Here is a 56,749-nt window from a genome sequence, read left to right on the forward strand (position 1 = left end):
GCTGCTCATTGGACACCTCGCTAAAGATTCGGAGATCCCGTGCGATCGAGACGGTTCTCTCGCATTCGCAAGAGGGACTTTCGCACGCGGATTTTGGTGCTGGATCGACGGCGTTCTACGTGTGCCGGATCGCCCCCGCACTTTGGCTGTACTTTGGCTGTTCTATCGAGCGGAAAGGGTTTGAAGGGGCCTAATGAGGGTGAGCGAGATGTAGGATAACGCTTGAATATGCTCGATTGTGATCGATTGCGACCGATCGTGTCGAGCTTGGTGACGGACTTAAAATCCCCTATCCGAAAGGATGTGCGGGTTCGACTCCCGCCCCCGGCAGCCCAGAAAACGCTTATTTGATGGGCACTTATCGCGCGCCGCGCTGCGCGGCACGACCGACCGCCCGGTCTGAACTGTGTTTGCACTGATCTTTCGCGGGTCGGATGAGTGATCGAAACCCGTTGGGCCGCATAAGCAAGGCCGAACTTAAAACGACGCGCGCCCAAACATGGCGCGCAAGGCGCTTGGGGCATCTATGGACCTATCGGATGGGCCGGACGATATCGCGAAGGCCATCCCTGTCTTTCGATCCTTACCGCCTTTGTTGCAGCTCGCGGTCGTGCTCGTCCTCGTGACGGGTGCGGTTGTAGTGGTGGTTTGGAAGACTCTCAATTATTTGCACAATGAACGCTTTAGCGACCTTGAGACTAAAATTGGGATGAAGGACGCGACCATTGAACAGCGGAACGCTCTAATCGAAGACCTTAAGATGCGGCAGGAAAATCAGAAAGTCGCAGTGCAGCGATCAATAGCTAGACTTGAGGGCGAGGACAGCAATGGGAGGCTCGTGGCAGAAATCGCCGCTTTGCGCGGGCAACTAAATGATGCGCAAAATCCCATTCTCGGAATAACCCCATTTATGTTCGTCGCAAACCCGAAGAATTCCGCTACGTCATTGGTTCAGGTCGGATTCGAGGTTCGGAATCTAGGTGGCGCCACAGCCCTCGGTGGATGGCAGGCGTCCGTAAGGATGCTCACTCGTTCAATAGGTATCACCGAGGGATTTTTTTACAGAGGACAACGCCCGAGCTCTAACAGCGCGTTACGAGGAAGGAACTTAGCGATAGACGAGGAAACAATCGACAAAGGTGGTAAGCGCACCGGATGGATTCAATTCGATGTTGCAGGAGACCCAAAGATTGATGGATCGCCCCTAGAAATTCGTCAGGTCTATGCTTCTTTTCGGGACTACACGGGTAAGCGCTATTCGCCTTCGATGCCGCCGGATGAGCCGCTACCTTCGCGAGCGGTTTTGCTGGATGCCCCAAAGCGAAGTTGAGCTGCCACTAAGGTTCGGGGGTCACGCCGCTTCGTTTGCCTTTGGTCGGGCCGGGGCTCGTCGCGCCCTCGTTGCCACACCTCGCCGCGTTCGCGTTCCTCCGGGCTCAGGTCCGCCTCGCGTCGGAAGCCGTGACCCATCCTAGCTATCCGGCGCGAAAGCTGGTGATCGCTCTCCCGTTATAAGATCGTGGAACCGCCATCCGATGCGCTAGTGGTTTGGGTTGACAGCAACTCCTTCGGTCAACTCGTTTCCCCCTTATCGTTGCCTGAGCGCCTCCAATTCCTCGAGCGTGCGCGGCCAGTCGTCGTGCAGCAAGCGCGAGAACGCGCGGTCGGCGAGCAGACGCCCGCCGGTCTGGCATCGCGCGCAATAGTTGGTCTCGTTGCTCGCATAACGTATCCGCTGGACCTTTGCGCCACATCGCGGACAGGGCTTGCCATAGCGCCCATGGACCGCCATCCCGGGCCGGAATGCGGTTACTTTCTCGGGAAATGCGTCATTGGCTTCGCTGCGCAGGCGCTCCGTCCATTCGACGAGTGTCGCACGGGTCGCTTCGTATAGCCGTTCAAACTCCTCCGGCGTGAGCTTCTGCGTCATCGCGATCGGCGAGAGCTCTGCGCGATGTAGTATCTCGTCGGAATACGAGTTGCCGATGCCGCTCAGGATGTGCGGGTCGGTGAGCGCGCGCTTGAGCGTATGATTGGCGCTTCGCAGCGCCGCCGCGAATGCGTCGCGGCTCGCCTCCAGCGGTTCGATTCCGCCGGCGTCAAGCGCCCTGAGCCCGGTCTCGCCGCTGACCACGTTGAGCGCAGCGCGGCGCTGCGTGCCCGCTTCGGTCAGCGAGAGCCATCCGTTGTCGAACTGGAACGCGGCGAGCACGTTCCTGCCGCCCATTTTCGGCGCGTCGGCGCTCCAATGGAACCGGCCCGCGATCTTGAGATGGATCGCGAGCCACAGGTCGCCCTCGACGCCGATCGCGATTTGCTTGCCGATCCGCCGCACGTCGATGACCGTTCGGCCGTGAGCCACGCCGAGCGGAGGATCCGCCGTGCGCAATAGAAACGGCGACTTTACGATCGCGCGAATCAGTTTGTGGCCGACGACGCGCGTCCGTATCGCTTCCACGTATACGGTTACGTCGGGCAGTTCCGGCATCGGGGTTCTCGCGGGGGCGCGCCTTCAGGATCACCGGCCGTTTGCCGCCGGAATCCGCGCGCTCCAATATAGTTCCACCGATAGCTCGCTGCGAACTACCTTTGAGAACGACGGAGCTGGCCTTAAGAGGACGCGCCCATGAAATACTTTCTCGCCAAAACCGAGCCGGGGACTTACTCGATCGACGACCTCGAGCGCGAGAAACGCACCGCGTGGGACGGCGTGACCAATCCGCAGGCGGTCCGCGCGATCCGCGAGATGCGGCCCGGCGACCGGGTGTTCATCTATCACAGCGGCGGCGTCTCGAGCGTGGTGGGATTCGCTACCGTGGCGTCGGAGCCGCGCGACGATCCGAAGAACCCGAAGTCGGCCGTCGTCGATCTGGAATTCGCCGGGCGTATCGACCCTCCGGCGACGCTCGCGGAGATCAAGCAATCGGGAAAATTCAACGACTGGGCCCTGGTGCGGCAGGGACGCCTCTCGACCATGGCGGCGCCGGAGAAGTTCGTGGCCTGGATGCGCGAGCGTTGTCCCGCGGCCAAAATCTGAAACAAGGCGGGCCTGCCAAGTCTCAATAGTCGGTTGTACCGAGAAGAGTCCGCCGCTGCGTGACGCTCAGCGCCGCGACACTTTGACCCGCGAGACGCGCCGGTTCAATCGAATCACGTTGCGCCCGTTCGCCCGTCTATAGTCGGCGCCGTCCGCAAGATCGCGCACGATGTGCAGGCCCAGGCCGCCCGCCAGTTCGTCGTCGCCGGATTCCTCGGGTTCGGGCGGCGGGCCGGCCAACTGATTGAACTCCTGACCGTCGTCGCGGAACTCGATCGTCAACCGATCTTCGTCGAGTTCGAGCACTACTTCTGCCTCGCCCACCGCTTCGGAGCGATCGCGATATCCGTATCGCGACAGATTGGTGAACAACTCTTCGACCAGGATAAGTACTCGCGCCTTGTCCTCCGAGGCGATACCCTGTTCGGCCGCGAAAGTGGCCACGAAGTCTTGGATTTCGCAAATCGCCTCGGTCCCGACGCGAACGCCGAGGAGTGCGCGCGCCGGTTCCTTTTGCTGTGACCCTCTGGTGTCCACGAATATCCCCGCGCTACCCCCTTTCGCCGCTGCGGCGGCGCCCCATGACCGGAGATTCTATCTTGTCCCGGAGGCCTTGTCGCGACGGGTTTCCGACCGCGCGTTCCGCGGGAACAGGATTGTTCTGCCAGGCCGGCGGGTTCGGCTCTGGTTTCCGCGTTTCTACCCTGATTCGCGTCTGCCCGACGAGTTATTGCAGGTAGTCTTTCGCCGTTTGCTCGAGCGTGCGCTCGGCGTTCTTGCGGTCGAGCACGGGCGCCAGGATCAGCCGATGGGCGCCCGCTTCCGCGTACTCGGCCAACGCGCGTTTGGGGTCCTGCGGCTGAAGCTCTGGCTGCTGGAGGAAGGTCATCGAAATCTCGAGCCGGCTGAAGTCCCGCCCTGCCTCGGCGCACAGGCGTTTCATCACGGCAAGGTCGCTCGCCAGATCCTTGGGCGGCAGCGCGACGGGCATCCATCCGTCGCCGAGCGCGACCGTGTCCTTGATCGCACGCTCGCGTTTCCAGTTGAGTCCGCCCGCGCCGATGAAGATCGGTGGATGGGGTTTGTGTGCCGGCTTCGGGTTGGATATCACGGCAGGAAATTTGAGGAAGCGGCCGTCGAAACTCGCTTCCGGCCTGGTCCATAGCTCTTTCATCGCGAGCAGGTACTCGCGCGTGATCGGCCAACGCCGGGGAAAGTCGACGCCCATAATCTGCGATTCCTCGGCCTGCCATCCGGCGCCGACACCGAACATGAAGCGGCCGCCCGAGAAGTAATCCAGAGTTGCCACTTCTTTCGCCAGCGCGAGCGGATGACGCTCCGGCACCAGGCATATCGCCGTGCCGAGCCTGAGCGCGCGGGTCACCGACGCGATCATGCCCAGCAGCACGAAGGGGTCGGGAAAGCGCGTATAGACGTCGGGAATTTTACCGTCGAGCGCCGGGTAGGGTACTTTCGTATGCACCGGGATGATCGCGTGTTCGGGCACCCAGATCGATTCGAAACCCAGTTCCTCGCATTTGCGGGCGACGGATACGGGGTCGAGCGTCTTCTCCGAGAACATCGCAAAAATTCCGATCTTCATCCGCCATCTCCGTCTTCACTCCCGCCGCAGGCGAGAGACCTTGCAGTTCATTACTCAGTAAGACCTCGGCAGACCGAGCAGATGCTCCGCCACGTAACTCAGGACCAGGTTGTTGGAGATCGGCGCGGTCCGATAAAGGCGCGCCTCACGCCACTTGCGCTCGACGTGGTATTCCTTGGTAAAGCCGTATCCGCCGAGCGTATTCAACGCCGCTTCGCCGGCCTCCCATGCGGCTTCCGTCGCCAGGTATTTCGCCATGTTGGCCTCGCCGCCGCACGGTTTGTTGGCGTCGAAGAGTGCCGCCGCCTTAAGCCGGATCAACGAGGCCGCTTCGACCGAGACGTGAGCCTTCGCGATCGGAAACTGCACGCCCTGGTTCATGCCGATCGCGCGATCGAAAACTTTGCGTTCGTTGGCGTAGTTGACCGCATGCTCGACGAACCAACGGCCGTCGCCGATCGATTCGCTTGCGACCAGGATACGCTCGGCGTTCAGCGAACTCAGAAGATAGCTGAAGCCTTTGCCTTCCTCGCCGATTAGCGCTTCGCGCGGTACTGTCAGATTGTCGATGAAAAGCTGGTTGGTGCTGTGGTTGATCATGGTGGGGATAGGCACGGCCTTGATCGCGCTGCCGTACTGATGCAGATCGACGAGAAACAGGCTCATACCGTCGGTCTTTTTCTTGACGTCTTCGAAAGCGGTCGTTCGCGTCAGCAGCAATAGCATGTCGGAATGCTGATAGCGCGAAGTGAATATCTTGCCGCCGTTGATTATATAGTTGTCGCCCGTGCGCCGGGCGAAGGTTTTGATCTTGGGCGTTTCGGAGCCGGCGTCGGGTTCGGTCACGCCGAACGCCTGCAGGCGCAGTTCGCCGGAAGCGATGCGCGGCAGGTAGCGGCGCTTCTGTTCCTCGCTGCCATGCTTGAGCACCGACGCCATCGTGTACATCTGGGCGTGGCAGGCGGCGGCGTTGCCGCCGGAATGGTTTATCTCCTCGAGAATGATCGAACCGTCGAGCATGGTGAGGCCGGCGCCGCCGTACTCTTGCGGGATCAACGCGGCGAGCCATCCGGCCTCGCTGAGCGTGCGTACGAACTCTTCCGGATACGCATTGCGCTCGTCGCACTGACGCCAGTACTCGTCACCGAATCGGGCGCACAGACTTGAAACCGCGTCGCGGATTTCGCGCTGAGCGCTCGAAAGTTCAAAATCCATGAATGCCTCGTTACGTATTCGCAATAAGTGCGGGCCGGTCGCGACCCGGACAAGCGCGGCTTGTACGGAAGAAGTCGCGTTTGCCCGGGTCTTTACACCAGCAAAGACTATCGAAAAGCCGGAATAACGTGCTTCGCCAGGTCGCGGAACGGCCCTTCGGCGAAATCAGGTCCGGGCACGATGTTAATCTCTTTGATTCCGATCTTTTCGAGATCGCGAATCTGCGCGATTATCTCTTCCGGCGTGCCGACCAGTCCGGTTGCCCTGATCGCGTCGGGCGTGACGTAGCGGCGCTCGTCTGGCTGCACGAAAGTCGCATGGCCGTCGTGGATCTGACGGAACCTTGCATTTTCCGGCAGACTGAAGCTTTCGACGCGCTTTACGTAGTCGCTCCAGACGCCGCGGAAGTAGGGTGGGATGAGAGCATCGTTTTTGTTCTCTTTTTTCCAGATCTCGTAAAAGAAGTGCAGTTCGCAGGTTACCCAGGGTCCGGTTTCATCGATGACCCGTTCGCTGGTCAGCCGTTCGCCGGGTTTCAATACCGAAGCCGAAGTGAAGAGCACGACGTGGAAGTCAGAGCCTACTTTGCGTCCGACCGCCTGCGCTCCGGCGCGAATGTGCGATAGGCGCGATTCAAGGTCCTCGGTGGTCCTGCCGATGGTGGTCCATCCGTCCCCGTAGGCGCCGGCCGCCTCGCACGCCTTTGGACCATTGGCCGCGATATACATCGGGATACGTTTGTCGAGATTGATGAAATAGCGGTCGCGATGTAGGAATTTTATCTCGCGCGTCTTGCCGCGATAGGTGTAGTCGACGGCCTTGCCGTCGAGCAGCTCGCGCGTGACGCGCAGGTATTCGCGAAAGTCCTTGACTCCGATCGGATCCTGGCCCATCACGCGCATCGCGGTATGGCCGGTGCCAATACCGAGGAACGTGCGACCCGGCGCGATCTGATTGATCGACGCGATTGAATGTGCGGTCACCGGCGCAATTCGCGTGCCGGCGATCGCCACGCCGGTCCCGATCTTGATCCGCTTCGTGCTCGCGGCCGCCAGCGCCATCGTCGCGTAGCAGTCGGACCAGATCATCTGCGAATCCGGCACCCACGCGCGATCATATCCGAGTTCCTCTGCGAGCCGGATTTGCTCAGGCGATTTGCTGATATGAGTTATTACCGTTACTCCGAATTCCACTACTCGTCCTCCATAGCTATACGCGTATCGACTCGTCCCGTTTGGGCGCCCGCTTGAGCGCGTCAAGATCGACCAGCGAATCCCGTTGGGTGCCTGTGATATGTGGACGCGACCCGGGCTGGCGCTCGAATGGATCCACGATACCCAGTTCCTTTGCGATCTCGCGCATCGCGGGGAGCACCTCCTGTCCCAATAGCCGCGTGCTGGTCATCCGCTGTTCGAGCGTGAGCGGCCCCTGTGCCTGAAACAGCCCGAAGATGCCCGGATGCAGGACTTCCATGATCAGCCGCAGCTTGGGCAACACGGACTTCGGAGTGCCAATGATGATCTGCAGGCCGTCCTGCGCTTTCTGGTACGTGCCGTAGATTTTGCGCTTCGCCTCTTCAAGACCGACCTCACCGCGGCGCAGTCTGCCGCGGGTATCCTTGCCATGGTGATCGCCGCCATGATGATCGTCGCGGCTTTCCTGGAGCTTCTCGCTGGTGAGGCCGAGAAAGCCGTAATCACTCGCCTGGCGCGCGAGGCGGCGGGTGGCTTCCTTCGAGTTGTAGCCAGGTGGCAAAGTCCACTCGGGCCGCGAGAAGTTCGCGGCGCCGCCGCCGAACAGCGCGGCGCGCCCCAGTTCCTGCGCTTTCTCCTCGGTCTCGGCCACGAAGATCTGCTGCAGATAGCCGAAATTCTCACTTCCAGCGGTATAGCCTTCCCGCATCGCGGTGTCGCCATAGAGATTCCACAATTCGACAGTGGACTGCAGAGCGGTACCCAGTCCGATGTATGGATAGCGATGCTGCGCGCACCAGATGACAGTCTCCGGGCTGATCACGCCGGGAATCCATATCGGCGGATGCGGCTTTTGATACGGCAGCGCCCATGGATTGACGAAGCGGTACGTGAAATGCTTGCCCTCCCATCGAAACGGACCGGGACGCGTCCAGGCCGCGATCACGACGTCGTGCGCCTCGTTGAAAAGCTCGCGATTGTACGCCGGGTTGGCATTGTTGAAGATCTGCTCGCTACCGGCGCCGCGAACCCATCCGGGTACCAGGCGTCCGCTAGAAATCAAATCGATTTCAGCCAGCTCTTCCGCCATCCGCAGCGGATTTTTCAGCGTCGGCAGCGGATTACCCAGTAGCACGATACGTACTTTTTTGGTGATTCGTGCGAGGATCGCGGCCTCGACGTTCATCACCGCGCCCATGCAGAACGGAGTGCCGTGATGCTCGTTCAGCATGATGCCGTCGAAACCCATTTCTTCGGCATACACGGCTTCATCCAGATATTCGTTATACAGCCGCGCGCCGACCTCGCGATCGAAAAAGCGGTTGGGAACTCCGAAGAAGCTGCGGTTCTTTATTACTTCGTCCTCGGGAACTTCGCGGTAAGGACGTTCGGTGAAATACATTATATGCATGGCTCGTCTCCTTCAGCTCACGCTATAGCCCGTATCAGGCGAGGAAATCCTTGATCAGAGCGATGAACTCCGCCGACTTTTCGATTTCCGGACGATGGCCGCAATGATCGAAAATCTTGAGCCGGGTCTCGGTATTGCAAAGCGCCTCTTTGTAGGCTTGCGCGGCGCTCACCGGCACCAGCGCATCCTCGCGGCCCCAGACGATCTGCGTCGGCAGACCGCTTACGCCCTGCAAAAAGTGCGGCAGGCTCTGATTATGAAGAATCGGCTCCCAGGCGATGCGCGCGATTTCGGTGCGTGCATCCTCGAAAGCCTCGAACTGCTCCGGAGTCCGCTGACCCCCATACAGCCCGGCGAACTCAGGAGTGTTCTCCGGATCGTAAACGCTCAGGTTGAGCGGTGTGCGTTGGGTGACCACGAAGATGTCGAAAATTTCGCCCTCTGGAGGCTTTATCCCGAGCGGCGCTACCAGAACCATCTTGCGGAACTGCCGCGGGTTGGCCGCCGCCATCTCGGCCGCAACCCATCCGCCGAGCGAGAATCCGATCACGTCAACCTGCGCCAGATTCATGTCGCGCAGCATCCATGAGTAGAAGAGTCCCAGCTCGTGGACGTTGCGGATCGCCTCGACGCGACGCGACTTGCCGAAACCGGGCTGAATCGGAATCAGAACGGTGCGTTCCCGGGCCAGAGCCGCGTGCCAGTTCAGCCATCCCGGATGCCCCATCTCTTCGTGCAGGACGAGCAGGGGCTTTCCCTGGCCGCCCTTGATGATTGCGAGGTCAGTCCCCGCCAGGTGGGTGATTTCCTCGGAACAATCTCCTGCCATCTGTTCAAACCTCCATCGCTAGACGGTCGGCGCCCGACGGTCGCGCCCGTCCGCGTCACAATCTTTAACAATTCCCCGCTGTTTCGGCCAACGCGCGAGGCAGATAGCCGGGCGCGGCCGGTGAGAGCGCGTTGATGTGCCTCCGCGCCGGGGTCCGATTCGGCCTGCCGCGGCTCTATTTACGCCCTAGCTGCGGATGCTGGGATTTTTTATATATTCGCCGGAATTGGTATTCAATCGAACGCGCCCGGCTCGAACTCATGCCCGTACATGTCCTCAGCGTAGTATTCCGACTGATGCGTTGCTGGCCTGGCGCCCCATCCATATTCCCACATCCATCCAGAGGGATTGCCGACGTAAAACGAGAACATGTGGTCGTTCGAGTGTTTGCCGGGAGTGATCCTGATCGGCAGCTTTTGTTTGCGTACCAGATCGTAAGTGAGGCCCACGTCGTCGAGGTTGTCCACTTCTATCATCAGGTGGTTGATGCGCTTTTTGTCGCCGCCGATTCCAAACGCCACCGAATGATCGCGCTGGTTGCAGTGCATAAAGACCGGGGTGGCCACATGCTTGCCCATCTGGAACTTGTACTCGACACCGCCGCGCATTCCGAGCGCCTGGTAAAAGCGGATCGCGGCCGGGACGTCTCGCTCGCGGATGATGCAATGTCCTATCCCGCCGTCACCGGTTTTGAATTTCCCGTGCATCCCGCGCCCCGGACGAAACGGCTTGCTGAACTGAATGTGCGGGCCGTGAAAGATTTCGATCGGATTGCCGTCCGGGTCGCTTAGCTTCATCACTTCGAGGACATGGCGCTCGCCCGCTTCTTCCTCGGAGCCGACGCGGAATTTTATGCCGGCGGACGACAATTGCTGTTGCATTGCCCGGAATTCTTCGGGACCCGCGACGCGAAAGCCGAGGTACATCAGGTCGTCGCTGTCGTCGGCATGGAGCACGATGCGATGATGCCAGTAGTCCATCCGCAGATAGGAGCGGCCGCGCTCTTCGCCCTCGACAAACTCCATGCCGATCTGGCTGGCGGCGAAGGTCTTCCATTCTTCGGGATTTCTCACCCCGATTCCCATGTAGCTCAGCTCGGTTACCTGGATCATCGGTTCCCTCCCGTGAGCGACCACGATTCGAGCGCCGTCTCGCTCCACCGAGCCTAATCTATATGACAGCCGGCTACGCGGTGGCAACGGCAATTGCGGAGCGTTTGCAGCGTTTGCCAGCGGTCATCTAGACTCCGCGTTGAAGCGCCGGCCGCAGCCGCCACAGCGGTCAAGATTTCGAGGAAAGACAGACGTGCAGGAGCCCAAGCATAGCCTGGTCATCGGCGATAGTCATTTCGACGAGCAATTTCCGCTCGCTCCGATCGATGACTACATGATCCATCAGACTCCCGACCCGATTCGCATAGTATGGTCAACCGACCCGCGCATTTACGAGCGCTTCTGGGTCATCTGCCACGATAACAAGGGCGAGCTGCTGCTCGTCACAGGCCTCAGCTTCTACCCTAATCTCGATACGGCCGAGGCTTACGCAATCGTGAACTTGAGAGGCCAGCATACTTCGGTACGCGCATTTCGGCGACTTGGCGCCGACCGGATGAACATGGAGATTGGTCCGCTGAAACCGGCGATCGTCCAAGGGCTCCGCGCGTGGCGATACGTGCTGGACGAAAATGAATGGGGCATAAGCTACGACCTTCAGTGGCAGGACACCAGGCGGCAGATCTACAACGCTTCGTCCGGCTCGATGGCTGAAGGGTCGCCGCGCGGCCGGCGCGCCGATATCACGGCGGGGTTCGAAGGTTTCGGCGTCGCACAAGGCTGGGTGAAAGTCGGCAGCGAGCGGATCGAACTCACACGGGAGACCAGCGGTGGTACCCGCGACCGGCATTGGGGGGTCGGCCGGGGCGTAGGGGGTCCCAACCTCCAGCCCGGCCGCAAGCTGCACGCGGGATGGATTGGCGGCAACTGGGTATCGTTCAAGACCTTCTCGATCTGGGGCAATACGATTCTGTACAACTTCGGTGATCCCAGGCCCGCAATGGGCCGGATCGTCAAGACGATGCGGCGGCTTAGATTCGAGCCGGATACTCAGATATTCCTCGAGGGCGTTATTGACTACACACTGGATTCGGGCGAAGTAAAGCAGGTTCACTATCGGCGTCTGGAATACCAGACTGCTTATATGCGATGCGGAATGTACGGCGGCACGACCGACAAGAATATCTACCAGGGCCAGTACGTCGGGGACAATGTGGTCGAGGGCGACCATTACGATGTGACCAGGGCCGAAGTTCGCCGCCGCCTGATGGGCCTCGACGAGCATCATTGCGAAGTCACCTGCGACGGCGAGACCACGACCGGCATTCTGCAGCCGCTGGAGCCTGAGGCCTATAACGCCTGCGCGCGCGGCCGCCCGGGTTGGAGTTTCCTTGAATGAACGCTACGCCGCCTGAGGCAGCTCAGGACCTCGAGCGCAGGTTGAAGGCTTTTCTTGCTGCGCGCCTGGATGGCGCGCGCGACATCCACATAGCTAACCTTGCGCCCATTACCGCAGGCAATGCCCGTCAGACGTGGGAGTTTGAGGCGCGATGGGTCGGCGGCGAGGGAGAGCGGAAGGTCGGCTGCGTAATGCTGCGCAAGGCCGAGGCCGGACAGCTTGAAACTGACCTCGCTCCCGAATTCCGGACGGTGCGCGCGCTTTGGGACAGCGGAGTTCCGGTCGCTCGCGCGCTCTGGATCGATGAGGAGGGAATCTGGCTCGAGCGGCCATCCTTTATCATGGAAAAGGTGGCAGGCACGACGGACTTACTGCCGCTGCTGAAACCGGAGGGCGCCGCGCTGAGCCGCGCTATCGCACAACAATTGGTAGTGGTCGCAGCCAGACTGCATACGCTCGATTGGCGCAAGCTGGGTGTGGATTTCTTGCCGTTCGCGACCCCTGAGACCGCGGCGGCTCAGCAGGTATCATATTGGCGGGCGCTGTTTCTGAAACATCGGATGGAGCCTCATCCGGTGATGGTCGCGGCCTTCGTCTGGCTTAGGGAGCATCAGCCGATCACGCGCAGAATCAGTATAGTACATGGCGATTTCCGCCTGGGGAATGTTTTGTACGAAGAAGATCGCATCAACGCCATGCTGGACTGGGAGATGGTTCATCTCGGAGACCCGGTCGAGGACATCGCGTGGGCCTACCGTTCGCTCTGGGGCCCGCAGACGTTCCCGCTGGATGAATTTGTCAGCCGTTACACCGAACTGAGCGGCATCCAGGTCGATCCCGCGACGCTCCTGTTCTATCGGCTGCTCGGCGAGGTGAAGCACAGCATCATTTCGCTGACCGGCGCGCGCTCTTTCATGGACGGGCGAACGCGAAACCTTTTTCTCGCCGATCGCGCCTCGACCATAACCGCCTACCTGCAGCAGTTTCTGGACTGGCTGCCTGCGTGAGCAACGGCGGACGAGCCGGGGAATCAGCCGTGACCAAACCATCGATCGGCGACTTACTGGCCGGAGTTGCATCCAGCCTGCGCGAAGCGGTGCTGCCGGAAATACCGGCGGGGCCGACGCGGCGCCAGATTCAGGTTGCGATAAGCATCATCCGCAGAGCATCTCAGGCGTGGGATAAGGTGGGGCCGTACTTTTACGCGGACAACAAGGATATCGAGGAGACTCTCCGCCATGTCTCGGCACTGATGGATCGTGCGAAATCGGATGACGCCGGCCTGAAATTGCTCGGGCAAAAAATGCTGACGGCGCTCGATCGCCGCAGCGGAGCGGAACTGGAATATCCATCGCCCGCCGCGCTTAGCGCGCGCAATGTGCAACTGCAAGGATTACTGGTCGAATTGCAGGAGGCCTTGCATGCGCCGTCGGCACGAGACTTCGCCGAGCGCACCGAAATCCTGGGGATGCTGCGTGCACTGTTCCGCCGGATGTTGGCGCGCGAGTTGGAAGTAAACGCACCGGTGACCGCGACAAAGTAGCTTCTTCTTAAAGCTCTGCGGCGTGCGAATTGACATCGCCGCACGCCGCGGAATAGCTTCGGGTTGTGAGCCGGCGCAAGCCGACGAAGGGTTCCTCGATGGCCGCCCAGGCGCAATCGCTTGCAAGCTACTTCGATTCCGAAACGGCCAAAGTGCTGCGAGCATGCACGGCGTGCGGCAAGTGCGTCGAAGTATGCCCGGTCGTTCCGTATGCCGGCCTCAAGGATCACGATTCCAAGGCCGTTGCGCAGGGCGTGGTCGATTTTCTGGCTCATCGCGCGCCGCTCGCAGGCGCTTCGGCAACCTTCGCGCACGCGTGCAACGGATGCGGCGAGTGCATTCCCGCGTGTCCGGAAGGCGTCAACCCACGCAAGATGCTGGTGCTGGCCAACACGATAGATGCGGGTGAGCGCACGCAGACGCCGCAGCTTTTCCGCAAAATGTCGCGCGCGATCCGGCTGATGGCGGGAATGCAGTTGTTGCCGGCGGAGTTCGCACGCGTGCTCGCGCCGCCACGCCGCGCGCAGGCGGAGATCGTTTTCTATCTCGGATGCAACGCGCTCCGCACGCCTCATCTCCTGTTCAACGCGATGTACGTGCTCGATGCGCTCGGGGCGGACTACGAAGTCGTCGGCGGGCCGGGGGCGTGCTGCGGCATCGTGCAGTCGAAATGGGAGGGCGAGCTGGGCAAGGGTGAGCGAATGATCAACGCGACGCTCACCCGCTTCGAGGGGCTAAGCCCGGACAAGGTGCTGAGCTGGTGCCCGTCGTGCAATCTGCATATCGGCGAGACGCTGGCCGGGTTTAAGTCGACGAGCTTCGAGTTCGGCCATTTCACCACCTATCTTTCCGATCATCTCGACCAGTTGCGCCAGAGGTTCGTCCGCCCGCTGCCGCTTAAAGCGGTGTTGCATGCCCACGTGGGCCTTAAGGACCTGGGCGCCAACGTGGCGCGCGTGATCGCCGCGATTCCGAAACTTGAGCTCGTCGACACGGTGCTCGAGTCCGGGTACACCTGCGGCGGCTCGGGATGCGCGCGGGCGCCGGAGATGATGAAAAAGGAACACGCGCGGTTGGTCGATCGCGTGCGCGAGACAGGCGCCGACGTACTCGTCACTTTTTATCACAATTGCCACGCGGCGTTCGTGCGCGCCGAGAGCGAGGGCGGCTTCCGCGTGCTCAACTACACCGACCTGCTGGTCGAAGCGCTCGGCGCCACCCCGCACGACGATGTGTTCAAACGGCTGCGGCTTTTCGACGACTGGAAGATGATTGTCGATGAGGCCGAGCCTTTTCTGCGCGCCAACGGGGTCGATATCGATCGCGAATTTCTCGAGAAGATCCTGCCTGACGTGTTCCGGATGGCCGAGTTCACCGGCGGCCTGGATTGCTTCGCTTCGCGCACCTAGCGCGCTCGGTCAGTTCCTCACCAGCCACACCGGATCGCCGACGCATACGCGTCCAGGCGCGCCGACCGCGGCGAAGACGCCGACATAGGCGCCGTGATGCTGCGCGGCGGTGCGCAGGATCGCGGGGTCCGCGGGCAGCTCGTCCTGCGGATGGATGGTCATCGCGCAGCGAAGCGCCGGGCGCATTGCGGCGATCCGGGCGCCGCCGTCGCCGACTTCGAGTTCGCCGCCGAGCCATCCGTCTTCGACAAAGCCCTCCTCCGCAGCGCCAGTGTCGACATAAATGTTCGGACGAAAACGCCGCGGATCGAAGTCAGACGGATAGAGCCGGCGCAGATGCTCCAGCGTGCCGCTCGCGAGCACGTGCACCACGTCCTCGTCGTAGAGATCGCGCGGCGGCAGATAAGCGTCGCCCCTGGTTATCGCGTCGATCTCGGCGGGTGTGAGCGGCGCGTCGCCTCGCGGACGATCCAGCCGCACCGGATGTCCGAACAGCGCCGAGAGGGTTTCTTTGACGCCGGGATCTCCGGCATAAACCACGCTACCGTCGGGAAGCTCGATCCGCACGCGCGCCGGCGCGTTATCCGCCGGCTCGCGCTCGCATACGGCCCGCAACTGGAGCATCGCCGACCAGATTCGCGCGCTCATGATCGAACCGTACTTGAGCTCGCGCATCGCATAGAGCCGGTCGCCGACGGCACCGCGCTCGGTCAGCGACATCTCGCTGACGTGCTCGCCGCCCATCGACTTGACGGGGTAGCGCCAGAGTTCGGCGACGGTGCCGACCTGCCGTCTCATCGCGCACCTCGGCCCGCGTCAAGTGCCGGGCGGCTGCTCGTCGCTGGCGAAGCGTTCGAGCACGTTGCCCGTGATGCGCGAGACGTTGTTGTCGTAGTTGTTATGGGAGAGGCTTCCGCACCAGGCGATCGAGCTCGTGGAAAAAACCGCGCCACCGCCCGCGGTGGTGAAGTACACGATATCGCCGCGCACGCCCGAGTCCTGCCTGCCGCCGGTGCCCGGATAATTGAATGCGATCTCCTCGACTACGCGAAGATAGTTGTCGCTGTGCCCTTCCGAACTCGCGAGCAGCATCGTGTTGGGCGGCGTGCCGAGCGCGCGATCGTAGCGGTCGAGCTCATGGCCGGCGGCGCCGTCGCCGACGAGGCCGAAGTTGCCCAACAGTTCGTCCTCGCCGACGCCTTCGAAGATGAAGCTCGCGTTGGAGTGCGTGCTGTCGGGCATGCGCCGAAAATACGACGAACGGTCGAAGCCCTGCGCCGCGAAGCCGACGCCAACGAGCTTCTGCGGGGGGCGAGCGCGGCTGCGCCATACGCCGCCGCGCTCTCCGGTGGTGCTGTGAAAATACTCGCCCGGTTGCGCCTCCCAGGCGCCCGATCCGCCTTCCGCCTTGCGCACCTCGACCAGGTACGGCTTTCCGGGATGGTACGACGTGATCCAGTAAAAACCGTTGCCGCCGAGATACATCAGTCGCCCGCCCGTGATGAGATAGTTTTCCAACCCGTCGAGCATCGCGGACGAGTAGTATTCGGGATGGGTGCCGCTGAGCACCACATTATAGCCGCGAAGCAGCGCGGCGCCCTCGCGATGCAGGTCCTCGTCGGTGATGACGTCGTAGCGAAAGCCCCTCGCGTTCAGCCAGTCGACGAGGTGAAGGTCGGCCGCGAGCCCCCATAGAGTTCCGCCGAAGCGATGATGCGGCCGCATGTTGGGAATCGGGCGCAGCCGCGAGACGTAGCATACGCCGCTGCCGTCGGAATGATGATCGTAGGTCGAAAGCCCGAACTCCGGATGTTCATAGAGATAAATGTCTTCGGGCCCCAGCACCGTCGTGTGGCCGACGATCGCCTGGGTGCCCTGTCCGAAACTCAAATGCTCGTTTGAGTAGGCGAGGTAGGAAGCGGTCGGAACCAGGAACGCGATCTTGGCGGTGGGACCGCTCGACGGCGCGCGCACGATGAACGGGATGTAATCGACCGCGTTGCCGGCGCTGACCCGCGCCGCGTAAACGTCGGAGCACATCGTATCCGGAACTACCAACTCGAAGTCCATCTCCCAGCCGGCGTCCTCGAGGTCGTCGTCGTGGAAATGGATCGCGCCGTACTCGGCGGGCGCGTGGATGAAATGCTCTTCGCGGCTGGTCCAGTTGTGTCCGGTCATCGCGCGCGCCGGCGCGTTGACGCATCGTCCGTGTAGATCGTTGCCCGAGGCGTCGGTGACGCGATCGGTCGCGATGCCGTCGAGGCCGATGCCGTCGGCGAAGTCCCATCGCGCGACAAGGCCGCGGCTGTCCGGCTCGCGACCCGCGGCCAGTTCGTCGAATTGACCCGCGCCGAGCGCATGGCCATAGACGCGCGGCCGATCGATCTTGCCGTTGTAATGGCCGCCGACAATGAGGGCTCCTGAAGCCGCCTTGCCCGCGGCCCATCCGGCGATCACGGCCACCGATTCCGAGTGGAAGTTTACCTGCTCGGCGGTCGCCGCGTGCATCAGCGCAGGCGGCAGCACAGCTATGCGCCCGACGATCGAATTGACTGCGTTGTGTACCGGCGCGAGGTGCAGGATCGCGCGTCCGCTCGCGCCGTCGTGGCTGGCGCCGGCGGAGTACCAGAGCCCCGCGCTCAAAGGCTCCGGCGCGGCGATTTGAACGAGATGCCCGGCGCCGTCGCCGAGCCATATTGCAAGCCGTCCGTGCTCATCGATGACCAGCGCCCACCCCGCGCGCCGCTCCGGATCCCAGCGCGTCACGATTCCCTGCGCGCGCCGCGCCGGCGTGGTCGGCATTATGAAGGCGTGAACCGAGATCGAGTGTCCGACGTTAAGGAGCGCGCCCGCATCGTCGATCGCGATATGCGAGCCGCTGTAGGTCGGCTGGAAACGTCCCGGATATTGGCCGCTCACGGGAGTCGCGATCACTTCTTCCTTGGGGCCCGGACCGGCCGGATTGGCGTCACCGTTGATTAGGCGCACGATGTCGGCGCGATAGCGCGTGGCGCCTTCGAGGCTCACCATGAAGCGGATGCGCTCGCCGGGTTTGACGCTGATCTGATCGCTGTATCCGTGGATGTGTTTGTTTGCCATGTGGCGGTGGTCTCCGTTCGGTCGCGGATGGGGGCGGATAGCTAGTCGCGCATTAACTGATCGACGCGCATCAGGAAGACGGCGTGCGCCGCCTTGGCTTCCGAATTGTAGGAGCGCTCGTCGACGAAGACCGGCGCCTGGCCGGGAACGCCAGTCATCCGCGCGACGCGCCATTGTTTGAACGGCCGCGTGCACACGATTACGAACTGGTCGAGCAGGTTGGGGCGGCGAAAGTAGTTGAGCACGCGGTCCAGCGCGTCGCTGTGGATGCCGACCGGGTCGCGTTTGTGCTCGCCAATGAGCTTTTTGGTGACGAGCGGGCGAAGCGACTCGCGCATCCGCCTGTCCCATCGGGCAAAGGCAATCTGGCTGCGGTCGGCTGGGGCGCTGTCCGTTTCGGCCATCGGCTGTTCGCTCCTTGAGGAGTGCGTTCAGGCGCTCTGCGACGGCAATAGCGAAAATTCGCGCGGAAGTCATCCGCCACGAGCGGAGAGCCGGGTCAGAACAGCAGGCCGTAGTTGTGCTCCAGTCCGAGCAGGACGCGCCCGGCGACCTCCCAGGTCTTGACCGACACGACCGTGTGCTGATTGGCGGTCTGCATATCGCGCAGACGGCGATCGAACGCATTGCCGCTATAAACGGACGATCCTCCGTTGGCCTTGTACAGCAGTTCGACCGCCTGCAGGCATGCGGCGCTCGAATGCGCCATCGCGAGCCGGCCGCGTGCGCGCTGCTTGTGCGACGGAGGGTCGCCGGCTGCCATCGTGTTCCACATGTCGCCGAACGCTTCGTAGACAAAGCCGCGCGCCGAACTGAGCAGCGCCTCGGCCTGGGCCACCGCGCTTTGAACGTAAGCCTCCTCGCGCAGCATCCCGGGTTTGCCCGCCGCCGGAGATTTGAAAGTCAGCGCCTTGTTCGAGGCCATCGCGATGAATTCTTCTATCGCGCCGCGCGCGATTCCAAGGTGCACTCCAGACACCTTGTAGATGAGCAAATTGGGCAACGCATAGAGCGGGCCTTCCCGGTAGATGGTGGGTGCGGCCAGGTTGAAGGTCCGTTCCTCCGGGATGAAACGATCCTTGACCGTCCAGTCGTGACTGCCGCTTCCGCGGAGGCCGTTGGTGTACCACGTATCGAGAATCTCGCATTCCGCAGTCGGCAGAAAACCGAAACGGGTTTCGGGGAGGCCGTTGGGCATCAGGCGCGGCGAATCGCCCTCGAAGATCAGAAAATGGCCGATGAGCCAGGTTGCATGCTGACAGCCGCTCCCAAACGGCCATCGGCCGTTCGCGATGTAGCCATCCCTGGTCTTCACCGCCTTGCCCGGTGGAGCAAATGTGATCGCCGTTACCGCGTCGAGGTCGCGATACATCTCGCGCGCCACGGACTGGTCGATGTATGCGGTCATGTAGCCGCCGTCGATACCGATCATCGTGCACCAGCCGGTCGATCCGTCGGCGATCGACAACTCCTCGATCACGCGCACCTGCGTGAGAAAATCGAGTTCCGGCCCGCCCCACGCCCGCGGCATCGCCATCCGGAACATCCCGGCGCGCTGCATCTCGCGCACCAGATGCGGCGGCAGCCGGCGTCCCTGTTCGATTTCGTCTGCCGCGGCGCGGACTTTCGGAGCAAGCGCGCGTGCGGCGTCGAGCGTGCGAGCCACCGCCATGTCATCGGAGTCAGGAATGAGCCGTCCTCCCTGCGTCTGAGCTTTCGCGGCAGTCTAATCGCCTCGCGCGCGATGCGCTACGACGTTCGCCCCAAAGCGGGTGCGGCGGCCGATTCGGCCGCCGCATCCGCTTTCGCATCTCCCCCGCTGCGCTCAGGCCAGTTCCGAAATATCTCCCTTCCAGAATCGCGAAGCGAGATCGATCTCGCCTTCCGAAAACCCACGCTTGCTTTCCTAACCATCGCGGCAAACTTAAGTCAAACAGCACCTACTGAAACGCATGATTGTCGAAGCGAGATCGCCTACACGCTGGTGTTCCTGACTCACGGGAGCGTTTGATAGGTTGGAACCTCTGAGTAATCGTCGAAGCGAATTTCAATGTGAGGCGAAGATGCTCGAGCTCAGACCAAACTGCGAATGTTGCAACAGGGATTTGCCGCCGGCGGCGGCCGACGCGATGATCTGCTCGTTCGAGTGCACGTTCTGCCGCGATTGCGTGGACAACAGGCTGGGCGGTCGCTGCCCGAATTGCGGAGGCAATCTCGTGGCGCGCCCGATTCGTCCGGCGTCGATGCTGGCGAAATATCCGGCGTCAACGGCGCGAGTGTTCAAGCCGCAAGGCTGCGGCCGACAGGCCGGCTGAAATCGAAGCGGCCGCCTAGACTTCAAGCCGCCAGGCGTCGCCGTCGCGGACGATCCGGCCCGCGCTCGGCGTCGCGAAGCGTTGTCACCTTAACGCGGCCCCGGCGCCCCCGAGATAGCTGGATGAATCCGGCAGTGCGCAACCGGGCAACCGCGCCCGGACGGTGACGAAGTTGCTCGGTGGGCGGTTGCTGCAAACTGGCGGCCTGCCCACGTTTCACAATTTTTGCATCAGCGCTTAACGCTCTGCGCGCGCGACGGTAGGGACGGCTTGCTCGGTTGCCGATATTTGCGCTGTAACAGTAATTGATGCTACGTTTGTCATCATGCGGACAAATTGTTTCAAGCGATGCGTGGATATCTTGAAACTAGTCGCCTCTTTGCAGGTGACGTTTGCCTCCTTTTTGATGCTCGCTGCTCCCGCCTGGTCTCAGACGCCGGGGACCTTTTCTCTGACGGGCAGCATGTCCACGCCACGCTTCGGCCAGACGGCGACACTGCTGGCCAATGGGCAGGTTCTGGTGGCGGGCGGCGTCCAGCAATCAGGTCACGTCGCTGCTTTACAGAGCGCAGAGATATATGATCGCGCGCTTGGTCAATTCGCGCCCACCGGAAGCCTCAATCAGGGACGTGAGAATGCCACGGCGGTGCGACTCGCGAGCGGCCAAGTGCTCGTCATCGGAGGCGACAGCTTCGGCATTTCTCTCAACAGCGCGGAGATTTTTGACCCTGCGAGCGGTACTTTTACGCCGACGGGGAACATGAACACCCCGCGTCAAAATGCAGCCGCGTGGTTGCTTAATTAACAATGGCAAGGTTCTCATCGCTGGCTGCTCTGAGACCTCGCCGACGAGAGCTGAACTGTATGACCCCGTCTCTGGCACATTCGCTCCCACCGCCGGCTCAATGGTGGTGAACCGCTGTCCAATTGCGAGTGCCCCGCTGCCCGATGGCCGCATCCTCTTCGCAGGCCCCGATGCCAGTGCGGAAATCTATGACCCATCGACAGACAGCTTCAGTTCGACCGGCAATATGCACATTGCTCGGGAGGGCGCCGCCGCCGCGCCGCTGCCGGATGGCACAATCCTCATCAGCGGGGGCGGGGTGTGCGGATTCCTCGCCTGCGCCGAGATCTACGACCCCGCCTCAGGTTCGTTCAGCTTCACCGGCAACATGACTAAGCAGCGCGTCAATCAAACGGCTATCGCGCTGCCTGATGGCGAGGTTCTGGAGGTGCTGGGATCGGACGGTTCTGGGATTGCCACCTCGGCCGAACTATACCATCCGAGCTTTGAGGAGTTTTTTTCAACTCGTAGTCCGATTGCGCAACGATTGTCCGGCACTGCCACATTGCTCGCGAGCGGCCAGGTGTTGCTCGCCGGTGGTGAGGGCTCCAACTCCACGGCGACCCCCAGCGCTGAGCTTTACACACCGTCGCCCGCGTGGATTCCCTTCTCCTCGTTCTCGGCTAACGTACAGATTCACGGCGGCAAGAAACCCAGCTTCAATGTTAATGGGACAGCCACTCCGGCCGCGAACGGGTCTGCGGTCAATCCCTCGACCCCGGATGTCTATCTGTGGCTGGGTACGCACTCAGTCACGAACGCGGGTACGTACTCAGTCACGATCCCGGCCGGCTCGTTTGTCTACGATCCGAAGCACGGCTCGTACACGTTTTCGGGAGTGATCCAAAACGTCTCCCTGGAGGTTCTAATCCAGCAGCTCGGCGGTACAGTCGCGTTCTCTGCACCGCGAACGGCTTCGACTTGAGCAACAGCTCGAACCCAATGCCGATAGAGCTTCATCTGGGCAGCGACGTCGGCATAACGACTATTGCCGCAAAGTTCGTAAGTTAAAGGTCCGCGACGAAGCTCTTCGCCGCCGATCAGCTAATTGGACCTAACCGCGGGCGCAGGCGTAGTTGTCGAAGTTGCCGGGCGTCTCTGCACCCCGCAGGACGCATCGGCGTCCCCAAGGCTCGCCGGCGTGGCTTCTCCACCGTGCTGGCGGGCCTTCTTCGTCTTGGCCGCGGTAGCGGCGAGCGGGGTGGCGGAGTTTCCGGATTTTTCGAATGAAAAATTCGTGAGCACTCAGCGCGCCGTTTGCCCGATCTCCCAACCAGACTTTGACCTCCCTACCCTCCGCAGTGCCGCGGCGACCGAACAACCGAACCAGTGGCCAATTAGACTTCAAGCCGCCAGGCGTCGCCGTCGCGGACGATCCGGCCCGCGCTCGGCGTCGCGAAGTGCGTCCCCAGCACGAGGACTGGCTTGTCGCCGTACCTTTCAAGGAACGCGCGCCGGGTCGCGATCGCCTGGGCGAAATCGGTATCGAACTGGCTGCCCCATTCCGGATGCGCCATCTGCACCGGATGATGCATCAGGTCGCCCGTGATCACCGCCTCCTCTCCGCGCGAGGAGATACGGACGCTGTGATGGCCGGGAGTGTGTCCGGGAGTCGCTTCGAGGCGGACCTCGCCGGAGATGCGCGCGTCGCTTTCGACAAGGTCGGCAAGGCCGGCCTCGAACACCGGACGCACCGAGTCGGCGAGCAATTCACGCGTGTCGGCCTCGCTCGCTTTCGACCAGTGGTCCCACTCCTTGCGTCCGATGAGATATCGCGCGCGCGGAAACGTCGGCACCCATTTGCCGTCAACGAGCATCGTGTTCCACCCGACATGATCGACGTGTAGATGAGTGCAGAGCACACGATCGATCGATTCGCGCGCGAAGCCGGCCTTCTCCAGGTCAGCCAGGAATGGCAACTGCAGCATGTTCCATCCGGGAAACGCGCGACGCTTGTCGTTGCCGATACAGGTATCGACGACGATGCGATGGCCCGGCGCTTCAATGACGAAGGCGTGCACGCTCATGATCACTTTGCCGTCCGCGTTGGCGAAGTGCGGGCGCAGCCAGGGCACCGTGCGGATGTTCTCGGGCGAGCCGTCTTTCAGCACAAAGGTGGCTTTTGAGGTCGTCTCCATCTCGACGACCCGGGTGATTGTGACGTCGCCAATCTTCCAGCGGTTCATCTGCACCTCCGGTGATGCTGGGCGCAAGTTAACCCGGCGCGCCGCGGCGCCGCAATCGGATTGGTGTCCGCCGCATACGCGTGGGCGCGCGCCCCGTCTAGCGTTCTTCCGCGCCCTCGAAGTAGCCGGTCTCCGGCGCGTAGTTCTCGAAGCGGGTGAACTGGCTGATGTAGGTGAGCTTGGCCGTGTCGGTAGGGCCGTTGCGCTGCTTGGCGACGATCACCTCGGCCACGCCCGGCTCCTTGCTGTCGCGATGGTACATTTCGTCGCGATAGATGAAGGCAATCACGTCGGCGTCCTGCTCGATCGCGCCCGACTCGCGCAGGTCGGCGAGCAGCGGGCGGCGGTCGGGGCGCGTTTCGACCTGACGGTTGAGCTGCGAAAGCGCGATCACCGGGACGCGCAGTTCCTTGGCCAACGACTTGAGCGAGCGCGAGATCTCGGCGATCTCCTTTTCTCGCGATTCGCCGGGCCGCGCCGCGCGCATCAGCTGCAGATAGTCCACGATGATCAGTCCCAGGTTGGCGCTGGAATCGCGCGCGAGCCGCCGGCACTTGGCCTTCAGCACGATTGCAGAAGTGTCCGAGCTGTCGTCGATGAAGATCGGGGCCTCGGCCAGGCGCGCCGCCGCCACCGCGAGTTTGGGAAAGTCGCGTTCGCCGAGATAGCCGGCGCGCGCCTTGGAGCTATCGACCCGAGCCTCCGAGCACAAAAGCCGCAGCACGAGCTGCTCCTTGGACATTTCGAGGGAGAAAAACGCGACGCCGCGGCGCGGCTCCGCCTCGGTCGCCGCGTATGCGGCGATATTCAGCGCGAGCGCCGTCTTGCCCATCGAGGGGCGCGCCGCGAGCACGATCAGGTCGGCTGGCTGCAGGCCGGCGGTGATGCGGTCGAGATCGGTGAAGCCGGTCGGCACGCCCGTCACCATCTCCTTGCGCTCGTAGAGCCGCTCGATGATCTTGAGCGACTCGCGCGTCAGCTCGTGCATCGTGTGGAACGAGGCACGGATGCGGCGCTCGGATATCTCGAAGATCTTGTGCTCGGCCTCGTCGAGGAACTCGTCCACCCGCGCGGGCGCGTCGTAAGCGGAAGAGGCGATTTCGGTCGCGGTCGAGGCGAGCGCGCGCAGCACCGCCTTTTCGCGCACGATGCGCGCGTAGTGCGCGACGTTGGAAGCGGTCGGGACGCAGGCCGCGAGCTCTGCGATGTAGGCTGGGCCGCCGATCGCTTCGAGCTTGCCGCGCGTGCGCAACGCGTCGGTCATCGTGATCGCGTCGACCGGCTGGTTGCGATCCGACAGATCGATCATCACGCGGAAGATCTCGCGATGGGACTCGCGATAGAAGTCGTCGGGATTGAGAACTTCGACGGCCTGGTTGATGGCCTCGTTCTCGAGCAGGATCGCGCCGAGCACCGATTGCTCGGCCTCCAGGTTCTGTGGAGGTACGCGCCTTAGAATGTCATCCGTGGATGCCGCCGCCACAACCGACCCCTTCCGCCCCTTTCCGCTCGAACCGCCCCGCGCAACCGGAAATCAAGTATCGGCGATGCGGCGGCAGGGGACAAGTGGACGCGGCGCGAATATCGCACAAACCCTGAAAGACTTTGCACACTATCAACAAATGAAAGGCACGAACGAAGAAGGACTAACGCCGCGCGACGCGCCCGCGCTCGGGCGGCCGCACCGCTATCGGTCCCGCGCCGACGCCGAACAAAAAACCGCCGATGTGCGCCCACCATGCCACGCCGCCCATCATTGAAGGCGCCGCGCCGCTCGCGATCCCCGAATAGAGTTGCGCGGCGAACCAGACGATCAGATAAAGCACCGCGGGAACGCGCAGGAAGAAGGGCGGAAAGAAAGTCAGGATGCTCCCGCGCGGATAGAGAATGAAATAGGCGCCAAGGATCCCCGCGATCGCGCCGCTCGCCCCAATCACCGGCACCATCGACTGCGGCGCCATCACCACCGTCGCTGCGGCCGAGGCGATGCCGCTCAGGAGGTAGAAGGACAGGTAATGCGACGCCCCGGTCCGCTCCTCGACCGCGGGGCCGAAGATGAACAGGTAGAGCATGTTACCTGCAACATGGCCCACGCTGCCGTGGATGAACATCGAGGTAAGAACCGTAAACGGCGGCCATAGCCGGCCGTGCGCTCCGAACAGCACCGCGCCATGCAGATGCGCGCGGGCTATCAGCGCCGGCACCATCGCGTAGCGCGTGACAAACCCCTCCGCCCGCGGGCCGAGCGACAGCTCGTACGCGAACGCGGCGACGTTGGCCGCGATGAGCAGCGTGTTGACCGGGCTCAGCCGATGGCGTGCAACATTGTCGCGCAGCGGGATCATCGCGGCGCCCGCATCAACCCCCGCCCCTGCGCCGCCGAGCGGCTAGCCGGGCCAGGGCTTCCCGTAAGTGTCGAGGCAGGCGACCTCGTTTACGGGCCGGCGGCGGACGGGTCCGATCTTGTCGAGCGGATAACCGATCGGCATCAGCGCGAAGGTCGCGACTTCGGGCGGCAGGGCAACGATCGCTTTGACCTCTTCCTCAAAGAAGGCGTGAATCGTGGTCAGAACCGTGCTCAGACCGAAGGCGCGGCACGCCAGGATGATGTTCTGGACGGCGGGATAGATGCTGGCGCCTTGGGTGCGCGCGGCTTTCGCCATCGCGGCCTGCACCTCCGGGCTGAGCGTGGCCGCTCCCGAGCCGGCCGGCGCAGATCTAAGGCAGGCGAGCAACAGCACCGGCGCCTCGTGCATGTGCTCGAACAGGTAGACCACCGAACTCCAGAAACGCTTGTACTGCTCGTCGGTGAAATGGCTCGCGCGCGGACGCTCGGCGTAGAGCGCGGTCAGGATCTTCGACGCCTTGTGATAGATCGCGCCAAGCTGGCGGCGCTTCTCCGCGTCCTTGACCACGATGAACACCCAGGACTGCGCGTTGCTGCCCGACGGCGCGCGAATCGCCGCGTCGAGCACCTTGGTCATGATCTCATCGGGCACCGGGTCGGGCTTGAAGCGCCTGAGCGCGCGCGCCGAGTACATCGCCTCGAACAATCCAATTTCCGCCATCGCCGTAATCAGGCTCCTTTCGCCCCAACCAGGGCCGGGCTTCCCCAATTATCACGGAGCGCGGCGAAAAATCGAACCGGCGGCGGCGTCCTAGTCGGCGCGAATCAACTTATGTTTGATCGCGTAACGCACGATTGCGGCCGTCGATTTGGCCTTGAGCTTCTGTTTGAGGTTGTCGCGATGGACCTGCGCGGTCTTGGGGCTGATTCCCAGCCGCGCCAGCGATGTCCTTGCTGGTTGCGCCCTCGCCGATCAGGCTTAAGACCTCGCGCTCGCGCCGGGTGAGCTTTACTGCGGCGCCGGGCCCACCGCGGGGCACCGCTTTGCGCGCGCTTTTTAGACGCGCGAGAACGGCGGGCGCAGCCGCGGTGCTCAGATACCGCCGGCCCGAGACAACCGCGCGCAGCGCGCTCAGCAACTCGGCGGCGGCGTCGGTCTTGACCAGGTAGCCGGCCGCGCCGGCGTCGACCATCGCTTCGACCACGTACTCCTCGTCGTCGTGCTGGCTGAGGATTACGACCCGGGAACTCGGCGCCTCCTTGGCCAGACGATGCGCCGCGTTGAGGCCGCCCACACCCGGCATCCCGAGGTCGAGCAGCACGATGTCGGGATGCGTGCGGGCGGCGAGCGCCAGCGCTTCCTCGCCGGTGGCCGCCTCGCCGACGACGTCGCACTCGCGTTCGAGCACGGACCGCAGTGCCTCGCGAAACAGGCGATGATCGTCGGCGATGAGGACGCGGGTGCGTTCGCTGCCCATCGCCACGATCGCTACTCCAGCGGAATCTCGGCCACCAGCCGGGTCATTCCGCGCCGCGACTCGATTCGCATCGCACCGCCAAGAAATTCCAGGCGCTCGGCAAGTCCGCCAAGGCCCATCCCGTCCGCGGCGCGCGTACCGGGTTCGATCCCGCGGCCGTTGTCGCTTACGGTAAGCCGGGCGACGCCGGTATCGCACGCCACGAGAACCTCGACCTGCGTGGCGCGGGCGTGCCGGACGACGTTGGCCAGCGCCTCGCGCGCGACCTGGTAGCACACCTGGGCGACGTTGGGCGGCAGGCGATTGGCCGCTGCCGCGCCCTTGAGCTTCGTCGCCATTCCGCCAGCGGTCAGAGAATCGAGCTCGGCACGGAGCGCAGCGCCGAGCGTGCGCTTGCCAATCTCCGCCGGGCGCAACTCGCGCAGCCGTACACTCAACTCTCCCTCCAGCCGCTCGAAGATGGCACGCGCTTCGTCGCGTCCGCCTTCGAGCGCAAGCCGCGCGGCGGCGAGCAGCTGGGCCTGGTCGTCGTGCAGGTCGCGCGCGATCCGCGCGCGCTCGGCTTCGACCGCGCCGAATAGCCGCGTGCCGAGCGCGCGCACCAGCTCGCCGAGACGCGCCGCGCGCTCGGCCGCGGCCCATCCAGCGGTCACCGGCCCAAGCCGGGCGGCCAGCGCCTCGGCGCGCTCGCGCGCGGCCGCCTCCAGCGGCCTCGCGCTCGCTAGCGCGACCGCGCCGCCCTCGAATGGGACGCAGAGATAGTCGGCGAAGCTCTTGAACAGGAGGTCCTCGCCCCACGCGCCGGCGCGCCGGGCGCTGGCGCTGCGGACGACCGTCGTGCGCCGGCGTATCGCGTCGCTGAGCGCGCTCCTGGCGTCAGCGATGAGCGCGGCACCAAGCGAACGCGTCGAGGCGGCGGCGACACGCGGCGGCACGGCGGCGCCTTCGCTCACCGCGACGATCCATGCGGCGAAGGGTCCCGCTGCCGCAAAGAGCCGACCGAGACCGGTCCATCGCTGGCGGGGCGCAAACTTGAGCGCGGTCGCGACTGCGCGCTCGACGCGTCCGCTGTCGCCGCGCTCGCGCCGCGCCGCCGCGCGCTCGGCGGCGAGCCGCTCGGTCGCGGTGGCGGCGCGGTCACGCCAGAACCACAGCGAGGCGGCTTCTTCGCTGAGCTCGATTTCGGCGAGCGCGTGGCGCCGGACCAGATCGAGCAACGCTTCGCTGTGCGACGGCGGAACGCCGTGAGGCACCAGCATCACGATGCTGGCCTGGGCGGTGGGCGAGGCCGATGACGACACGCCGTAGGCTTCGAGACGGTTGTGCACCGGAAGCGCGCGGCCGCATCGGAGCTCGACCTCGGCGGCGCTCATCCGCAGGCTTGCACCGCCGGACGCGTCGCGGCCGCGTCCGTCGGCGGCCCCCGTGCGCGAGAGCATCCCCAGGATAGCCCACAGCGCCGGTTCCCATCCGGGATTGGCGGGCGCGTAGGCGGCGCCGCTGTCGGTTGCGCGCTGCCAGGAGATGAGGCACGCGCCACCGCCGGCCGCGGCCGGCGCCAGCACCGCAAGGGCATTCATCCTGCCTGCCAGTGAGTCGGCAGGCGCCGCGTATGCCGATACGCCGGCCTCAGTGCGGCTCAGCACAGATCGGTCGGTCACTCTCGCTCTCCCCTGCGGCGCGCGATCGCACTCACTGACTAATGCTTGTCATGCACGCCGAATGACTAATGATGACCCGAGTCGGCGGGCTGACCGAGCTGCGCACCAAGTTGCTGCATCTCGCTGCCGAACTGGGCCCAGTCGCCGGTCTTGAGCGCCGCAAGCGCGCGATTGTAGTGCATGCTGGCGCCCGTCAAGTCGCCTTTGGCGACGGGCGGCGGGTTGGCCGCGCCGGTGGCGATCGGCGCGGTGAGCGTTTGCGGCGTGACGGCCGCGACGGTCGGGGCCTCGATTCCGGGCGGCGCGGTGAAGAGCACGTTCAGCGTGCTTTCGAGGTCGTGCCCCATTACGATCCGGTCGCTGTAAGCGGCGATCACGCGCTGCAATTCCGGAAGCTGGCCGTTTTCCGCGCGGATATAGAGCGGTTCCACGTAGAGCAGCGCGTCCTCGATCGGGAAGACCAGCAGGTTGCCCAGAATGACCTTGGAGCCCATCTGGTTCCATAATGAGTATTGCTGCGAGATATCGGGATTCTGGTTGATGCGCGCCTGGATCTGGTAGGGGCCATAAAACAGGCGGTCCTTGGAGAAGGCGAATTCGAACAGATGGCCGTAGTCGGCGCCATCGCATCGCGCGCCCAGCCAAGAAATCATGTTGTCGCGCACGGTGCCGCGGCTTTCCGGCACCATCGGCAGCATCAGTATGTATTCGTCATGGGTCTCTCCTGGGAGCCGCATGATTACATAGTAGGGCTGCATAGGAACGGTCTCGCCGGCATAGTTTTCGCGCGGGAAACCCCATTGGTCCTCGCGATTATAGAATACGACCGGGTCGGTCATGTGATAGGTGCGATAGATATCGGCCTGGATCAGAAAGTAGTCTTCAGGATAGCGGATGTGCTGACGCAGATCGTCGGGCATCGCCGAGAGCGGCTTGAACATCGCGGGAAAAATCGACTGCCAGGTTCGAATGACCGGATCGGCGGGGTCGGCGATGTAGAAATCGGTGGTGCCGTTGTATGCATCGACCACTACCTTGACCGAATTGCGGATATAGTTGATTCCCTCTGAGTTGCGCTGCGAGTATGGGAAATGATCGCTGGTGGTGTAGCAGTCCAGAATCCATACCAGATGGCCGTCGTGCAGCACCAGGTAGGGGTCGCGGTCCTGGCCCAGAAACGGCGCGAGCCGCGCCACGCGGTCGCTGATGTTGCGCCGGAGCATGATACGGCTGCCGTCGGTGATGTTGCGGGTCACCAGCAGGTTGAGGTCGCGGAAGAAGTAACTGAACAAGAGGCGCCGGATCAGCCCGCTGACCGCCACGCCGCCCGTGCCCTTGTAGAATGAATAGACATTGTCGGCGCCCAGCGGATAGTCAAATTCGGGAGTCGCCGCCTTGACGATCGCGTAACTATCCTGTTCCTGGCCAAAATAGATGGCGGGCTGCGGCACCTTGAAGCCGACATTCGATTCCGCCGGGATGTTCTTGATGTAAAAGACCGGCAAGCCTTCGCTGTCCTTGGCGTTGACCGGGCTCATCGTCAGCCCGCTGCCATGGGTGAACTTGAGATGGCGGTTGACCCAGGTTTGCGCGTTCTCCGGCAGCAGCGCGATATTGAGTTCGCGCGGCGCGAGCATCACCTCGGTGTACTTGCCGTCGATCCAGTAGCGGTCGATATCGACGTCCTGAAAATCGTAGTAGAGCCGGATTTCCTGCAACTGACGGTACGTCGCGAGCAGCGGACGCGGGTCCCACAGCCGGATGTTATTGACGGTGGGCGCGTCCTGCTCCAGCGAAGCCTGGGTGAGCTTTCCCTTGCCGTTGAACTGGCGCACGTCGACGCTGTCCAGATGGTATGCCATCCGGGTCAACGCGATGTTGCGTTCGAGGTAGGGCTTCTCGACGCGCAGTTCGTCGGGTTTGACGTAGAGCTTTTCGATTGCCGGCTGGATCAGATTGAGGAAGACCGCCGGGCCGAACAGCACTATCGCCGCGACCACCGGCAGCCTCAACCCCCGCTGCCTCACGTTGGCCAGGCAGACCACCGCGCCGACCAGCGAGAGCGCGACCAGCAGCCACAGCCCCGGTTCCCAGAGCACGAGATCGACGTAGCGCAGGCCGTAAACCACCCCGTTTGTGTGCAGCAGGAGTTCGGGCCGCGCCAGCCAATAGTTCATCGCGCGCTGCAGGAAAAAGACCGCGAACAGCACGGAGAAGTGCGCGGCCGCGGCGCCCGAAATGCGCGGGGGCGAATCGCGGAAGTCCAGCGCTCCGCGCGCCCAGTAAATCATTCCCGTCGCGACCGCGGTCAGGAACAGGATCAGCATGAACAAGTCCCGCCAGTCCTCGAGCAGCGGCAGGGTAAAGACGTAGAACGCGAGATCTTTGCCGAAGGCCGGATCGGTGCGGCCAAAAGACGCAGCGTGGAAACCTTTGAGGTAGGTGTCCCACGACGATGCCTCGCCCGAGGCTGCGAACAGGCCGAGCAGGGCCGCGGCGCCGACCACCAGCAGGCGCCAGGGAATACGGTCGCCGAGCGCGCGGATCAGCTCGGGAAGATTGACCTCGGTCATTTCTTCGGAGCGGCGGACGATATGAAGCCGCTCGCGCTCCTGGCTCCAATGCAAAGCGGCGAACCCGCTTGCGCATATTGCGACGAAGGCGACGAGCCATACCGCGGAGAAAATCGCGACCTGCGCGCCGAGCTGGGTCAGGAAGACAGAGCGGTAACCGAGCGCGCCGAACCAGAGTAGATCGACCAGCAACTCGTCGGCGAGTCCCAGGACGATCAGAACGAGAATGATGAGCGCGGCAAGACCGAACAGGATAATCCGCGGTCGCATCTATATGGGCTCCCGGCGCTAGGCGCCGCGCGCGACGTCGCTTACGTGCTCGCGCACCACGTCGGGCGGGCACAGCCAGATGAAGATTTTGAGGCAGATGAAACCAACGAGGAGCCAGTCGAGTTCGCCGATCACCGGGATGAAATCGAACTCGAGCAGCGGCGGAGAGATCAGGGCGAGCACCCCCATAAACGGTACTGCCTTGGCCAGAGCGGAGACCCGCGCGTCGTGCATCAGGCGCCAGAACACGCGGACGAACTGGGGCAGAAACATTATCAGCCCGCGCATCTGCAGCGGGCCCATCAATTGCATTCTGAGAAGTCGGCTAAACACTGCTGTGTTCTTTTTATACTCCACCAGGGGCTCCGGCCCAAGGCCGCCCATTGCCAGACGCCGGGTGCCCGAGCCGGCCGACGCATCGCGTGGGAGCGCAGAGCGTCAATCTGCTAGAGTTATACGCGGGACAGACAGGAGGGCGAGCGGGTGAAGCGGCATATGTCGATGGGCGATTTTCTGGTCGCCTACCTGCACAAGATCGGTACTACTCACGTCTTTGGAATCCCGGGAGACCTCGCGCTGAAGCTCTTTTTCGCGCTGGGCCGCCGCGAAGGGCCGCAAATCATGACCTTTTCGCATGAGCCGGGCGTCGGGTTCGCGGCCGACGGCTATGCCCGCGCCACCGGCAAAATCGGCGTCATTTGCGTGACTTACGGCGCCGGCGGCCACAACATGGTCAACCCGGTAGCCGGCTCTTTTTCCGAGCGCGTGCCCCTGCTGATCCTCTCCGGCGGGCCCGGCGAGGAGGAGCGCAAGCTGGGCACGCTGATTCATCATCAGGCGCGCGAAATCGAATCCCAGCATCGCATCTACCAGGAAGTCACCTGCGCCTCGGCCGTGCTGACCGACCCCCGCCGCGCCGCGCGACAACTGCATGACGTGGTTCGCGCCATCTGGGCCGAGCAGCGCCCCGGCTACATCGAGATCCATCGCGACATGGTCGACCGCGAGATCGAGGTGCCCGAAGAGCTGCTGGACTGGGACGGCCATCTGCGCTTCCAGGAATCCGATGCGCGCCGGCTCGAAGAGGCTGCGCGAGAGACCGCAGCGCTGTTCAACGAAAGCCGCAAGCCCGTGCTGATCGCGGGCATCGAGATCCATCGCTACAAGGCCTCGCGCGAGTTGGTCGATCTGGCCGAGCAGATGGGCGCGCCGGTGCTGACTACGGTGCTCGGCAAGGGCGCCTTCCCGATGGACCATCCGCTGTACATGGGCGTCCACGTCGGGCCGATAAGTCCCGCGCCGATCGTTGCGCGGATGGACGAGGCAGACTTCGTGCTGAACCTCGGATGCCTTAAGACCGACATGAACTTCGGCAATCGCCCGCCCGAGATCATCGAGGGCAAGTCGGTATGGGCGGTGGACCGGCGGGTCGATGTCAAGTACCACACCTATATGGATGTCGCCGTGCGCGATTTCGTGCGCGCGCTGCGCAAGCAGAATATCCGCCGCCACGAGGAGACCGTGCGCTACGCCGACAACCTGCGCGAGGCGATCGGCGGCGCGAACGGCGGCGGCGCGGCGCTTAAGGTTGGCGAGATTTTGATGCTGGTCAACGAGTTTCTCGCCGCGCACAAGCGCTACATGGTGGTGGCCGAGTCGGGCGACATGCTGTTCGGCGGCCTCGACGTGCGCGTGCCGCATGGCGGAACCTACCTGGCGCAGGGATTTTACGCTTCGATGGGATTTGCGGTGCCGGCCGCGCTCGGCGCGCAGATCGGGGCGGGGCCGCGTCCGCTCGTGCTCTGCGGCGACGGGGGTTTTCAGATGACCGGTCCGGAAATTTCGCACGCGCCCATCTTCGGCGCCAATCCGATCGTGATCGTGATCAACAATGGCGGATGGGGCATCTTTCGGCCGGTCGCGAGCGAGCGCCGCGACCTGCTCGACATACCGGCGTGGCCGTACGCGCGGCTGGGCGAGGCCTGGGGCGGCGCGGGCTTCGAGGTAAGCAACCCGGCGGAACTGCGGAGCGCGCTTGAGGCGGCGCATCGCGGCCCCGGCTTCGCGATTATCGACGCGAGGATCGGCCGCGACGATCTGTCGCCCGTCACGGTGAAATATATCCAGGCGGCTGCGGAGCGTTCCAAGGCGCCGCCCGCCGAACGCCGCATCGGCGGCGGGCATCACGGCCGCGCCCGCGCCGATCGAGGCTGATCTGTCGCCGCCGATGAGCGAGCACGAGAATTCAGACCGTGATTTTCGCTGGGAGGTCCCAGAGCACTTCAATTTCGGCGCAGCGATCGACGCCCTCGGCGCCGAGCCCGGCCGCCCCGCTATCCTGACCGAGGACCAGGACGGCAATCGCTCGCGCCTGTGCTTCGCCGACATTCGCGAACAGTCCGGCCGTATCGCCAACGTGCTGGCGGGCCTCGGCGTCAGGTCGGGTGCACCGGTGATCGTCGCGCTGCCGCGCATCGCGCTGCGGCAGGCGGCGTGCGTGGGCGCGCTCAAGGCCGGCGCGATCGTGATTCCTGTCGGCGCCGCGCTGCGCGACAAGGATCTGATCCAGCGCGCAAATCATTGCGGGGCGGTCGCGATCGTCGCGGCGGTCGAGCACGCGGAGCTCATCGGCGATCTGCGCAAGCAGTGTCCCTCGCTCAAGCACTTCATAATTGCGGGCAGTCCGCGAAGCGGATGGCTCGGTCTGCGCGATTCGATGGCGAAGGCGTCGGCTGTATTTTCTCCCGTGCAGACGCATTCGAGCGATCCGGCGGTTTGCCTCTACACCTCCGGCGCCGCCCATGAACTCAGGGCGGTGCTGCACAGCCACGCCTATGTCTTCAGTCAGCGCCAGATTGCGAGCCGATGGCTCGACGTGCGGCCGGGCGAACTGCACTGGTGCACGGCGGACACGGGAGCGACTACGGGATGCGGCCAGCTGTTCGGCCCGTGGATGAACGGGGCTACGGCCTTCATGTACAAGGGAAGTCTCGAGCCGCGAAAGCAGATGGAGTTGCTCGCGCGCTATCCAATCGCAACCCTGTGCGCGACGCCCGTGCAATATCTGCAGTTGTTGCAGGACGGCCTCTCATCGCTGAAGCCCGCGGCGCTTCGTCATTGCACCGCCGCCGGCGAGCCGCTCAATGCGGAACTGGTCGAAGCCTGGCGCGATCGTTTCGGACTCACTATCCACGAGGGCTACGGACAGGCCGAGACGTCGATCGTCGCCGCCAATCTGCCGGGGATGGAAGTCAAGGCGGGTTCGATGGGGCGGCCGCTTCCCGGCATCGACGTTCGCGTGCTCGGCGCCGATAACGAGGAGACGGGCGACGTCGAAGTCGGCGAAATCGCGATCCGGATGAGTCCCGAACGGCCGCCGTCGCTGCTGCTCGAGTATTGGAAGAATCCCGAGGCGAATGCGGCGGCGTTTAGCGCCGGCTACTACCTGACCGGCGACCTCGCCGCGCGCGACAGCGACGGCTATTTGTGGTTTACCGGCCGCGCGCAGCGCGATTGAATCGGGGCAAACTCGCACAGATGCCGAGCGGCCAACCAACAGCGGAACTCGCGGGCAAAACCGCGATCGTCACCGGCGGCGGCCGCGGACTGGGACGCGCGATGGCGCTGGGGCTCGCGCGCGCCGGGGCCAACGTCGTGATTACGGCCGTGCGCGGGCGGCGCGAAATCCAGTCGGTCGCGGATGAAGCCAGGGCCGCAAAGTCCGGCGTCGTACGCGCATTGACGGCGGACGTTACCAGCGAGGAAGACTGCCGGTCCGCGGTGGGCGAAGCGCTCCGCGAGTTCGGCGCCATTCACATCCTGGTGAACAACGCCGGACGCGGGATGCGCTTTGTCAGCGAAACCTTCCTCGAGGCCCCGACCAGGTTCTGGCAGACCGATCCGGCCGTGTGGCGGATGATCGTCGATACCAACGTGAACGGGCCGTTCCTGATGGCGCGCGCGGCCGCGCCGCACATGATAAGGCAGCGTTGGGGGCGTATCGTCAACATCTCGATGAACTACGAGACGATGCGCCGCGCAGGGTTTTCGCCGTACGGGCCTTCCAAGGCTGCGCTCGAGGCGGAAACCCTGATCTGGGCGCAGGATCTGGCGGAAACCGGCGTGACCGTCAATGCGCTGCTGCCCGGCGGAGCGACCGATACCGGGATGGTCCCGGCTGACGTTGCTCCGCAGATCCGCAAACGTCTGCTCCGTGCCGAGATCGTCGTTCCGCCGCTCCTGTGGCTCGCCTCGGAGGTGTCCGGTGGCGTTACCGGCGCGCGCTTTGTCGCGAGCCTCTGGGATTCCTCGCTGCCGCTCGCCGAAGCCGCGCAAGGGGCGTGCAGCACGGAAGGCGCGATCGTCCCGGCATCGTGAAGCTCAGGATTTAAGCGGGCCGCGTTCCAGCATATTGAGCTTGCCGGCGAAGTCCTCGAGGTCGACCTCGGTGGTTTCGAGCATCCGCGCCACCATCCCCCAGAATCCGATCGAGAGGATCAACTCGACGAGTTCCGTGGTGCCGAGATGTTTGTTTAGCGCCTCGAGCGTCTGCTTGCGCCCTTTGACGTTGCGCGTGACCTCGTCGGTAAGCGTGAGCACCAGGCGTTGGACTTCGTCGAAGCACTTCGCGCTTTCCCAATGTTCCATCGCCGCGATCTGCTCGTCGGTGACGCCGCAGGCTTTGGCGATCGGCAGGTGCTGGGTCCATTCGTAAATCGAGCCGGTGAGCTTGGCGGTGCGCAGGATCGCGATCTCGCGCAGCTTGCCGTTGAGTTTCGCGCGGGTCAGCAGCGAGTGGCCCAGACGCGAGAAATTCTGGAACACCGCGTCGCTGCTGTTGGCGATCATCCGCGCGACGTTCATCTTGCGCGGCGTATTGCCGAGGATCTCGCGGGTCTTGTCGGAAGCTTTCGATTCGTCGACGTAGGGTAAGAGCGCCATTGCGCAGGCTCCTGTGATGCGGTTGCCGCGTGCCGCGTGCGGATGGGCGAAGACGCGGACAGGGTCAAACCGCGGCTACGAAAAGACTAATCCGCGCGCATTCGGCGATGCAAACCGCCGGCGCGCCCGCCATCGGCGCACCGGGGCCGGCCCGGCGTTCCACTCAGGCCTGTGCGTCGGGGCCGGACGCAGCCTGATGCGTCCACCAGTGAATAAGGTAAGCGGCAAGGGCTATCAGTAGCGCGCCGAGCGCGATCCATCGCGCGCCCCAATGGACGAACCTGGCCGCGCGCCACACCTCGTCGCCTACCAGGTAGCCGATCGTCACCATCAGCGAGCACCAGATGAATGCGCCCATCACGTTCCATCCGAGAAAGCGCCAAAACGGCATCCCGGCCGCTCCCGCCATCGGCCCGGCCAGAAAGCGCGCGCCCGCGATGAAGCGCGCCATGAAGACCGCCTTGCTGCCGTGCTGATCGAAGAATACGCGCAATTGCGCGATACGCCGGCGCACCAAAGCGAATCTCGCGGCGAGGCGCTCGAGCAGACGCTGGCCGCCCGTGCGTCCGATTATGAAGCCGCAGCAGTCGCCGGTCACCGCGCTCGCCACCGCTACCGCGTACACCCATTCGAGATCGAGAATGCCGTGCGAGCCGAGAAAGCCGGCCGTAAGCAACACGCTCTCCTCGGGCACCGGAACGCCCAAGTTGCCCACGAAGACGAAAGCAAAGATGCCGAGATAACCCCACGCTGCGAGCAGGTCGGAGAGTTCGGCGGGATTGGTGATATGATGCATCGGCGGATTTGATTTTCGCGGGCCGCGCCATCCTCCCGGATCGTTCAAGCTTGCCCGAATCGATCGGCCAAGGTAAGTGGCCGCGGCCGCGCGCTGTTGGCTGGCGACGCAAACTCGAGCGGGCGGACGCGGGCCGCGCCGCGCGGGCGATGGGCGGTTAGCTGCTACGGCTTGTCAGGTTGGGACGCGACGGCGGCGCCGGGAGTTTCATCTCATGCCCGTTGACCAGCCATCCACCATCCTTGAAGGCCGCGCGGCAAACGTAATTTGCCCCGTCGCGGATCAGGATGCCGCTTTGTTCGAGTTGCTTGAGTTGTTCCGGCCGCGTGACCTGCGCGAGCAAGCCGGCCGGGGCGACCAGTTCGGCCGAAGCGCGTCCGTACTTGTTCCAGGCCTGCGCCAGCAGCCCGCGGCCTTGGGAAAGCAGATTATTGAGCATCGGATCGTTAGCAAGGTCGGGGGAGATTCCGAACGCGGCTTTACCCCGCGCCTCGCCGGCGGCGCTCGCAGCGTGAAGATCGATCGACAGAATCGGCGATTCCTTGATCGCCGCGACGAACAGTTCGAGGATTTGCCGCTTCACTATGGGCGATTGCTGCGTCTGCAGGCCGGGCGCGGACGGCGGAAGCGACGACAGCACATTGAAGAAACGTTCGATCGCATCCACCGGCAGGTTGCTGAATTCGAACCCGAGGCTCATCGCGCTAAGCCTTACCGCGCCCGCCTCGATAGTCCCGACCGACAGCGTGTCGCGCACGTTCAAATGGCCTGCGCCGATTCGGCTTTGCCCCGCGAGTGCAATGTCGTTGATGAGTCCGCTCGCTGAGGGCCGTGCGCCGGCGGCGACGGTGCTGTAGTTCACACGCGAGATTTTGAGCACCTTATCGCCGAGCCAGAGCCCGCTCGGATGGCGATGGGACTTGCCGCGGATCGTAAGGCCGGCAACCCCGGCTTCGCCGAATGCGCCGGCGGCCGTCACGCCCGGAGCGTCGCCGCGGATCACGTAGGCATCCTTGGACAGATGCATTTCCATGTCGAAGCCGTCGAACCTGGCGGTGAACTTCTGCGCCGCATCGGAGCGCACGGTCGCTGCCCGCGAAACGTAGGTATCCAACGTGCCGTCCATCTCGACCACCGTCGAGATATAGATCGGTGCTTCGCCGAAGAACCTGTCGAGGTTGTTCTGCATCGTGGGAGGCGGTTCGGTATCGACCACCGCCGCGACCGGAAACACAACATGCCATCCGTTGTAGAATCCGAGCGGCCCGTGATGCACGTGCTGGACGAAGGTGATCGCGCCGCGACCGGCCGTCACGCTGACGACGGCTTGGGAGGAGAACCATCCGCGCCGGTAGGATTCGAGCCTGAAGGCGCGGCTGGTGGTGCCGAGTTGAGCGACCGAGTCGCGATAGACGCGCTCGGCATGGGCGCCGAACAGCGCGGGAACTACGATCGCAGCGGCGAGGCAGGCGGCGGCGACGAGATACGCGGTGCGCGCCGCTGCTCGAGCGCTGCCTGTGCGGGAGGCGAACATCAGGGCCGTGGGCGATCAGCCGTAGCCGGTCCGAACAAGCAGCGCCGGTTCAAGCGGCCGGTCGCCGGCCTCAAATCCCGGTTTGCGGCCGAGCGATTCCTGGACCGCCGATCGTCACAGCGCCTTGAACCTGCCGCCGATGACCCTGAACGACACACTCTCGCCGTTGCGACCTCCGAGGTGACAGCGTTGCGGACCTGCGGAATGTCCTCAGTTATATAAACCTTGAGCGCTGCGGTGTCGGGCGTGTTTCCTCCGCCAATCCCGACCGCGACCACTCCGTTCTGGTTGAGCAGATTCCGCGCGTGAGCTTCCTTGACGCTGCGCACGTGTTCGATTGAAGCGCGCAGCGCTTCGCTGATCGTGGCCGGCTGACGGGTTGCGCTGTCGATTTGCCGCTCGATCGGGGATGCCGTACACGTTTTCCCCACCAGCGAAACCCCGAACTGTTTGAGGACGGTCTTGATCGGATTGACCGCCACCACGACGCCGCCCGAGTCGGCTGTTGTGCCCGAAGCGCCCGCGAACACCAGGCCGATCGCCTGCGGGCAGGTGAAGTCATTGGTGACGACCAGCGCTCCTGAATCTCCCGTACTCGCGAACGAGCAGGAAGTTGCACCTCCCGGCACTTCGCCGAAAATCAGAATCTGATGGTCGAAAAGCGCCTTGCCCGTCGCCGCGTTATTGCAGGTATTGCGATACACGACCAGGCCTGCCGCGTCCCATGCCTCCACCACGCCGAGAGTGAGGCAGCTTGAGCGCCCCATCTTCATGACCGGCAGACCGTCAATCAGACTGTCGAACGGAAACGGCGTGGTGCTGATCTGTCCGATGTTGAGGATTTCACCTGAAGTGTTGATACCCGGCACCATCGGACCGGCCGGGCCTTGCGGCGCCTGAACAACCCTCGCGATCGCCGCATCGAGCTGGTTTTCGCCTCCCGAGAAATTGATCGGCGCCCACGCCGAAAGTCGCGCGACGGTGTCGCTCGAATCCTGCCAGCAGCCCAGTTCCTCAAGACCCGGCTGGACGATCCGCTCCCTCACGACGGCGGATGCGGTCGCACTGCTGGTGCGCGCCAGCACGTGATTGCTGCCTAGAACAAACTGAGTGCTACTGCTGTTCTGAACGAGAGCGCCAAAAGTTCCGGAACAACAACTGATTCCACCCGTCTTCGAGGGTGCGGTCACGCTCCGGTAATTGCCGCCCGAAACGCCGAGAAACGACGGCGGCGTTTCAGCGCCGGTCGTGCATTCCGTCTGCGAATTGTCAGGTAACGTATTGATCGCGCACGACGGAACCGGGGTAGCCGCAGGGGTCGGCGTTGCCTGAGCGTTGGCCGTTAGTCTGCCCACCAGCACGCTGAGCAGCGCCACAGAACCGATCCGCATAGTGAACGCTTTTTCACGAGACTCTCCTCCCCGCACCGCTCCCGAGAAAAGGAGCGCGAAAGTCCATCAGTTGGCCTAATGTAGCGCATCAGGTGGTGCATTACTATCAGATTAGGCGCGAGAAAGATATGGTTTGCTTCTAATCAGCATTCCAACCATTTGGATTATCGAAGATGATGGCTTTGGTAAATTTAAAATGTATTAACAAAACATTGCCTTAGATTCGGTTGCTCGTTTCTTCAAGCTATTACATATAAGCGTCAGCCAAGGATTGGATTTTGCCCTGCGCCCGGATCGACCATGAGCCCGGCTTCAAGCGCTCGCGGCGTTTACTAACACCGAATCCCTAAAATGCGCTATTAGGTAAAAACGCGCGCGGCGGAGTTCGTCGATTCAAAGGAGGAACGCATCATGGCGCTGGCAGGACAAGTAACCAATCCCGATCGCCTGGAGGGCCGTGACGTCAGCTTCAAGAGCGATGGCGCCGACATCGGCGCCTACCTGGTACGCCCGCGCGAGCCGGGCTCCTATCCAGGCATAATCGTGATTCACGAGGCATGGGGCGTAATCGAGCATATCCGCGACGTGGCTCGTCGCTTCGCCAGTCTCGGCTATATCGTGCTCGCGCCGAACCTCTACACTCGCGTCGGCGCGCCGAAGACCGACGACCCGATGAACATCGTGCTCAGCCGGATGCTTGCGTTGCCCGACGCACAACTAGTGCGCGACCTCGACAAGGCCGCCGACCTGCTCGCCGCGCAGCCCGGGATGACCGGCAAGATCGGCTGCGTGGGATTCTGCATGGGCGGCCGCACTACGCTGCTTTATGCGTGCAGCAGCAACCGGCTGAGCGCGGCGATCGATTGCTGGGGCGGAGGAATCACCGCCGACGCGTCCCCGGCAACGCCGGAGCGCCCGACGCCGATCGTCGATCTGGCGCCGCGGCTCTCCTGTCCGCTCTATGCGCCCTGCGGCGAGGAGGACGCCAGCCCGTCGCCCGCCCAGGTTGACGTGTTGCGCCAGCGGCTGCAGCAGACCGGCAAGGCCTTCACCATCGACATGTTCAAGAACGCCGGGCACGCGTTCTTCGCCGACTATCGGCCGAGTTACCGCGAGAAGGCGGCCTTCGAGCTGTGGCCCAAGATGGCGGCGTTTTTCGACACCCATCTTAAGGGCAAGAAGTAGCGCCAAACGTCCGCAAGGGACCGAAGCTAAAGGCGACCGCGCATGGACGCGACGGCAGAGCCCTCGGCGCTCACGCTCACCGAGGCCGCACGGCTAATCCGCGAGCGCAAGCTCTCTCCTGTCGATCTGATCGACGCGGCGCTCGCGCGCATCGACAGACTCGACGGCGCCGTTCAGGCGTGGGCGGCGATCGATCGCGCACGGGCGCGCAGCGCGGCTGCCGAGCTAGATCGCGAGGCGCGCGACGGGCGCCTTCGCGGACCGCTCCATGGCGTGCCGGTCGGAATCAAGGACATCTTCTATACCGCCGGCCTCGTGACCGAGGGCGGATCGAAATCACTCGCCGGTTTCGTTCCCGACTACGACGCCGAGGCGGTGGTGCGGCTAAAGCGCGCCGGCGCGATCGTCCTGGGCAAGCTCGCTACGACCGAATTCGCGCTTCTGGATCCGGCGCCGACGCGCAACCCGTGGAACCTCGAGCACACGCCCGGAGGCTCCAGCAGCGGCTCGGCGGCTGCGGTGGCGGCGCGGATGTGCCATGCGGCGATCGGCTCGCAAACCATCGGCTCGACCATCCGCCCCGCCGCGTACTGCGGCATCGTCGGGATGAAACCCGGTTATGGACGGGTGAGCCGCTACGGGATGCTCGCGCTCGCGCCGAGCCTCGATCATGTCGGGATCTTCGCGCGATCGGTCGCCGATGCGGCGGCGATGCTGGATGCGATGGCCGGAAATGACCCGCGTGACCCTGCAAGCCTCGCCGTTGCAACCGACGACTATATACACGCAGCCGCCCAGCCGCCGACGCAGCCGCTCAGAATCGCGCTGATGCCGAAGGCGTTCGACGATCGTGCGGCCGAAGAGACGCGCTCGGCGGTCGCCGCCACGGTCGCGAAGCTCGCCGATGCGGGTGCGCGGATCGAAACCATCGAGCCGCCGGAAAGCTTCGCCTATCTCGCCGCGAACACGATGCTCGAGCTGACGGCAGAGGCCGCCCAGGTCCATCGCGAGCGCTTCGCCGAGAAGAAGGACCTGTACGGACCGCGCATTCGCGAGTTCGTCGAGCGCGGCCTCGAGACGCCGGCTTGGGAATATATTCGCGCGCTCGACGTCCAGCGGCGCTTTCGCCGCGAGATAGACCTGGCGCTCGCGCGCTTCGACGTGATCCTGGCGCCGGCCACGCCGGCGCCCGCTCCGGCCGGGGTCGGCTCGACCGGCGACCCCTCGTTCAATTTGCCGTGGAGCGCAAGCGGTCATCCGGTGATCGCGCTACCCTGCGGGCTCGCGCCTTCGGGCTTGCCGATATCGATCCAGCTTACCGGCGCGGCGCTCGAAGAGGGTCGTTTGCTGGGTGTCGCGCGCTGGTGCGAGGAAGTCCTGGCCTTCCGCGCGCTGCCGCCCGCCGCGCCGCTCTAGTGTGGTGTCCTGGAAATAAGTTTCATCCTAGGATCTCGAGGCTGCCATTCCGAGCGCGGCGAGGAATCCCGGCTTCCACGAAAAGCTGAATAAAGATCGGAAATTCCTCGGTCGCTGACTCCCTCGGAATGACAGCCTGACGTTCTTCCGGATATGCGGGTTATTTGCGGGACATCACACTAGGTCGTGCTTAACGAGACTTGCGTGTCAAAGCCCCGGGACGGACGAGAAAGGACGGGTATGAAGAAGAGCGGGACGCAGAAAGCCAATTCTCCTTCTCAGTTGATAGACGCGAGAATCAAGGAGCTGGGCGACTGGCGAGGCCAGATGCTCAGCCGGCTCCGTACCTTGGTCAGGGAAGCCGATCCCGAAGTCGTCGAGGAATGGAAGTGGAGAGGGGTTCCGGTATGGTCGCATGACGGATTGATCTGCACCGGCGAGACCTACAAGAACGTCGTGAAGATGACCTTCGCCAAAGGGGCTGCTCTGGAGGATCCTTCAGGCCTCTTCAACGCCAGTCTTGACGGGAACACCAGGCGTGCCATCGACTTTCACGAGGGCGAGAAGATAGACGAGAAGGCATTGAAGGCTCTCGTTCGCGCCGCCGTGACCTTGAACAAGTCCGGAGCCAAATGAAATGACGTGCGGCTGAGGGGAATGAGACCCCATCGATTCCGCGGCATCGATGGAAAGGCGGCGCTTTCGCGCCATGGAGTTTTTCAGGCCGGGTTCACGCGTCAACTGTTGAACGGCGCCTGAATCGTTACCGAAGAGGAACTGTCGCGGCGGCGGCGGCGCTACTTCAGCGCGCGCATCGAGAACCCGCGTTCGTTGTAGCAGAGCAGCGAACGCTTTCCCTGCAGCGTGGTCTCGATCACGACCTCGCGGCCCCACAGCCGCCCCACGTACGCGAGGGTCTTTTCCGCGTACTCGAGCTGAAGGTCGCGGCCATCGTGGGCGTGCTTGAGGTAGAGCGTGCGGTTCTGGCCGAAGTCGGCGTCCTCGACCTTTATCACCGGGATCGAGCTTGCGCCGACGTTGCGGATGAGCGTTTCCTTGACTTCGCGCCAGCCTTCCTCGTCGGAGACCTTGTCCACCACCAAATCGTCGCCGCGCGCCTCGTACTTGAAGAGATCCATCTCGCGCATCAGCTCTTCGGTCAGGAAGCGGCGCAGGAAGGAGCTGTCGCGCTCGGATTCGCGCACCTCGAAGATCTTGGCGTCGCCGCTCCTGGTAGGCGGGCCGTCGCGCTTGATTTCCTCGCGCGTTGGATTCGTCTGGCGGCGGTGGATGTCCTCCCAGACTTTGAAGCCGAGGAAGTAAGGATTGATCTGGCCGGGAATCGGGCGGACGACCTGATTGTGGCGCACGATGAATTCCAGATGCAGGCCCTGGTCCAGGTTCAGCGATTCCAGGATTCGCTTGTGCCAGTAACTCGCCCATCCCTCGTTCATGATCTTGGTCTCGAGCATCGGCAGGAAGTACTTCGCTTCCTCGTCGACGATCGTAAGCAGATCCCTTTCCCACTCGGCAAGGAACGGGTTGTGGTCGCGGATGAAGAGCAGCAGGTCCTCGTCGGGCTCGACCGGCACCTTGCGGATGTCGGGTTCGTGAACTTCGGCGCGGGCGTGGATGCGATGAAAGGGATCGGCCTTGGGATGCGCGGCCTCCACCAGCCGCTCGAGCTGCTCGGCGTGAGTGAGCTTGCGGATTGCCAGATTGCGCCGGCACTGCCAGCTTAGCGCGTGCGCGGCGTCCAGCACGTGTTCGACCTTCTCGACGCCGATCGAGGGGTCCTCGGTGTAGCGGCGCACGCGCAACGCGTGCGTCTTGAACAGCTCAATCGTCAGCGACGCGCGCGTGGTGCGATAGGTAAAATTGTTCTTGAAGAAATCGTTATGGCCGTAAACGTGCGCGATGGTCAGGATCTGGAGCAGCAGGGTGTTGTCGCGCATCAGGTAGGCGAGCGCCGGGTCCGAGTTGATTACCATCTCGTAGGGCAGGCCGCTCACCCCGTGATCGTACAGCGTCTTGAGCTTCTCGTAGGACTTGCCGTACGACCAGTGCGGGTAATGCGAGGGCATCCCCGAATACGCCATGTACCCAAGCATCCCGAAGTGGTCGCACAGCTCGAACTCCTGCGTGTAGCAATCGAGCCCGAACTCGGCCACCTTGTCGCGGATGCGCGCGTCCCATTCGACCAGGTCCTTGAGTTCGTAATTCGCCATCGCCGAGTCCGATCCGAAGTTGTTTTTTCGATCCGGATTATCGATCCGGACTATTCCTTAATCCGGTCTTTGGCGAGAAAGGCCTTGAAGGAGGGCCAGATGTCCTCCTTGCGCTCGATCAGCACCGAGTGAAAATTGGCTGCTTCCAGCCGCCGGAATACGTTAAGCATCGACGATTCGTAGTAGCGCGAGCCGAGCGGCTTGATCTCGCCGTAGCCGAACAGGTTGCACACATCCGACAGCTCCTTGGCCGCCTTCAGCGCCGCCGGATTGTCGGAATCGAAGTTGTCGCCGTCCGAGCAGTGGAAGGCGTAGATGTTCCACAGCGACGGATGATAGCGCTCGTTGATGATCTCGAGCGCCTTCACGTAGCCAGACGAAATGAAGGTGCCGCCGGCCTCGCCCTTGTGGAAAAACTCCTCCTCGGTGACCTCGCGGGCTTCGGTGTGATGGGCGATGAAGACGATCTCGACGTTGCGGTAACGGGTCGCGATGAACTGGTAGAGCATGAAGAAGAAGCTCCGCGCGAGATACTTCTTCATCGTGTCCATCGAGCCCGACGTGTCCATGATGCACATCACGACCGCGTTGGACTCTTCCTTGGTGTCGGTCTCGACGTGGCGGTAGCGCAGGTCGTCCTGATGGAAGGGGAAACGGCGTTCGACCGCTTGACCGTCGGCGCCTCCGAGCGCGGCCTCGGTCTCGGCCTCGAGCTCCGGGTTCTCCTCGATCTCGAGCGCGCGCTCGGCCGCATGCCGATGGCGTGCGGCGAGAATCCGCATCACGCGCTGGCGCGCGGTGCGCCGCTTGTCGAGCCGGATGCGGATGCCGACGTGGCGATAGCCTTTGCGCTTGAACGCGCGATCGGACGGAATCTGGCGCAGCGCGCGCCGTTCGAGATTGGGCAGCTCGAGATCCTCGAACATGATCTCGATCAGTTCGTCCAGCGTGACGTCGGTTTCGTAGTAATCGATCCCGGGACGGTCGCCGGCCTGGCCATCGCCTTTGCCCTGGCCGTCCTTGCCGGTCTTGCCCACAACCTGGCCGGGGCGCGTGTCACCCTGGCCCTGTCCGGCGCCGGGCGCGTTCTCGCCGTAGATGAAGCGGTACTCCTTGATCCCGCGCAGCGGGACCTTGATTACGCGGTCGCGGTCTTTGCCGATAATCGATTCTTCGGCGATGATGTCGGCGATATTCTCGCGGATCGACTCGCGGACTTTCTGCCGATGGCGCGCGCGATCGCCGGCCGAACGATCGGAATGTTCCGCGTCGGAGCGGCTGTATTCGCGGAAGATGCTTTCAGGCGGCATTTTTGGGCGTCAGGTTCTGCTCATGTTGCGGCCCGGCGCACGCCGGACCCCGCTTTACGTTGATTCCTCGCGCCGCTTGGCTGTTTGCGTCGCGCGCACCTCTAATCTTTCCACAGATTGTTGGCCGCGTATTTGAGTACCACGTCCACGCACGATTCGCAGTAGCCGTTCTCGAGCAGATTGCGCACCATCGCGTTGTACTTATCGCCCTGCTCTTCGTCGCGCGTGCGGGCCTTGGTGATGATCCGCGAGATGTCGCGCACCGAGGTCATCAGCTTCTTTTCGATCGCTTCCTTGAGCGGCTCGTAGCTGCGGTAGCTGACCTTCTCGCCGCGCCGCGAGCTCGACCACAGGTAGGCGATCACCTCCTGGCGGAAGCCGTCGGCGGTCGAGCCGATGATCGCGATCTGCTCCTCGATCGATTTGAGAAAGCCCTCGTCTGGCGGCAGCTCTTCCTTGGTGTTGCGGTCGCGCACCTTGGTCTTGTTGACATAGGCCTCGGCGTGGTCGAGGTAGTTCTGGAACAGCGCTTCGGCCTGTTCCTGATAGGAGTAAACGAACGCCCGCGTGATCTCCTTCTCGAGCAGGTCGAGGTACTCCTTGTGCAGCGTGTCCTGGAGGAACTCGAGGTACTGCTTGCGGCTGTCGTCGGGCAGGTCGCCCTCCTTGACCATTCCGATCAGCGCCTCGCGCACGTTGATCGGATTGATGCAGTTGCCGCTGACGTTGTCGGAGAGCGCGTTGTCGAGCGCCTTCATGATGAAGCGGGTCGAGATTCCCGACATCCCTTCGCGCTTGGCGTCTTCCTTGAGCTCGGTCACGTCGATCTTCTTGGTCCGTCCCTTTTCGACCACCTCTTCGCCGTTGTACAAGCGCAGCTTGGTCATCAGGTCGCACTTCGAGGTCGGCTCCAGGCGCGACAGGATCGCGAACATCGAGGCCAGCTCGAGCGTGTGCGGCGCGACGTGGGCGCGGAAATCCGAGTTGCGGATGATCTTCTGGTAGATCTTCACTTCCTCGGACAGGCGCAGGTTGTAGGGCACCTTGATCACCACGATACGATCGAGGATCGCTTCGTTGGTGTGGTCGGCCTTGAACTTCTGCCACTCGGCTTCGTTGGAGTGGGCGAGGATGCAGGTGTCGACGTAAACCATGCCGTGGCGGCCTGGCGCCGGAATCACCTTCTCCTGCGTCGCCGTGATCATCGCGTGCAGGTACTCGGTCTCGTTCTTGAACACCTCGATGAACTCGACCAGTCCCCGGTTGCCGACGTTGAGCGCGCCGTTGAGCTCGAGCACGCGTGGGTCGCCTTCGGAATACTGGTCGAGCTTGGAGATATCCTCCGAGCCGATCAGCACGGAGGTGTCCTGGTTGTTGGGATCGACCGGAGGCACCACGCCGATTCCGATCCGGTTGCGCTTGGAGAAATTACGCGTCTCGATCGGAAATTCCTCGTAGCGCTGGCCGAATTCTTCCTTCAGGCGGTAGCGGCAAACGGGACACAGATCGCCCTCGATGTGCACCCCGAGCATCTTCTCGAACTCGCGCCGCAGATGGCGCGGGATCAGATGCAGCGGCTCTTCGTGCATCGGACAACCCTCGATCGCGTACACCGAGCTCGCCTGCTCGAGGCCGCGCTGCACGCGCTCGACCAGCGAACTCTTGCCCGAGCCGACCGGGCCCATCAGGTAGAGCACCTGCCGGCTCTCCTCGCCCTTGAGAGAGGCCGAATGAAAGTAACGCACGAGTTGTGCGATGGTGCGCTCGATACCGAAGAACTCGTCGGCGAAGAAGTGGTAGACCTTCACCGGCTCGTCCTTGTACAGGCGCTTCGTGCGCGGATCGTCGGAATCCTGGATGTTGTGCATCCCGGCGGAGATGATCAGGTCATAAACGCGCGCGTGGGATAGCTTGGTGAAGGTGGGGTCGGCCTTCACGACCTCCAGGTATTCGAGCAGGGTTCCACGCCACTGCTTCGATTCACGCGAGGCCCGGTCTTGCTTGATCACGCGCTCGAAATCGTTAACTGCGGTCATCAGCAGACTCCTTGTTAGAGCAGACACCTATGGAAATTTTGGGGTGAAAAAAGCGGAAAGGATGATCCTTGAGTAACCACACATCCTATTGACCTTGAGCATAACCGAACCTGCCGCTCGATCAATGCGCATGACGGATTAAAATCACCGCGCAGGCCCGGTTGTCCACAACAAACGTATTATCCGCCGTCGCACGCGTTTATGCGATAGCTGGATCCTGTAGCTGACGAAAGCCGCCCCAGTTCCCGCTTCCCGGCAAAAACACTCAGAGCTTGCTTCAATCTCGGTTTGCTTCAATCTTGCCGCGCTGAAACGGCGCCATCGGGATCGATTCGCCGAGCGCAAGCCGCCCGCGATCGTTGCGCACCTGCGCCGCCAGCACCCGATCGTCGTGCGCGAACGACACCCACCATCCGCCCGCAACCGCGCGCGCCAGGTAATCCGCCTTGACCTCCATCGTGCGCAACGCATCGAGGTCGTAGGCCTGGTTCCACGGACCCTTCATGTGCGAGCGCGTGGGTACGATATCCGCCAAGTGAACGAAGCATCCGCCGGTGTCGATGACTTGCACGATCTGATGATCGGCAGTGTGGCCGCCGCTTACGCGGATGTGGAGACCCGGCATCAGTTCGACGTCGCCGTCCAGCGCCTCGAGCGAGTTGCCGAGTGGCGCGAGGCATTCTTCTATGTGTCGGTACGCGGCCCGCAATCGTTCATTGCGCGATCCGCGCGCGATTTCCATCTCGCCCCGCTGCACCATCACGCGCGCCCGCGGAAACGCGGCCTCGAGCGCCCCCGACTCGCGCCGCCGCACGATTCCGCCGCAGTGATCGAAGTGCAGATGCGACAGCACCACGTGCGTCACGTCGCCCGCCTCCATCCCGAGCGCGCGCAGCCCGTCCGGGAGCCATCCTTCGCCGTGGTCGAAAATCTTGCGCTCGACCGTGCTCAGGCGATTACCGATTCCGGTATCGACCAGCACGGCGGCGCCGCCGCGCATGATGAGCGGGCAGGTGAGATTCAGCCGGATGCGGTTGTTGTCGTCGGCCGGATGCTCGCGCTGCCAGAGCTCGCGTGGGACCACGCCGAACATGCATCCGCCGTCGTTGCGCCAAAGCCCGTCGCTGAGCATCGCGATCTCGAATTCGCCGATTCTGACTTTTCCCGGAGCGTCCATCTTTTCACCAGGGCGCGCGGCGCGCTCGCCTCACGCGCTTCCCGCGAGCCACAGCCCGAGCATAAGCGCGACCGCGCCGAGCCCCGCCATCGCGCCATAAATCCGCATGAGCCGCCGCTCGGCGCCGCCGGATCCCGCCGCGCCGAGCCGCGCCGCCGTTCCCCATGCGATCGCGAGCGCGGCGGCCATCGCGACCAGCAGCACTACCTTCGCGCCCAGGACCTCGACGAACGCCGTCGGCAGCTTGTAGTGCCGATCGCGCGCGACGTAGGCCAGGTTCGCGATTCCGCTGAGCGGCAGGACCACGATCGCGGCCAGGTTCAGCCGATTGAGCGCGGGCGCGACGCGCGCGGCCAGGCCTGCGCGCTCGTCTTCGGTGGACGCGCCCGCGGCCAGCACGAAGCTCAGGCTGACGGCGACCCATGCCGCGCCGCACAGCACGTGAATCCATAGGATGACGGTTCTCAGCATCGCTGGCCGGCCGTCAACGTCGCCGGCCCGCCTTTCGTCGCAAATTTTCCCGCTTCCGGGCGCTGCCCACGGCGGCTCCAACGCGTCTCACACTAGCGGAGGCGCCAGTGTTGTTGAAATCGCCGAATTGCACTAACAGACAGATGGGTATCGGTGCTCGCGGCGAAAGGAGCGGTGCTCGCGCGCGACGGTTTCGCCGGTCGCGGATGCTGCGCCGCACGAGCGCGGTCGGGCGGGGCATGTGGCGCGCCGCGCTGGCAAAAGCGGTCCCGCGAAATCAGTCCCGCAAAATTGGTGAAAAAAATGTTCGACACGTATATCGAAGCCTGGGAGTTGCGCGAACTGGTGCGCAAAAAAGAGCTGCGCCCGCGCGAGGTCGCGGAGTTTTACCTCGCCCGAATCGAACGGCTCAATCACAAACTCGGCGCCTACATGACGGTCGCCGCCGAGCGCGCGCTCGCCGACGCCGACCGCCTCGAGCGTACCGGCGCCGCGGCGGCGGCCGCGATGCCGCTTTATGGCGTCGCCTATTCGCTCAAGGACCTGACCTGGACCAGCGATATCCGCACTACGCTCGGGTCGAAGAACTTTGAAAACTTTCGCCCCCGCGCCGACGCCGAGCTTGCGGTGCGTCTGCGCGACGCCGGCGGAATTCTGCTCGGCAAAACCACCACGCCCGAACTCGGCGGCCGTCCGACCACCGAGGGCGGGCTGTGCCCGCCGGCGCGCAACCCGTGGAATCTAGAATTCAGCGCCGGCGGCTCCAGCGGCGGCGCAGCGGCGCAGGTCGCGGCCGGACTTGGCCCGCTGGCCGAGGGGACCGACGGCGGCGGCTCGATCCGCGTGCCGGCGGCGTGCAGCGGCGTGGTCGGCCTCAAACCCTCGCGCGGCCGAATAAGTTTCGCCCCGGTGATGGGCGAGGGATGGGCGGGGTTCGCGACCGAGGGGCCGATCGCGCGCTCGGTACGCGACGTCGCGTTGATGCTCGACGTGATGGCCGGTCCGGCGGTGGGCGACCCGTACTGGGCGCCGCCGCCCGCCAAATCGTTTGCCAGCGCCGCCGTGGATCGGCCCAAGCGCTTGCGGCTCGCGCTCATCGCCGAAAGCGCGCTCGGCCCGGTCGATCCTGAGGTCCGCGCCGCGCTGGATCGCGCGTGTGGCGTTTTTCGCGCGATGGGTCATAGCGTCGAGCCGGTCAACGTCGATCCGGCAAAGCGTCTCGCCGACTACACGCGCATCGCGATCACCGCCGGCATCGGCACCGTCCCGATAAAGGATCCAGATGCGATGGACCCGGTGGTGCGCCGCGCGTGGGAGGCCGGCCGGCGCCTTTCCGCCGCTGACTACCTGGGCGCGGTGGTGCGGATGCACAACACCTCGCGCGAGATCGTGCAGGCGCTCGCACCTTACGATGCGACGCTTGCGCCCACGCTGCCGACGGCGGCGCCGCGGCTCGGAATGCCGACCGACGATTTCGAGCAGTGGCTCTACCCGTTCATCCAGTTCACTTTTCCCTACAACGCCACCGGGCAGCCGGCCTTCTCGTTGCCCAACGGGTTCACCAAATCCGGGTTGCCGATCGGTCTGCAGATAACCGGCCGCCCCGCGGGCGAACTCGAAATCATCGCGCTCGCCGCGGCGTTCGAGGAAGCCGAGCCGTGGCGCGATCGGCGTCCGCCGCTGGATTAACGCCCGTTTAGCCGCGCCCGAGCATCGATTTGATCTGCCGCACGTAGCTGATATTGGCCTGGTCGCCGATCCCGAGTTTGCCGACGGCGTCGAGGACGGCTTGCGCGCTGGCCGACTCGACGGCCACGCTCTGCAGCTTGCGGCCGAGGATTTCGATTTCGACAAATTCCGCCGCGCTCTCGCCCATCGGGTAGTGGCGCCGGTTCTTCATCAGTTCTACCGCGGCGAGACGCTGATGCGGCTTCACGACGGCCTCGATGAATTCTTCGGCAGTGAAGACCCGGCCAGACAATGCCGGCGCGTCGACGCACAGGGCGGGGAGGATCTTTTGCGCGATCAGCGTCGCATCGATCGGAAACTCCGCCTTAAGGTACGCGTGCCATTGCTCGAGTCCTGATTCGGCGCCCAACAGCACCTTGATATCCATCAAGCCGGCCCTGATTTTTGCGTTGGTATCGGACGTCGTATCCGAGACTATATAAGTCTCGCGCGTTTGCTCGATTGGCTCGTGCCGGGAAAGCCGATCCAGCCGCGCTCTCACCTCGGCGAGCGACGGCGCCCAAATCCTGAATTCGTAGCGCGGCTCGCCATTGAACGCCGCAGTTTTTGAGTCGGTCGATGGCATCGGGAAGCGTCCTTCGGCCAATTGTTACCCACAGCCCGGGCACTCGCCAGAGCGTATCTCGCGCGCGGGAAAGCTGCCGTCCGCATTGAGGATTAATCATTCATTAATACTGCCGGAATATTCCAATAATCGGCGGATGTTTGGGTCAGGCAGGCAGCGAGTCCGCGACAGGGTTTGGCTATCGAAAGACGAGGTACTCGGGTGGCGCACGGACTTTGTCTCACTGATGAGTTTTCGAAGACATTCCTGCGACCCGGGTCTCCCGGACGTGGCGGAGGGGCGGTGGTGGTGGAAAAAGCCGAAGCGCTGGCGGCGGCGCATCCGAGGGTCTTGCTGGTCGAGGATGAGGCCGATATCCGGGAACTCATTCGTTACTCTCTCGCGCAGGCCGGCCTCGAAGTCGTGGAAGCCGGCGATGGTGTCGAGGCGCTCGAGAAGCTGAGCGCGTTCGTACCCGACCTGGTGGTGCTGGACCTGATGCTGCCCGGGATGCCGGGTCTCGAGCTTTGCCAGCGACTGCGCTCGCGTGCGGACACTGCGCGGCTATCGATCATGGTGGTGAGCGCGAAGTCGAGTCCTTCCGACAAAGCGCTGGGATTGGCTATGGGCGCCGACGACTACGTTACCAAGCCCTTCAGCCCGCGCGACCTGCTGACGCGCGCGATTGCGCTGCTGCCCCGCTACTAGAGCCCGGCGATCCGTCAAGACAAATTAATCACTCCTTCATCACAGCGTAACTGCGAGGCGCTAGCGCCTTACCCGACGGTACACGGGCGAGAGTGAAAGGCGCTGGACGCGTTGGTACAAAATCGATGGGCGATCGTGCTCGCCGGAGGCGAGGGCAAACGGCTGCGCAGGCTGACCCGCCGCCTTGGCCACGACGTCCCCAAGCAGTTCTGCCCGCTGCTGGACCGCGAGACTCTGCTGCAACTGACGCTGCGCCGGGTCGCGCTGGCGATCGATCCCGCGCGCACGTTCACCGTCGTGACCCGCGTCCACCAGCGGTTTTTTTCGCCGCTGATGGCGGAGCTTTCAGAGCTCGATTCCGGACGCAATCTCCGTGGCAATCTGGTGATCCAGCCCGACAACCGCGGGACCGCGGCGGCGATCGCGTACGCTGCTTTCCGCCTGGCCGAAATGGATCCGGCGGCGTCCGTTGCGCTTTTTCCCTCGGACCACTGGTTCAGCGACGACGTCGCCGTGATGCGCAGCGTCGAGCGCGCCTTCGCGATGGTTTCCGAATTCCGGGATTTGACTGTGGCGCTGGGGGTGGCGGCGCCGCGGCCCGAGGCGGGCTACGGATGGTTCGAGCTGGGCGCGCCGATACTCGACGACGCCGCGGGCCTGTATGAAGTGCGCCGCTTCTGGGAGAAGCCGCCGGCCGAGACCACGCGCGCGATCTGGAACGCCGGCGCGTACCGCAACAGCTTCATCCTGGTGGCGAGGGTCCCGGCACTGCTCGGCCTGATTCTGAAAACGCTGCCCCGATTGCATGCCGCCTTTAACAGCATCAAGCCCGTGCTCGGCACGATGTTCGAGGCGCAGACGGTCGAATCGCTCTATAGCGATCTGCCGCGGATGGAGTTTTCGCAGCGCGTGCTCGCCCGTTCGCCCGAAGCGCTGGCGGTGCTCGCGGTAAGCGATCTTGAATGGAGCGACCTCGGCGACCCGCAGCGGGTCCTGAACCTGCTGAAGTGCATCGCGCGCACCGGCCAGCGCGAACAACTCGCGAGCGCCATTCGCGCCGCGCTCCATCGGCGCACGCGGCGCGCCGCCTAGGCGCTCAGCCGCGAAAATGCGGCATAACCTTGCTCGCGAACAGCTCGAGATGCTCGTACATCTTTTTCGGCGGATAGCCCGGCGGCAGCGTCCAGGTGTAGTAGCGCTCGATCGGGATGCGCGTCGCGTAGTCGCGGATCATCTCGACCGCCCGCTCCGGCGTGACCACGTTCAGCAGGCCGCTCTTGCGCAGGTCTTCGACCGTTTCCATGCGCGGAAAGAAGTCCTGCCCGGAATCGCCCATCCATTTGGCGTAGAGGTTGATCTGGTAGAGCACGTGCGGCGCGAGCTCGGTCCACGTCTTGTCCGGATCCTTCGCCGCCACCAGCCAGACGTGCCCCGCGATCACGTGCGCCTTGGCCGGGTCTTTGCCCAGCGCGCGCAGCTCGGCCGCGTAATTGTCGTAGGCCGGCCGCACTTCGTTGATCGCGATATAGCCGTCGCCATAGCGCGCCGCGCGCCGCGTCGCGCCCGCGGCGAAACCGCCGACCCAGATCGGCGGCCGCGGCTTCTGCACCGGCTCGGGCGTGCAGCGCGCGCCCTCGAGATGGAAATGCTTGCCGTGAAAAGTCAGCGTCTCGCCATCCCACAGCCGCCGGATGATCTCGAGCGCCTCGTTCATCCGTGCCGCGCGTTCCTTGTACTTGAGCCCCAGCCCCTCGAACTCGCCGGCGCGGTAGCCCAGCCCGGCGCCGAGCTCGAAACGGCCGCCGGACAGGATGTCCACGGTGGCGCCGTCTTCCGCTAGGCGCACCGGATCGTACATCGGGAGCAGCACGACCGAGGTGCCGATCCTGATTTTTTTCGTCTTCATCGCGACCGCTGCCGCGATCGGCATCTGCGCCGGCGAGTAGCCGTCATCGACGAAGTGATGCTCGCTTAGCCAGACGTCGTCGTAGCCGACGCTTTCGCCGTAGGCGACCATATCGAGGGTTTCGGCGTAGAGTTTCTTGTAGGGGCGGCGCCATTGCGGCGGGTTGCGGAAATCGACCCACAGCCCGAAGCGCAATCGCGGATTTTTCGTGGCGGTCGGCATGAGCGCACCTCGCTGGGATTCGGCGCCTCAGCGGGCGCCGGTTCTCGAACAGTCGCATCTCTCACAAATAGGGAAAAAATGCCAGACGGCGATCATCGATGGCCGAAGCGCGGCATCACGACCTCGATCATGATCGGCATTACGACCTCGATCAGGATCAGGATGACCACGATCGTCTCGAGCAAGAGCACGCGCCGGTCCTGCGCGACTTCCGCGAGCAGCTCCAGCGCCTCCTGCACCGCGCGCAGCTTGAGCTCCAGCGCCCGGTAGCGGTCCACCAGGTCGAACTCCGCCCGCAGGTCGCCGTAGATGCGATCCATCTCGGGGTCCTCCCAGGCCGCCTCGGGCTTGTCGAGCAGGTGCAGCACCTGCAGCACCTCGCTGCGGGTCGAAATCGCCTCGCCGATGAAGCGATACAGCCCGCGCGTGCGCATCGGCACCGTTCCGCGCCGCTCGAGCTGTTCGACGAAACTCGCCGTGCGGACGGAAAGCCGGTCAACGATTCGCTCGTAGTATTCCATCGCCGCGCTCTGCGCCACGATCAGCGAAACGATGCCCGCGCGCGCCGGCGTCAGCCGATCGACCCTGAGCACGCCCTCGACGATGCCGGTGGAAAAGCCCGGGTCCTCGAGCACCGAGTAGTCTTCGCGGATAACTTGCGCGGTCAGCTTCGGCCCCGTCGTGAAGAGCCGCGTCAGTTCGGCCTCGCGCCGTTCGGCCGCAATGTCGTAAGCGACCACCGCACCGAACGGGAAGGCGTAGATGCCGCCTTCGGGCTCGAGCGGCGCATAGAGTTCGTGCGCGGAGATTTTGGCCTGCGGAAAGACCGGCGCAAGCTGCCTGAGAGTCAGATTTTCTTCGAAAGCGATCGCGTAGAACTGGTGAAGCCGCGCAGCCATCGCTCATGGATAGCATCACCCGCGCCGTGCGATAAGATATGGACCGAGGCGAAGCAGGCATGCCAGGCGGGCGGGTCCGGCGATGAGCCGGTTCGAGATGATATTCGCGATGGCTGCGGCGCTCGTGGTCATCGCGATCATGGCGGGGCTCGGCGTCATCCTTGCCCTGGCGATGGCGAGCGAAGACGGCGCGCAGGCGGCGGAGGAACGTGCCGCCGCGGGCGACGTGGAGCCGCGCGTGCCGGGATGGACGCTGCTTCGACGGGCGTTTGCGCGGCGCTGTCCGCGATGCGGCCGCGGCGCGATCTTCGCCTCCTATTTCAGGATGAATCCGCGATGCGCCGAGTGCGGCGCGGCCTTCTGGGTTGACCGCGGCGAATGGCTCGGCGCGTTCGTGGTCGATTGGGCTTGCGCGACCGCCCTCGCGATCGCGGTATGGGCGGCGCTCGAAGCTTTCACCGCGCTTGCGCAGATCGCGGAAATCGCGATCATCTCGGTCGCGGTGATGCTAAGCCTGTTCGCGACCTTCCCGTGGTCGCGGAGCCTTTGGACGGTGTTCCTTTATCTGACCGGCGTGATGGGCGAGCGTCCGGCAGGCGCGAATGAATCCGGCGAGATGGCGCCGCCGGCCGCCGCGCCGCCGCGTTGAGAGACCGCGGTACTCAGCCGCTGATGCGGTCCAGGTACGCGAGCAGCGCGTCCCGGATCGGAAGCTGATTCTTGTAGCCGCGCATCTCGGGGGATACCTTGTCGAGCGCCTGCGCGAGGCCGC

At 63.7% G+C, this 56,749-nt stretch carries 50 protein-coding genes; 18 read left to right on the forward strand and 32 right to left on the reverse strand.

What is annotated here, in order from left to right:
• Positions 1-499: 499 nt before the first annotated feature.
• Entirely contained in the window at positions 500-1,330 is an 831-nt protein-coding gene (locus VMI09_05010) for a hypothetical protein (protein HTQ24034.1), read from the forward strand.
• A gap of 258 nt (positions 1,331-1,588) precedes the next feature.
• Here VMI09_05010 and VMI09_05015 read toward each other — a convergent pair whose 3' ends face one another.
• Positions 1,589-2,488, reverse strand: a complete 900-nt coding sequence (locus tag VMI09_05015; GenBank protein HTQ24035.1) for a DNA-formamidopyrimidine glycosylase family protein — start codon at positions 2,486-2,488, stop codon at positions 1,589-1,591.
• A 138-nt stretch (positions 2,489-2,626) separates the two neighbouring features.
• Here VMI09_05015 and VMI09_05020 point away from each other — a divergent pair, with 138 nt between their 5' ends.
• Positions 2,627-3,037 (forward strand): EVE domain-containing protein, encoded by a 411-nt coding sequence (locus VMI09_05020; GenBank protein ID HTQ24036.1) that lies wholly within the window; start codon positions 2,627-2,629, stop codon positions 3,035-3,037.
• A gap of 66 nt (positions 3,038-3,103) precedes the next feature.
• Here VMI09_05020 and VMI09_05025 read toward each other — a convergent pair whose 3' ends face one another.
• The 7 genes from VMI09_05025 to VMI09_05055 all read right to left on the reverse strand — a co-directional run bounded on the left by VMI09_05025 (position 3,104) and on the right by VMI09_05055 (position 10,400).
• Positions 3,104-3,574, reverse strand: a complete 471-nt coding sequence (locus VMI09_05025) for an ATP-binding protein (GenBank protein HTQ24037.1) — start codon at positions 3,572-3,574, stop codon at positions 3,104-3,106.
• A gap of 190 nt (positions 3,575-3,764) precedes the next feature.
• Complete coding sequence (locus VMI09_05030; GenBank protein ID HTQ24038.1) at positions 3,765-4,640, reverse strand: LLM class F420-dependent oxidoreductase; 876 nt, start codon at positions 4,638-4,640, stop codon at positions 3,765-3,767.
• Between the two features lie 54 nt (positions 4,641-4,694).
• The gene (locus tag VMI09_05035) at positions 4,695-5,855 is read right to left on the reverse strand and encodes an acyl-CoA dehydrogenase family protein (protein HTQ24039.1); all 1,161 of its coding nucleotides are present in this window, start codon (positions 5,853-5,855) and stop codon (positions 4,695-4,697) included.
• Between the two features lie 107 nt (positions 5,856-5,962).
• A complete protein-coding gene (locus VMI09_05040) occupies positions 5,963-7,048 on the reverse strand; it encodes an LLM class flavin-dependent oxidoreductase (protein ID HTQ24040.1) in 1,086 nt (361 codons plus the stop codon).
• A gap of 16 nt (positions 7,049-7,064) precedes the next feature.
• Positions 7,065-8,450 (reverse strand): LLM class flavin-dependent oxidoreductase, encoded by a 1,386-nt coding sequence (locus tag VMI09_05045; GenBank protein HTQ24041.1) that lies wholly within the window; start codon positions 8,448-8,450, stop codon positions 7,065-7,067.
• Positions 8,451-8,493: 43 nt separating this feature from the next.
• Positions 8,494-9,288 (reverse strand): alpha/beta fold hydrolase, encoded by a 795-nt coding sequence (locus VMI09_05050; protein ID HTQ24042.1) that lies wholly within the window; start codon positions 9,286-9,288, stop codon positions 8,494-8,496.
• 233 nt (positions 9,289-9,521) lie between these two features.
• Positions 9,522-10,400, reverse strand: a complete 879-nt coding sequence (locus tag VMI09_05055) for a VOC family protein (protein HTQ24043.1) — start codon at positions 10,398-10,400, stop codon at positions 9,522-9,524.
• A gap of 193 nt (positions 10,401-10,593) precedes the next feature.
• Here VMI09_05055 and VMI09_05060 point away from each other — a divergent pair, with 193 nt between their 5' ends.
• From VMI09_05060 to VMI09_05075, 4 genes are all read left to right on the forward strand, one after another.
• Positions 10,594-11,739, forward strand: coding sequence for a hypothetical protein (locus tag VMI09_05060; protein HTQ24044.1), 1,146 nt, complete (start codon positions 10,594-10,596; stop codon positions 11,737-11,739).
• Positions 11,736-12,746 carry a phosphotransferase family protein gene (locus VMI09_05065; GenBank protein ID HTQ24045.1) on the forward strand — a complete coding sequence of 337 codons (1,011 nt, stop codon included), beginning with the start codon at positions 11,736-11,738 and terminating at the stop codon, positions 12,744-12,746. Before VMI09_05060 ends, VMI09_05065 begins: the two co-directional genes overlap by 4 nt.
• Before the next feature lie 29 nt (positions 12,747-12,775).
• Entirely contained in the window at positions 12,776-13,282 is a 507-nt protein-coding gene (locus tag VMI09_05070; GenBank protein ID HTQ24046.1) for a hypothetical protein, read from the forward strand.
• 98 nt (positions 13,283-13,380) lie between these two features.
• A complete protein-coding gene (locus tag VMI09_05075; GenBank protein ID HTQ24047.1) occupies positions 13,381-14,691 on the forward strand; it encodes a (Fe-S)-binding protein in 1,311 nt (436 codons plus the stop codon).
• Between the two features lie 9 nt (positions 14,692-14,700).
• Here the strand turns inward: VMI09_05075 and VMI09_05080 are convergent, their stop codons facing one another.
• The 4 genes from VMI09_05080 to VMI09_05095 all read right to left on the reverse strand — a co-directional run bounded on the left by VMI09_05080 (position 14,701) and on the right by VMI09_05095 (position 19,456).
• Complete coding sequence (locus tag VMI09_05080) at positions 14,701-15,489, reverse strand: MOSC N-terminal beta barrel domain-containing protein (GenBank protein HTQ24048.1); 789 nt, start codon at positions 15,487-15,489, stop codon at positions 14,701-14,703.
• Between the two features lie 18 nt (positions 15,490-15,507).
• Positions 15,508-17,790 (reverse strand): N,N-dimethylformamidase beta subunit family domain-containing protein, encoded by a 2,283-nt coding sequence (locus VMI09_05085; protein HTQ24049.1) that lies wholly within the window; start codon positions 17,788-17,790, stop codon positions 15,508-15,510.
• Between the two features lie 41 nt (positions 17,791-17,831).
• On the reverse strand, positions 17,832-18,194 hold the full coding sequence (locus VMI09_05090; protein ID HTQ24050.1) for a hypothetical protein: 363 nt from the start codon (positions 18,192-18,194) through the stop codon (positions 17,832-17,834).
• 95 nt (positions 18,195-18,289) lie between these two features.
• Positions 18,290-19,456, reverse strand: a complete 1,167-nt coding sequence (locus VMI09_05095) for an acyl-CoA dehydrogenase family protein (protein ID HTQ24051.1) — start codon at positions 19,454-19,456, stop codon at positions 18,290-18,292.
• A gap of 1,010 nt (positions 19,457-20,466) precedes the next feature.
• Here VMI09_05095 and VMI09_05100 point away from each other — a divergent pair.
• Together VMI09_05100 and VMI09_05105 are read left to right on the forward strand one after the other, a co-directional pair.
• Positions 20,467-20,910 (forward strand): kelch repeat-containing protein, encoded by a 444-nt coding sequence (locus tag VMI09_05100; protein ID HTQ24052.1) that lies wholly within the window; start codon positions 20,467-20,469, stop codon positions 20,908-20,910.
• A 100-nt stretch (positions 20,911-21,010) separates the two neighbouring features.
• The gene (locus tag VMI09_05105) at positions 21,011-21,874 is read left to right on the forward strand and encodes a kelch repeat-containing protein (protein ID HTQ24053.1); all 864 of its coding nucleotides are present in this window, start codon (positions 21,011-21,013) and stop codon (positions 21,872-21,874) included.
• Between the two features lie 412 nt (positions 21,875-22,286).
• Here the strand turns inward: VMI09_05105 and VMI09_05110 are convergent, their stop codons facing one another.
• The 8 genes from VMI09_05110 to VMI09_05145 all read right to left on the reverse strand — a co-directional run bounded on the left by VMI09_05110 (position 22,287) and on the right by VMI09_05145 (position 31,767).
• Complete coding sequence (locus VMI09_05110; GenBank protein ID HTQ24054.1) at positions 22,287-23,135, reverse strand: MBL fold metallo-hydrolase; 849 nt, start codon at positions 23,133-23,135, stop codon at positions 22,287-22,289.
• A gap of 97 nt (positions 23,136-23,232) precedes the next feature.
• The gene (gene dnaB, locus VMI09_05115) at positions 23,233-24,618 is read right to left on the reverse strand and encodes a replicative DNA helicase (protein HTQ24055.1); all 1,386 of its coding nucleotides are present in this window, start codon (positions 24,616-24,618) and stop codon (positions 23,233-23,235) included.
• 163 nt (positions 24,619-24,781) lie between these two features.
• Positions 24,782-25,480 carry a rhomboid family intramembrane serine protease gene (locus VMI09_05120; GenBank protein HTQ24056.1) on the reverse strand — a complete coding sequence of 233 codons (699 nt, stop codon included), beginning with the start codon at positions 25,478-25,480 and terminating at the stop codon, positions 24,782-24,784.
• A 42-nt stretch (positions 25,481-25,522) separates the two neighbouring features.
• A complete protein-coding gene (locus VMI09_05125; protein ID HTQ24057.1) occupies positions 25,523-26,203 on the reverse strand; it encodes a nitroreductase family protein in 681 nt (226 codons plus the stop codon).
• A gap of 109 nt (positions 26,204-26,312) precedes the next feature.
• Positions 26,313-26,960 (reverse strand): response regulator transcription factor, encoded by a 648-nt coding sequence (locus tag VMI09_05130; GenBank protein HTQ24058.1) that lies wholly within the window; start codon positions 26,958-26,960, stop codon positions 26,313-26,315.
• Between the two features lie 11 nt (positions 26,961-26,971).
• Positions 26,972-28,540 (reverse strand): ATP-binding protein, encoded by a 1,569-nt coding sequence (locus tag VMI09_05135; protein ID HTQ24059.1) that lies wholly within the window; start codon positions 28,538-28,540, stop codon positions 26,972-26,974.
• Positions 28,541-28,686: 146 nt separating this feature from the next.
• Positions 28,687-31,464: a UPF0182 family protein gene (locus tag VMI09_05140; protein HTQ24060.1), complete on the reverse strand. Its 2,778-nt coding sequence runs from the start codon at positions 31,462-31,464 to the stop codon at positions 28,687-28,689.
• Positions 31,465-31,482: 18 nt separating this feature from the next.
• Positions 31,483-31,767, reverse strand: a complete 285-nt coding sequence (locus VMI09_05145) for a hypothetical protein (protein ID HTQ24061.1) — start codon at positions 31,765-31,767, stop codon at positions 31,483-31,485.
• A 180-nt stretch (positions 31,768-31,947) separates the two neighbouring features.
• On the opposite strand from VMI09_05145, the gene VMI09_05150 reads away from it, so the two are divergent.
• Genes VMI09_05150 through VMI09_05160 form a run of 3 tightly spaced genes read left to right on the forward strand, consistent with a single transcriptional unit; the run spans position 31,948 to position 35,841 of the window.
• On the forward strand, positions 31,948-33,678 hold the full coding sequence (locus VMI09_05150; GenBank protein ID HTQ24062.1) for a thiamine pyrophosphate-binding protein: 1,731 nt from the start codon (positions 31,948-31,950) through the stop codon (positions 33,676-33,678).
• Between the two features lie 13 nt (positions 33,679-33,691).
• Positions 33,692-34,981 carry an AMP-binding protein gene (locus tag VMI09_05155; GenBank protein HTQ24063.1) on the forward strand — a complete coding sequence of 430 codons (1,290 nt, stop codon included), beginning with the start codon at positions 33,692-33,694 and terminating at the stop codon, positions 34,979-34,981.
• Entirely contained in the window at positions 34,978-35,841 is an 864-nt protein-coding gene (locus VMI09_05160) for an SDR family oxidoreductase (GenBank protein ID HTQ24064.1), read from the forward strand. The genes VMI09_05155 and VMI09_05160 overlap by 4 nt, the downstream gene beginning before the upstream one ends.
• 3 nt (positions 35,842-35,844) lie before the next feature.
• Here VMI09_05160 and VMI09_05165 read toward each other — a convergent pair whose 3' ends face one another.
• From VMI09_05165 to VMI09_05180, 4 genes are all read right to left on the reverse strand, one after another.
• Positions 35,845-36,405, reverse strand: coding sequence for a carboxymuconolactone decarboxylase family protein (locus tag VMI09_05165; protein ID HTQ24065.1), 561 nt, complete (start codon positions 36,403-36,405; stop codon positions 35,845-35,847).
• 163 nt (positions 36,406-36,568) lie between these two features.
• Positions 36,569-37,201, reverse strand: coding sequence for a DedA family protein (locus VMI09_05170; GenBank protein HTQ24066.1), 633 nt, complete (start codon positions 37,199-37,201; stop codon positions 36,569-36,571).
• A gap of 157 nt (positions 37,202-37,358) precedes the next feature.
• Positions 37,359-38,735 (reverse strand): DUF945 family protein, encoded by a 1,377-nt coding sequence (locus tag VMI09_05175; GenBank protein HTQ24067.1) that lies wholly within the window; start codon positions 38,733-38,735, stop codon positions 37,359-37,361.
• A complete protein-coding gene (locus VMI09_05180) occupies positions 38,735-40,126 on the reverse strand; it encodes a hypothetical protein (GenBank protein ID HTQ24068.1) in 1,392 nt (463 codons plus the stop codon). The genes VMI09_05175 and VMI09_05180 overlap by 1 nt, the downstream gene beginning before the upstream one ends.
• A gap of 411 nt (positions 40,127-40,537) precedes the next feature.
• On the opposite strand from VMI09_05180, the gene VMI09_05185 reads away from it, so the two are divergent.
• From VMI09_05185 to VMI09_05195, 3 genes are all read left to right on the forward strand, one after another.
• On the forward strand, positions 40,538-41,311 hold the full coding sequence (locus tag VMI09_05185) for a dienelactone hydrolase family protein (GenBank protein ID HTQ24069.1): 774 nt from the start codon (positions 40,538-40,540) through the stop codon (positions 41,309-41,311).
• Between the two features lie 42 nt (positions 41,312-41,353).
• Positions 41,354-42,727, forward strand: coding sequence for an amidase (locus tag VMI09_05190; GenBank protein HTQ24070.1), 1,374 nt, complete (start codon positions 41,354-41,356; stop codon positions 42,725-42,727).
• A 240-nt stretch (positions 42,728-42,967) separates the two neighbouring features.
• A complete protein-coding gene (locus VMI09_05195; protein ID HTQ24071.1) occupies positions 42,968-43,363 on the forward strand; it encodes a DUF1801 domain-containing protein in 396 nt (131 codons plus the stop codon).
• Between the two features lie 161 nt (positions 43,364-43,524).
• Here the strand turns inward: VMI09_05195 and VMI09_05200 are convergent, their stop codons facing one another.
• The 5 genes from VMI09_05200 to VMI09_05220 all read right to left on the reverse strand — a co-directional run bounded on the left by VMI09_05200 (position 43,525) and on the right by VMI09_05220 (position 49,949).
• On the reverse strand, positions 43,525-44,955 hold the full coding sequence (locus VMI09_05200; protein ID HTQ24072.1) for a SpoVR family protein: 1,431 nt from the start codon (positions 44,953-44,955) through the stop codon (positions 43,525-43,527).
• A 50-nt stretch (positions 44,956-45,005) separates the two neighbouring features.
• Positions 45,006-46,265: a sporulation protein YhbH gene (gene yhbH, locus VMI09_05205; protein HTQ24073.1), complete on the reverse strand. Its 1,260-nt coding sequence runs from the start codon at positions 46,263-46,265 to the stop codon at positions 45,006-45,008.
• 101 nt (positions 46,266-46,366) lie between these two features.
• Positions 46,367-48,301 carry a hypothetical protein gene (locus VMI09_05210; GenBank protein HTQ24074.1) on the reverse strand — a complete coding sequence of 645 codons (1,935 nt, stop codon included), beginning with the start codon at positions 48,299-48,301 and terminating at the stop codon, positions 46,367-46,369.
• A 277-nt stretch (positions 48,302-48,578) separates the two neighbouring features.
• Positions 48,579-49,478: an MBL fold metallo-hydrolase gene (locus tag VMI09_05215; GenBank protein HTQ24075.1), complete on the reverse strand. Its 900-nt coding sequence runs from the start codon at positions 49,476-49,478 to the stop codon at positions 48,579-48,581.
• 30 nt (positions 49,479-49,508) lie between these two features.
• Positions 49,509-49,949 (reverse strand): hypothetical protein, encoded by a 441-nt coding sequence (locus tag VMI09_05220; GenBank protein HTQ24076.1) that lies wholly within the window; start codon positions 49,947-49,949, stop codon positions 49,509-49,511.
• Between the two features lie 303 nt (positions 49,950-50,252).
• On the opposite strand from VMI09_05220, the gene VMI09_05225 reads away from it, so the two are divergent.
• Positions 50,253-51,638, forward strand: coding sequence for an amidase (locus tag VMI09_05225; protein HTQ24077.1), 1,386 nt, complete (start codon positions 50,253-50,255; stop codon positions 51,636-51,638).
• Positions 51,639-51,645: 7 nt separating this feature from the next.
• Here VMI09_05225 and VMI09_05230 read toward each other — a convergent pair whose 3' ends face one another.
• A complete protein-coding gene (locus tag VMI09_05230; protein HTQ24078.1) occupies positions 51,646-52,263 on the reverse strand; it encodes a hypothetical protein in 618 nt (205 codons plus the stop codon).
• A gap of 288 nt (positions 52,264-52,551) precedes the next feature.
• On the opposite strand from VMI09_05230, the gene VMI09_05235 reads away from it, so the two are divergent.
• A complete protein-coding gene (locus VMI09_05235) occupies positions 52,552-52,950 on the forward strand; it encodes a response regulator (GenBank protein ID HTQ24079.1) in 399 nt (132 codons plus the stop codon).
• A gap of 111 nt (positions 52,951-53,061) precedes the next feature.
• The gene (locus VMI09_05240) at positions 53,062-54,042 is read left to right on the forward strand and encodes a sugar phosphate nucleotidyltransferase (GenBank protein ID HTQ24080.1); all 981 of its coding nucleotides are present in this window, start codon (positions 53,062-53,064) and stop codon (positions 54,040-54,042) included.
• A 4-nt stretch (positions 54,043-54,046) separates the two neighbouring features.
• On the opposite strand, the gene VMI09_05245 is transcribed toward VMI09_05240, so the two are convergent.
• Together VMI09_05245 and VMI09_05250 are read right to left on the reverse strand one after the other, a co-directional pair.
• Positions 54,047-55,078, reverse strand: coding sequence for an LLM class flavin-dependent oxidoreductase (locus VMI09_05245; GenBank protein HTQ24081.1), 1,032 nt, complete (start codon positions 55,076-55,078; stop codon positions 54,047-54,049).
• 92 nt (positions 55,079-55,170) lie between these two features.
• Positions 55,171-55,977: an RMD1 family protein gene (locus VMI09_05250; GenBank protein HTQ24082.1), complete on the reverse strand. Its 807-nt coding sequence runs from the start codon at positions 55,975-55,977 to the stop codon at positions 55,171-55,173.
• Between the two features lie 82 nt (positions 55,978-56,059).
• On the opposite strand from VMI09_05250, the gene VMI09_05255 reads away from it, so the two are divergent.
• The gene (locus VMI09_05255; GenBank protein ID HTQ24083.1) at positions 56,060-56,626 is read left to right on the forward strand and encodes a DUF983 domain-containing protein; all 567 of its coding nucleotides are present in this window, start codon (positions 56,060-56,062) and stop codon (positions 56,624-56,626) included.
• The last annotated feature ends 123 nt before the right edge of the window (positions 56,627-56,749 follow it).

Source organism: Candidatus Binataceae bacterium (genome assembly GCA_035500095.1).
In the GTDB taxonomy this organism is placed as follows: domain Bacteria; phylum Desulfobacterota; class Binatia; order Binatales; family Binataceae; genus JAKAVN01.

Coding starts and splice junctions, on each gene's coding strand:
- VMI09_05255 (HTQ24083.1), top strand. CDS start 56,060: ATGAGCCGGTTCGAGATGATATTCGCGATGGCTGCGGCGCTCGTGGTC.
- VMI09_05090 (HTQ24050.1), bottom strand. CDS start 18,194: ATGGCCGAAACGGACAGCGCCCCAGCCGACCGCAGCCAGATTGCCTTT.
- VMI09_05225 (HTQ24077.1), top strand. CDS start 50,253: ATGTTCGACACGTATATCGAAGCCTGGGAGTTGCGCGAACTGGTGCGC.
- VMI09_05190 (HTQ24070.1), top strand. CDS start 41,354: ATGGACGCGACGGCAGAGCCCTCGGCGCTCACGCTCACCGAGGCCGCA.
- VMI09_05165 (HTQ24065.1), bottom strand. CDS start 36,405: ATGGCGCTCTTACCCTACGTCGACGAATCGAAAGCTTCCGACAAGACC.
- VMI09_05195 (HTQ24071.1), top strand. CDS start 42,968: ATGAAGAAGAGCGGGACGCAGAAAGCCAATTCTCCTTCTCAGTTGATA.
- VMI09_05155 (HTQ24063.1), top strand. CDS start 33,692: ATGAGCGAGCACGAGAATTCAGACCGTGATTTTCGCTGGGAGGTCCCA.
- VMI09_05110 (HTQ24054.1), bottom strand. CDS start 23,135: ATGAACCGCTGGAAGATTGGCGACGTCACAATCACCCGGGTCGTCGAG.
- VMI09_05180 (HTQ24068.1), bottom strand. CDS start 40,126: ATGCGGATCGGTTCTGTGGCGCTGCTCAGCGTGCTGGTGGGCAGACTA.
- VMI09_05230 (HTQ24078.1), bottom strand. CDS start 52,263: ATGCCATCGACCGACTCAAAAACTGCGGCGTTCAATGGCGAGCCGCGC.
- VMI09_05200 (HTQ24072.1), bottom strand. CDS start 44,955: ATGGCGAATTACGAACTCAAGGACCTGGTCGAATGGGACGCGCGCATC.
- VMI09_05125 (HTQ24057.1), bottom strand. CDS start 26,203: ATGGCGGAAATTGGATTGTTCGAGGCGATGTACTCGGCGCGCGCGCTC.
- VMI09_05145 (HTQ24061.1), bottom strand. CDS start 31,767: ATGGGCCCGCTGCAGATGCGCGGGCTGATAATGTTTCTGCCCCAGTTC.
- VMI09_05185 (HTQ24069.1), top strand. CDS start 40,538: ATGGCGCTGGCAGGACAAGTAACCAATCCCGATCGCCTGGAGGGCCGT.
- VMI09_05130 (HTQ24058.1), bottom strand. CDS start 26,960: ATGGGCAGCGAACGCACCCGCGTCCTCATCGCCGACGATCATCGCCTG.
- VMI09_05215 (HTQ24075.1), bottom strand. CDS start 49,478: ATGGACGCTCCGGGAAAAGTCAGAATCGGCGAATTCGAGATCGCGATG.
- VMI09_05170 (HTQ24066.1), bottom strand. CDS start 37,201: ATGCATCATATCACCAATCCCGCCGAACTCTCCGACCTGCTCGCAGCG.
- VMI09_05045 (HTQ24041.1), bottom strand. CDS start 8,450: ATGTATTTCACCGAACGTCCTTACCGCGAAGTTCCCGAGGACGAAGTA.
- VMI09_05065 (HTQ24045.1), top strand. CDS start 11,736: ATGAACGCTACGCCGCCTGAGGCAGCTCAGGACCTCGAGCGCAGGTTG.
- yhbH (HTQ24073.1), bottom strand. CDS start 46,265: ATGCCGCCTGAAAGCATCTTCCGCGAATACAGCCGCTCCGACGCGGAA.
- VMI09_05135 (HTQ24059.1), bottom strand. CDS start 28,540: ATGAATGCCCTTGCGGTGCTGGCGCCGGCCGCGGCCGGCGGTGGCGCG.
- VMI09_05030 (HTQ24038.1), bottom strand. CDS start 4,640: ATGAAGATCGGAATTTTTGCGATGTTCTCGGAGAAGACGCTCGACCCC.
- VMI09_05035 (HTQ24039.1), bottom strand. CDS start 5,855: ATGGATTTTGAACTTTCGAGCGCTCAGCGCGAAATCCGCGACGCGGTT.
- VMI09_05075 (HTQ24047.1), top strand. CDS start 13,381: ATGGCCGCCCAGGCGCAATCGCTTGCAAGCTACTTCGATTCCGAAACG.
- VMI09_05250 (HTQ24082.1), bottom strand. CDS start 55,977: ATGGCTGCGCGGCTTCACCAGTTCTACGCGATCGCTTTCGAAGAAAAT.
- VMI09_05015 (HTQ24035.1), bottom strand. CDS start 2,488: ATGCCGGAACTGCCCGACGTAACCGTATACGTGGAAGCGATACGGACG.
- VMI09_05120 (HTQ24056.1), bottom strand. CDS start 25,480: ATGATCCCGCTGCGCGACAATGTTGCACGCCATCGGCTGAGCCCGGTC.
- VMI09_05245 (HTQ24081.1), bottom strand. CDS start 55,078: ATGCCGACCGCCACGAAAAATCCGCGATTGCGCTTCGGGCTGTGGGTC.
- VMI09_05220 (HTQ24076.1), bottom strand. CDS start 49,949: ATGCTGAGAACCGTCATCCTATGGATTCACGTGCTGTGCGGCGCGGCA.
- VMI09_05055 (HTQ24043.1), bottom strand. CDS start 10,400: ATGATCCAGGTAACCGAGCTGAGCTACATGGGAATCGGGGTGAGAAAT.
- VMI09_05140 (HTQ24060.1), bottom strand. CDS start 31,464: ATGCGACCGCGGATTATCCTGTTCGGTCTTGCCGCGCTCATCATTCTC.
- VMI09_05080 (HTQ24048.1), bottom strand. CDS start 15,489: ATGAGACGGCAGGTCGGCACCGTCGCCGAACTCTGGCGCTACCCCGTC.
- VMI09_05050 (HTQ24042.1), bottom strand. CDS start 9,288: ATGGCAGGAGATTGTTCCGAGGAAATCACCCACCTGGCGGGGACTGAC.
- VMI09_05020 (HTQ24036.1), top strand. CDS start 2,627: ATGAAATACTTTCTCGCCAAAACCGAGCCGGGGACTTACTCGATCGAC.
- VMI09_05175 (HTQ24067.1), bottom strand. CDS start 38,735: ATGTTCGCCTCCCGCACAGGCAGCGCTCGAGCAGCGGCGCGCACCGCG.
- VMI09_05105 (HTQ24053.1), top strand. CDS start 21,011: ATGGTGGTGAACCGCTGTCCAATTGCGAGTGCCCCGCTGCCCGATGGC.
- VMI09_05085 (HTQ24049.1), bottom strand. CDS start 17,790: ATGGCAAACAAACACATCCACGGATACAGCGATCAGATCAGCGTCAAA.
- VMI09_05210 (HTQ24074.1), bottom strand. CDS start 48,301: ATGACCGCAGTTAACGATTTCGAGCGCGTGATCAAGCAAGACCGGGCC.
- VMI09_05010 (HTQ24034.1), top strand. CDS start 500: ATGGCGCGCAAGGCGCTTGGGGCATCTATGGACCTATCGGATGGGCCG.